At 70.0% G+C, this 55,344-nt stretch carries 53 protein-coding genes and 1 rRNA gene (1 of these 54 only partly in view); 28 read left to right on the top strand and 26 right to left on the bottom strand.

Annotated elements, in window-relative coordinates:
- On the bottom strand, positions 1-322 hold the 5' portion of the coding sequence (locus ACZ5VQ_RS18705; RefSeq protein ID WP_469105852.1) for a hypothetical protein. Its footprint begins 62 nt before the window's first position; 322 of the gene's 384 nt are visible here — the first part of the coding sequence; the start codon lies at positions 320-322; its stop codon lies beyond the left edge, outside the window.
- Complete coding sequence (locus ACZ5VQ_RS18700; RefSeq protein WP_469105851.1) at positions 319-3,417, bottom strand: NACHT domain-containing protein; 3,099 nt, start codon at positions 3,415-3,417, stop codon at positions 319-321. Before ACZ5VQ_RS18700 ends, ACZ5VQ_RS18705 begins: the two co-directional genes overlap by 4 nt.
- Positions 3,418-3,778: 361 nt before the next feature.
- Here ACZ5VQ_RS18700 and ACZ5VQ_RS18695 point away from each other — a divergent pair, with 361 nt between their 5' ends.
- Entirely contained in the window at positions 3,779-4,609 is an 831-nt protein-coding gene (locus ACZ5VQ_RS18695) for an intradiol ring-cleavage dioxygenase (RefSeq protein ID WP_469105850.1), read from the top strand.
- An 88-nt stretch (positions 4,610-4,697) separates the two neighbouring features.
- Positions 4,698-6,818 carry a pectinesterase family protein gene (locus ACZ5VQ_RS18690; protein ID WP_469105849.1) on the top strand — a complete coding sequence of 707 codons (2,121 nt, stop codon included), beginning with the start codon at positions 4,698-4,700 and terminating at the stop codon, positions 6,816-6,818.
- 112 nt (positions 6,819-6,930) lie between these two features.
- Here ACZ5VQ_RS18690 and ACZ5VQ_RS18685 read toward each other — a convergent pair whose 3' ends face one another.
- The 4 genes from ACZ5VQ_RS18685 to ACZ5VQ_RS18670 form a co-directional block, all read right to left on the bottom strand.
- Entirely contained in the window at positions 6,931-8,709 is a 1,779-nt protein-coding gene (locus tag ACZ5VQ_RS18685) for an ABC transporter ATP-binding protein (RefSeq protein ID WP_469105848.1), read from the bottom strand.
- Between the two features lie 131 nt (positions 8,710-8,840).
- Entirely contained in the window at positions 8,841-8,969 is a 129-nt protein-coding gene (locus ACZ5VQ_RS18680; protein WP_362082815.1) for a hypothetical protein, read from the bottom strand.
- A gap of 252 nt (positions 8,970-9,221) precedes the next feature.
- Entirely contained in the window at positions 9,222-10,478 is a 1,257-nt protein-coding gene (locus tag ACZ5VQ_RS18675; protein ID WP_362082818.1) for an LmeA family phospholipid-binding protein, read from the bottom strand.
- A gap of 91 nt (positions 10,479-10,569) precedes the next feature.
- Positions 10,570-12,378 (bottom strand): bifunctional metallophosphatase/5'-nucleotidase, encoded by a 1,809-nt coding sequence (locus tag ACZ5VQ_RS18670; RefSeq protein ID WP_469105847.1) that lies wholly within the window; start codon positions 12,376-12,378, stop codon positions 10,570-10,572.
- Positions 12,379-12,615: 237 nt separating this feature from the next.
- Between ACZ5VQ_RS18670 and mshD the strand changes: the two genes are divergently transcribed.
- Positions 12,616-13,542, top strand: coding sequence for a mycothiol synthase (gene mshD / locus ACZ5VQ_RS18665; protein ID WP_469105846.1), 927 nt, complete (start codon positions 12,616-12,618; stop codon positions 13,540-13,542).
- 134 nt (positions 13,543-13,676) lie between these two features.
- Here the strand turns inward: mshD and ACZ5VQ_RS18660 are convergent, their stop codons facing one another.
- The 6 genes from ACZ5VQ_RS18660 to ACZ5VQ_RS18635 all read right to left on the bottom strand — a co-directional run bounded on the left by ACZ5VQ_RS18660 (position 13,677) and on the right by ACZ5VQ_RS18635 (position 18,433).
- Complete coding sequence (locus tag ACZ5VQ_RS18660; protein ID WP_469105845.1) at positions 13,677-14,333, bottom strand: ABC transporter; 657 nt, start codon at positions 14,331-14,333, stop codon at positions 13,677-13,679.
- Positions 14,330-15,874 (bottom strand): ABC transporter permease, encoded by a 1,545-nt coding sequence (locus ACZ5VQ_RS18655; RefSeq protein WP_469105844.1) that lies wholly within the window; start codon positions 15,872-15,874, stop codon positions 14,330-14,332. The genes ACZ5VQ_RS18660 and ACZ5VQ_RS18655 overlap by 4 nt, the downstream gene beginning before the upstream one ends.
- Positions 15,871-16,749 carry an ABC transporter ATP-binding protein gene (locus ACZ5VQ_RS18650; RefSeq protein WP_450626137.1) on the bottom strand — a complete coding sequence of 293 codons (879 nt, stop codon included), beginning with the start codon at positions 16,747-16,749 and terminating at the stop codon, positions 15,871-15,873. Before ACZ5VQ_RS18650 ends, ACZ5VQ_RS18655 begins: the two co-directional genes overlap by 4 nt.
- An 84-nt stretch (positions 16,750-16,833) precedes the next feature.
- Entirely contained in the window at positions 16,834-16,998 is a 165-nt protein-coding gene (locus ACZ5VQ_RS18645; RefSeq protein ID WP_469105843.1) for a hypothetical protein, read from the bottom strand.
- Positions 16,998-17,855: a cupin domain-containing protein gene (locus tag ACZ5VQ_RS18640; protein WP_469106132.1), complete on the bottom strand. Its 858-nt coding sequence runs from the start codon at positions 17,853-17,855 to the stop codon at positions 16,998-17,000. The genes ACZ5VQ_RS18645 and ACZ5VQ_RS18640 overlap by 1 nt, the downstream gene beginning before the upstream one ends.
- A 35-nt stretch (positions 17,856-17,890) precedes the next feature.
- Entirely contained in the window at positions 17,891-18,433 is a 543-nt protein-coding gene (locus tag ACZ5VQ_RS18635; RefSeq protein ID WP_189836719.1) for an RNA polymerase sigma factor, read from the bottom strand.
- 137 nt (positions 18,434-18,570) lie between these two features.
- Between ACZ5VQ_RS18635 and ACZ5VQ_RS18630 the strand changes: the two genes are divergently transcribed.
- The 9 genes from ACZ5VQ_RS18630 to ACZ5VQ_RS18590 all read left to right on the top strand — a co-directional run bounded on the left by ACZ5VQ_RS18630 (position 18,571) and on the right by ACZ5VQ_RS18590 (position 27,471).
- Complete coding sequence (locus ACZ5VQ_RS18630) at positions 18,571-18,960, top strand: GntR family transcriptional regulator (RefSeq protein WP_200396791.1); 390 nt, start codon at positions 18,571-18,573, stop codon at positions 18,958-18,960.
- Positions 18,957-19,970: an ABC transporter ATP-binding protein gene (locus tag ACZ5VQ_RS18625; protein ID WP_469105842.1), complete on the top strand. Its 1,014-nt coding sequence runs from the start codon at positions 18,957-18,959 to the stop codon at positions 19,968-19,970. The genes ACZ5VQ_RS18630 and ACZ5VQ_RS18625 overlap by 4 nt, the downstream gene beginning before the upstream one ends.
- Positions 19,967-20,983, top strand: coding sequence for a hypothetical protein (locus tag ACZ5VQ_RS18620; RefSeq protein WP_469105841.1), 1,017 nt, complete (start codon positions 19,967-19,969; stop codon positions 20,981-20,983). Before ACZ5VQ_RS18625 ends, ACZ5VQ_RS18620 begins: the two co-directional genes overlap by 4 nt.
- Complete coding sequence (locus ACZ5VQ_RS18615; RefSeq protein WP_469105840.1) at positions 20,980-21,864, top strand: hypothetical protein; 885 nt, start codon at positions 20,980-20,982, stop codon at positions 21,862-21,864. Before ACZ5VQ_RS18620 ends, ACZ5VQ_RS18615 begins: the two co-directional genes overlap by 4 nt.
- Positions 21,865-22,190: 326 nt before the next feature.
- Positions 22,191-24,422 carry an RNA degradosome polyphosphate kinase gene (locus ACZ5VQ_RS18610; RefSeq protein ID WP_362082848.1) on the top strand — a complete coding sequence of 744 codons (2,232 nt, stop codon included), beginning with the start codon at positions 22,191-22,193 and terminating at the stop codon, positions 24,420-24,422.
- The gene (locus tag ACZ5VQ_RS18605; RefSeq protein WP_469105839.1) at positions 24,403-25,458 is read left to right on the top strand and encodes a CHAD domain-containing protein; all 1,056 of its coding nucleotides are present in this window, start codon (positions 24,403-24,405) and stop codon (positions 25,456-25,458) included. The genes ACZ5VQ_RS18610 and ACZ5VQ_RS18605 overlap by 20 nt, the downstream gene beginning before the upstream one ends.
- A 23-nt stretch (positions 25,459-25,481) precedes the next feature.
- The gene (locus ACZ5VQ_RS18600; protein ID WP_469105838.1) at positions 25,482-25,916 is read left to right on the top strand and encodes an NUDIX hydrolase; all 435 of its coding nucleotides are present in this window, start codon (positions 25,482-25,484) and stop codon (positions 25,914-25,916) included.
- Between the two features lie 414 nt (positions 25,917-26,330).
- Positions 26,331-27,170: an SCO4651 family lipoprotein gene (locus tag ACZ5VQ_RS18595; protein ID WP_469105837.1), complete on the top strand. Its 840-nt coding sequence runs from the start codon at positions 26,331-26,333 to the stop codon at positions 27,168-27,170.
- A gap of 100 nt (positions 27,171-27,270) precedes the next feature.
- Positions 27,271-27,471 (top strand): hypothetical protein, encoded by a 201-nt coding sequence (locus ACZ5VQ_RS18590; RefSeq protein WP_469105836.1) that lies wholly within the window; start codon positions 27,271-27,273, stop codon positions 27,469-27,471.
- Positions 27,472-27,597: 126 nt separating this feature from the next.
- Here ACZ5VQ_RS18590 and ACZ5VQ_RS18585 read toward each other — a convergent pair whose 3' ends face one another.
- Positions 27,598-27,969 carry a metal-sensitive transcriptional regulator gene (locus tag ACZ5VQ_RS18585; protein ID WP_200396801.1) on the bottom strand — a complete coding sequence of 124 codons (372 nt, stop codon included), beginning with the start codon at positions 27,967-27,969 and terminating at the stop codon, positions 27,598-27,600.
- Between the two features lie 203 nt (positions 27,970-28,172).
- On the opposite strand from ACZ5VQ_RS18585, the gene ACZ5VQ_RS18580 reads away from it, so the two are divergent.
- Together ACZ5VQ_RS18580 and ACZ5VQ_RS18575 are read left to right on the top strand one after the other, a co-directional pair.
- Positions 28,173-28,793, top strand: coding sequence for a DUF47 domain-containing protein (locus ACZ5VQ_RS18580; protein ID WP_307522816.1), 621 nt, complete (start codon positions 28,173-28,175; stop codon positions 28,791-28,793).
- Between the two features lie 7 nt (positions 28,794-28,800).
- Positions 28,801-29,799 carry an inorganic phosphate transporter gene (locus ACZ5VQ_RS18575; RefSeq protein ID WP_469105835.1) on the top strand — a complete coding sequence of 333 codons (999 nt, stop codon included), beginning with the start codon at positions 28,801-28,803 and terminating at the stop codon, positions 29,797-29,799.
- 278 nt (positions 29,800-30,077) lie between these two features.
- On the opposite strand, the gene pstB is transcribed toward ACZ5VQ_RS18575, so the two are convergent.
- The 4 genes from pstB to pstS form a co-directional block, all read right to left on the bottom strand.
- On the bottom strand, positions 30,078-30,854 hold the full coding sequence (pstB, locus tag ACZ5VQ_RS18570) for a phosphate ABC transporter ATP-binding protein PstB (protein ID WP_362087835.1): 777 nt from the start codon (positions 30,852-30,854) through the stop codon (positions 30,078-30,080).
- Between the two features lie 48 nt (positions 30,855-30,902).
- Positions 30,903-31,973, bottom strand: a complete 1,071-nt coding sequence (gene pstA / locus ACZ5VQ_RS18565) for a phosphate ABC transporter permease PstA (protein ID WP_189836709.1) — start codon at positions 31,971-31,973, stop codon at positions 30,903-30,905.
- A complete protein-coding gene (gene pstC / locus ACZ5VQ_RS18560; protein ID WP_469105834.1) occupies positions 31,970-32,971 on the bottom strand; it encodes a phosphate ABC transporter permease subunit PstC in 1,002 nt (333 codons plus the stop codon). The genes pstA and pstC overlap by 4 nt, the downstream gene beginning before the upstream one ends.
- Positions 32,972-33,075: 104 nt before the next feature.
- Positions 33,076-34,200, bottom strand: coding sequence for a phosphate ABC transporter substrate-binding protein PstS (pstS, locus tag ACZ5VQ_RS18555; protein WP_469105833.1), 1,125 nt, complete (start codon positions 34,198-34,200; stop codon positions 33,076-33,078).
- Positions 34,201-34,697: 497 nt separating this feature from the next.
- On the opposite strand from pstS, the gene ACZ5VQ_RS18550 reads away from it, so the two are divergent.
- A complete protein-coding gene (locus tag ACZ5VQ_RS18550) occupies positions 34,698-36,272 on the top strand; it encodes an FAD-binding oxidoreductase (RefSeq protein WP_469105832.1) in 1,575 nt (524 codons plus the stop codon).
- A 72-nt stretch (positions 36,273-36,344) separates the two neighbouring features.
- Here ACZ5VQ_RS18550 and ACZ5VQ_RS18545 read toward each other — a convergent pair whose 3' ends face one another.
- The 5 genes from ACZ5VQ_RS18545 to ACZ5VQ_RS18525 all read right to left on the bottom strand — a co-directional run bounded on the left by ACZ5VQ_RS18545 (position 36,345) and on the right by ACZ5VQ_RS18525 (position 40,114).
- Positions 36,345-37,046, bottom strand: coding sequence for a phosphatase PAP2 family protein (locus ACZ5VQ_RS18545; protein WP_469105831.1), 702 nt, complete (start codon positions 37,044-37,046; stop codon positions 36,345-36,347).
- A 183-nt stretch (positions 37,047-37,229) separates the two neighbouring features.
- Complete coding sequence (locus ACZ5VQ_RS18540; protein WP_469105830.1) at positions 37,230-38,237, bottom strand: C40 family peptidase; 1,008 nt, start codon at positions 38,235-38,237, stop codon at positions 37,230-37,232.
- Positions 38,238-38,329: 92 nt separating this feature from the next.
- Complete coding sequence (locus ACZ5VQ_RS18535) at positions 38,330-39,076, bottom strand: trypsin-like serine peptidase (protein ID WP_469105829.1); 747 nt, start codon at positions 39,074-39,076, stop codon at positions 38,330-38,332.
- 92 nt (positions 39,077-39,168) lie between these two features.
- Positions 39,169-39,654, bottom strand: coding sequence for a Uma2 family endonuclease (locus tag ACZ5VQ_RS18530; protein WP_469105828.1), 486 nt, complete (start codon positions 39,652-39,654; stop codon positions 39,169-39,171).
- A 34-nt stretch (positions 39,655-39,688) separates the two neighbouring features.
- A complete protein-coding gene (locus ACZ5VQ_RS18525; protein ID WP_469105827.1) occupies positions 39,689-40,114 on the bottom strand; it encodes an ATP-binding protein in 426 nt (141 codons plus the stop codon).
- Between the two features lie 194 nt (positions 40,115-40,308).
- On the opposite strand from ACZ5VQ_RS18525, the gene ACZ5VQ_RS18520 reads away from it, so the two are divergent.
- From ACZ5VQ_RS18520 to ACZ5VQ_RS18510, 3 genes are read left to right on the top strand one after another with little or no spacing between them, the layout of a single operon-like run.
- On the top strand, positions 40,309-41,154 hold the full coding sequence (locus ACZ5VQ_RS18520) for a helix-turn-helix domain-containing protein (RefSeq protein WP_469105826.1): 846 nt from the start codon (positions 40,309-40,311) through the stop codon (positions 41,152-41,154).
- A gap of 10 nt (positions 41,155-41,164) precedes the next feature.
- Positions 41,165-41,353, top strand: coding sequence for a DUF397 domain-containing protein (locus ACZ5VQ_RS18515; RefSeq protein ID WP_469105825.1), 189 nt, complete (start codon positions 41,165-41,167; stop codon positions 41,351-41,353).
- On the top strand, positions 41,346-41,582 hold the full coding sequence (locus ACZ5VQ_RS18510; protein WP_423554636.1) for a DUF397 domain-containing protein: 237 nt from the start codon (positions 41,346-41,348) through the stop codon (positions 41,580-41,582). Before ACZ5VQ_RS18515 ends, ACZ5VQ_RS18510 begins: the two co-directional genes overlap by 8 nt.
- 8 nt (positions 41,583-41,590) lie before the next feature.
- Here ACZ5VQ_RS18510 and ACZ5VQ_RS18505 read toward each other — a convergent pair whose 3' ends face one another.
- Positions 41,591-42,229, bottom strand: coding sequence for an SRPBCC family protein (locus ACZ5VQ_RS18505; protein ID WP_469105824.1), 639 nt, complete (start codon positions 42,227-42,229; stop codon positions 41,591-41,593).
- The gene (locus tag ACZ5VQ_RS18500) at positions 42,226-42,612 is read right to left on the bottom strand and encodes an ArsR/SmtB family transcription factor (protein ID WP_469105823.1); all 387 of its coding nucleotides are present in this window, start codon (positions 42,610-42,612) and stop codon (positions 42,226-42,228) included. The genes ACZ5VQ_RS18505 and ACZ5VQ_RS18500 overlap by 4 nt, the downstream gene beginning before the upstream one ends.
- A 542-nt stretch (positions 42,613-43,154) precedes the next feature.
- Between ACZ5VQ_RS18500 and ACZ5VQ_RS18495 the strand changes: the two genes are divergently transcribed.
- The 6 genes from ACZ5VQ_RS18495 (at position 43,155) to ACZ5VQ_RS18470 (ending at position 50,427) form a co-directional block, all read left to right on the top strand.
- Positions 43,155-43,463: a hypothetical protein gene (locus ACZ5VQ_RS18495; protein WP_055613376.1), complete on the top strand. Its 309-nt coding sequence runs from the start codon at positions 43,155-43,157 to the stop codon at positions 43,461-43,463.
- Between the two features lie 191 nt (positions 43,464-43,654).
- Positions 43,655-44,494, top strand: coding sequence for a DUF8175 domain-containg protein (locus ACZ5VQ_RS18490; RefSeq protein WP_469105822.1), 840 nt, complete (start codon positions 43,655-43,657; stop codon positions 44,492-44,494).
- Positions 44,484-45,827 carry a hypothetical protein gene (locus ACZ5VQ_RS18485; protein ID WP_469105821.1) on the top strand — a complete coding sequence of 448 codons (1,344 nt, stop codon included), beginning with the start codon at positions 44,484-44,486 and terminating at the stop codon, positions 45,825-45,827. Before ACZ5VQ_RS18490 ends, ACZ5VQ_RS18485 begins: the two co-directional genes overlap by 11 nt.
- A complete protein-coding gene (locus ACZ5VQ_RS18480) occupies positions 45,824-47,383 on the top strand; it encodes an SCO6880 family protein (RefSeq protein WP_362087879.1) in 1,560 nt (519 codons plus the stop codon). Before ACZ5VQ_RS18485 ends, ACZ5VQ_RS18480 begins: the two co-directional genes overlap by 4 nt.
- Before the next feature lie 12 nt (positions 47,384-47,395).
- Positions 47,396-48,820 carry an ATP-binding protein gene (locus tag ACZ5VQ_RS18475; protein WP_143639392.1) on the top strand — a complete coding sequence of 475 codons (1,425 nt, stop codon included), beginning with the start codon at positions 47,396-47,398 and terminating at the stop codon, positions 48,818-48,820.
- A 14-nt stretch (positions 48,821-48,834) separates the two neighbouring features.
- The gene (locus tag ACZ5VQ_RS18470) at positions 48,835-50,427 is read left to right on the top strand and encodes a type VI secretion protein (RefSeq protein ID WP_469105820.1); all 1,593 of its coding nucleotides are present in this window, start codon (positions 48,835-48,837) and stop codon (positions 50,425-50,427) included.
- Between the two features lie 36 nt (positions 50,428-50,463).
- On the opposite strand, the gene ACZ5VQ_RS18465 is transcribed toward ACZ5VQ_RS18470, so the two are convergent.
- Positions 50,464-51,054: a GNAT family N-acetyltransferase gene (locus ACZ5VQ_RS18465; protein WP_469105819.1), complete on the bottom strand. Its 591-nt coding sequence runs from the start codon at positions 51,052-51,054 to the stop codon at positions 50,464-50,466.
- Positions 51,055-51,149: 95 nt separating this feature from the next.
- Between ACZ5VQ_RS18465 and ACZ5VQ_RS18460 the strand changes: the two genes are divergently transcribed.
- From ACZ5VQ_RS18460 to ACZ5VQ_RS18445, 4 genes are all read left to right on the top strand, one after another.
- Entirely contained in the window at positions 51,150-52,064 is a 915-nt protein-coding gene (locus ACZ5VQ_RS18460) for an ABC transporter ATP-binding protein (protein WP_469105818.1), read from the top strand.
- Positions 52,061-52,834, top strand: a complete 774-nt coding sequence (locus ACZ5VQ_RS18455) for an ABC transporter permease (RefSeq protein ID WP_469105817.1) — start codon at positions 52,061-52,063, stop codon at positions 52,832-52,834. The genes ACZ5VQ_RS18460 and ACZ5VQ_RS18455 overlap by 4 nt, the downstream gene beginning before the upstream one ends.
- Before the next feature lie 217 nt (positions 52,835-53,051).
- The gene (locus tag ACZ5VQ_RS18450) at positions 53,052-54,344 is read left to right on the top strand and encodes a sensor histidine kinase (RefSeq protein ID WP_469106131.1); all 1,293 of its coding nucleotides are present in this window, start codon (positions 53,052-53,054) and stop codon (positions 54,342-54,344) included.
- Positions 54,341-55,009: a response regulator gene (locus tag ACZ5VQ_RS18445; protein ID WP_469105816.1), complete on the top strand. Its 669-nt coding sequence runs from the start codon at positions 54,341-54,343 to the stop codon at positions 55,007-55,009. The genes ACZ5VQ_RS18450 and ACZ5VQ_RS18445 overlap by 4 nt, the downstream gene beginning before the upstream one ends.
- 49 nt (positions 55,010-55,058) lie before the next feature.
- Here ACZ5VQ_RS18445 and rrf read toward each other — a convergent pair.
- A 5S ribosomal RNA gene (rrf, locus tag ACZ5VQ_RS18440) occupies positions 55,059-55,175 on the bottom strand.
- Between the last annotated feature and the right edge of the window lie 169 nt (positions 55,176-55,344).

Here is a 55,344-nt window from a genome sequence, read left to right as displayed (position 1 = left end):
CGAAGACGCCCGCCGCGAAGGCCGGGGCGTCATGGTCCACGAGGTGCTTCGTGAGCCAGAAGACGCCGGTGATGCCCGTGCCTCCCAGTACCGCGCCGAACATCCGGAAGCGGACCTCGACCCGGTCCAGCCAGCGTCGGTGTTCGTAGTCCGCCTCGACCTGGCGCAGCATCCTCTCCGCGCTTCCCGGTACGGCCGTCTCCCAGGAGTCGATCTGCTGCTCGACGGGAAGATCGCGCCAGCTGCTTCTGGTGTCCGGGGTCGCCTCCGGCCCGGGAGAGGCGGCGGGCGAGGGAACGGGAGCAGGCGTGGGCTCGCTCATCGGGTGCCTCCCGTGGGCGGTGGGCCGAGGCGGTTGTACGCGTCGTGCAGGTGTTCGTCCCTCGTCGACCGGTCGGGCGGTACGGCCGTGGAGCGGGGTCCGAGCAACGTGGCCGCGCTGATGACACCCGCGACGAAGGCCTCGCCTCTGCGCGGGCCGCTCCGGTGCGCGGGCTCGCCTCCCGGCGGGGCACCGGAGACGGGGAGAGAGGCGGCGGAGAGAAGGCTCCTACGGCGACGGGTCAACGCCCCCGTGCCCGCCGTCGCCGCCGTCGCCGATGTCGCCGCGAGGCTCTGCTGGAGGCGCAGGTGGCGGAACTCGTAGTGGGCGCCCGACTGGCGCAGCACTCCCCGGCGGTGGGCCTCATCGAGGAACCCCATCAGCCGCCAGGGCGCCCGTCCGGTCAGGGCCAGCCAGATCCTGGCCGAGCCGAGCCGGCCCCAGGCGCTCAGCGCGAGCGAGGACGTACCGACCTGGACCCACACCTCGGTGTGCATGGTGCCCAGCGTGCTGCCGGGTGGCATCGCCGAGATCAGCACCAGGCAGACCCCGCCCGCGAGGAGGGCGGCGATCGCGCTCCTCGCGAGAGTGGCGTCGCGGTCGGTGCGCAGGGTGCTGCGCGGGCCGGCCGCACGCATGGTGTCGGACGGGGTGTTCAGGGCGCGGTAGACACCGGAGGCGCAACCGCCGATGGCACCGATGAGCACGCCGAAGGCCACGAAGGGCGCCACCGCGTCGAGGACGACGGTCCCGACCGGACGGTGTACGAGCCAGAGTTCGGCCTCGTAGGGCAGGGCGACCACCACGTTGTGGGCGTCGACGGCTCTGCCCTTCCAGTCGCCGCCGCCCGGCCAGACGATCACCCAGTCGTCCTGCTTCTCCTCGATCCGTACCGTCCCCGTGAACTTCCCGACCTCGTTGTCCGAGTGGATCCGGGCACCCTTCTTCACGGCGAACGGCCTGTCGAGTCCCGTACGCCCCACCAGCAGGTACTCCTCCCGCACGGTCGAGCGGACCGAGCGATCACCCTTGTCCGTCTCCTGGAGCCGCCAGCCCTCGATCATCTCGCCGGCCACGCGCGGGTCGGCCGAGTGGATCCGGTACGCGGCGAAGGCACCGGTGACGCAGCCGACGAGCGCCCCCACGCAGACGCCGATGAGTGTGCAGGCGACGAATCCCCGGAGCAGTCCCCTCCTGAAGCCGCGCAGCACGGCGGCCGGGCCTGTGTACGGAGCCGCCGTCCGCTCCCCGCGCCGCACCCCGGCCAGGAAGAGCAGCAGCCCGGCCGCGAGACAGGTGATGGCAGGCACCGCCTCCCTCGCGTAACCGTAGATCGCGAGACCGACGAAGAAGACGAGGGCCCCCAACGCGCGCACGGCCCGTGGACCGCCCGGACTGCCCGCCCACGGCAGGCCCAGCGGGAGGGGGCGTCGGGGCAGACCGGCGACGCCGAACATCATCGACAGAATCAGCCCGAAACAACAGCCGTTGAGGAACCAGGCGGGTCTCGGTGTGAGCACGGCGCCGAGCCGGGAGCCGACCAGGGGCGGGACGAGCAGCCCCATGGCCACCGCGACGACCGTGGCGGCGCCGGCCATCCTCAGGGCCATCCGCGTCAACTGGCGTGGCCCGTGCAGGGCTTGCGCCGTGGCGGGCAGCAGCCGGGCGAGTCCGAAGCACAGGCCCAGCAGAATGCCCGCGTAGTTGAGGACGGTCGACAGCCTGCTGTCCCAGTTCGCGACCACACCGGGCCCGTACTCGGCCAGCGGCACCAGCAGCGCGGCCGAGGCGGCCAGCGCCATGACGGCGGGACCGATCACGCGCAGCGCCCGGGGCATCGCCGCCGGGAACTCCCACCAGGTCAGCCGGCCGGTGCCGGCACCGAGGTCGCGGGCGAGGCGGCGGAGCCAGCCGTGAGCCGCGTCCGGGCTCCAGGTGCCGCCCGCCTCACCGAAGGCGGCCGGGACGAAGGCGTCGAGCAGGTGTTCCTCGACGTGGGCCGCCGTGGGAAAGCGTGCCGGATCCCGGAGTTCGGCCGGGTCACGGGAGGCGTCCCCGTACACCGTGCGGGCCAGCGCCACCATCAGCGGTGAGCCCATGACCTCAGCAAGGGGCGGGGGCGGGTCTCGCAGAACCGGCGTCCAGGGGGTGGAGCCGCGGCCGTCCGGTCGCGCGGTCCTCTCCAGATAGCGGCGCGCGGTGGCGAGGTCCAGCGGTCGCAGCTGTACGACTTCGGCGGCGGTCAGCACGTCGCCGCCGTGCATGGCCCGGTCCCAGACCCCGGTGCGGCAGGTGAGCAGGACGGGCAGGCGTTCGTCGAGTTCGGCGTTGAGGCGCCGCAGCGCCAGCTCGTGCGCCGGGTCGGGAAGCTCGTCGAACCCGTCGAGTACGGGCGACAGGAGCCCGGCGTCCAGCAGTTCGCGAGCCATCGTGCGCCGCCCGGCGACAGTGGCCAGCGGCGGGTACTCCGCGGCCAGCCGCTCGGCCAGCCAGTCGCGCAGGCCGACGGACCCGGGATCCCAGCCCGCCAGGGGGAACAGCACCGGCACCGGGTCGCCCGGCTCCCGGGCGGCGAGCGCCCCGAGCACGAACCGCACGGCGAGGACGGTCTTGCCCGCGCCCGGCTCCCCCAGCACGACCAGCCGCCCGGAGGGCAGCGCGCGGAACGTCTCGACGATCCGGTCGAGCCGCTGGTCGCCGTCGCGCGGCTCCGGCAGCGTGGTCCCGGGCCGGATGTTGTCCTCGTGGTCGGCGAGCGGCGGACCGACCCTGGACCAGTGGACGTTCAGCGGCTCCGGGTCCTGCAACCGGCGTCGTCGGGCCTCCTCCTCCCACTGGGCCCGTACCACGTCGGCGAGTTCGTCGGCCGCCCGCTGACGTCGGTCGGCGCCGGTGCCGGTGTCCGCCGGCTCGCGCAGCAGGTCGGCGAGGAAGGCGCAGACCGAGACGACCGCCGAGACGGCGGAGATCCACATCGACGTCCCGTCGGGACCGTCGCCGCGGGCCAGCGCGACGGCCAGCGCGAGCAGCGCCGCGGCGGCCATGCCAAGACCGACCCGCCGCTGTACCCGTACCTCCCGCAGTGGTACCCGCATGACCCGACCCCCGTGCCCCGACCCGTCGTCCGAAAGGTGAACGACGAGGCGGGCGGCCATGTACCGGCCGTGGAGGCAGGCGCACGGGAGCATGCCGGGAGCACATCGCGGTGCCGGGCACACGGCGTGCCGCACCGAGCTGCCATCTCGTCCGGGGGATGAGCCTGCCCCGCCCTTCCGATTCGCCCCCTCAGCCGACGAACAGCCGCCCCATGGATACCCCACAGGCAATGCGCCTACTGTCACTTTCAAGCAGCGGGCGGCACGGGCGCGGAAGCGGCCGTGGAAGCCGCCGTGAACAGGCGCAGGCACAGGTACAGACACAGGCACAGACACAGGCACAGGCACAGGGAGAGCAGCCATGGGTGAAGAACTGCACGACCACGACAGAGGTCTCTCCTTCGACCTTCCGACGCTTCAGCGACGGAAGATGATCCGGCTGCTGGCCGGTGTCGGCCTGGTGCCGCTGGTGGGATGCAGCAGCGACGACTCGGACGGCTCGGCCTCCTCGTCCGACCCCTCCACGAGTTCCTCCTCCTCCGCCGCCTCCTCCGGGAGCGCCGAGTGCGAGACCATCCCCGGCGAGACGGCCGGCCCGTACCCCGGTGACGGTTCCAACGGGGTGAACGTCCTGAAGGAGAGCGGTGTCGTCCGCAAGGACATCACCTCCAGTTTCGGGTCGGCGAGCGGCAAGGCGGAGGGTGTGCCGCTGACGGTCACCCTCACCGTCGTCGATGCCGCCTCGGGCTGCGGTACGCCCAAGGAGGGTGCCGCCGTCTACCTCTGGCACTGCGACCGGGACGGCAACTACTCCCTCTACTCGGAGGGCGTCACCGAGGAGAACTACCTGCGCGGCGTCCAGGAGACCGACGCCAAGGGGCAGGTCACGTTCACCAGCATCTTCCCCGCCTGCTACACCGGCCGCTGGCCCCACATCCACTTCGAGGTGTACGACAGCCTGGAGGACGCCACCAACGCCACGTCCATCACGGCCACTTCACAGCTCGCCTTCGCCAAGGACGTATGCGACACCGTGTACGCGACGGACGGCTACGACCGCAGCGTCCAGAACATGAGCCAGCTCTCCCTGGAGACCGACAACATCTTCAGCGACGGCTACGACCAGCAGCTGGCGACAACGAAGGGCAGCGTCGAGAAGGGCTACACGGCCACGCTCACTGTGCCGGTGTAGACCCGTATCAGCGGGCGGCAACCTTTCCGTGCGGGGCGGCGACTCACCAGCGATCGATTCCCCCACCCCGCACGGAAGGTACGCCCGCATGAGCGAGCGCCGCGGCAGGTCGACTGCCCGCCCCCGCCCCCGCCACCGCAGACGGAGGACCGCGCTGACGGTCGGCATCCCACTGGCCCTGACCGCCGCCGTGACCACGGCCTACGGCACCGGCCTCGGCGTCTTCGGCGAGGACGTCCGACAGACGGCGTCCGCCGCCACCGCGGCCACAAAGGCCACCGCGACCACCACCACGCCGGCCTGGGCCGCCGACACCGCCGACGGCTTCGCCTCCGTCAACGCGCTCGGCCAGAACGGCACTTACGGCGGCCGGGACGGCCGGACGGTCACCGTGAAGACCCTCGCCGACCTGGAGAAGTACGCGACCGCCGAGGAGCCGTACGTCATCGTCGTGGCCGCGGCGATCACCATGAACCCGGTCGGCAAGGAGATCAAGGTCAGGTCCGACAAGACCATCGTGGGCCGGGGCACGTCCGGGCAGATCGTCGGCGGCGGCTTCTTCCTCGGCACCGGTGTGCACAACGTGATCATCCGGAACCTGACGATCCGTGACTCCTACCAGGGCGTCTGGAACGACAAGGACCACGACTTCGACGCGGTCCAGATGGACGGCGCCCACCATGTGTGGATCGACCACAACGACCTGCGTCACATGGCCGACGGGCTCATCGACGTCCGCAAGGACAGCACGAACGTCACGGTGTCCTGGAACAAGTTCAGCGACAACAACAAGACCTTCGGCATCGGCTGGACCGAGAACCTCGTCACCGACATCACGATCCACCACAACTGGTTCCGCGAGACCGAGCAGCGCAACCCGTCCACGGACAACGCGGCCCACGCGCACCTCTACAACAACTTCCTTCAGGACGATCCGGGCACGACCATCAAGTCGTCCTACGGCAACTACTCGCGCGGCAACACGAAGATGGTCCTGGAGAACAGCTACTTCCAGGGCATGAACAACCCGGTCACCAAGGACTCCACGGCCTCGATCGTCCAGCGCGGCAACACTTTCTCCGGCACCAGCGGCCGCAACGAGAGCGGCGGCACGGCCTTCGATCCCAGGTCGTTCTACGGCTACACGCTGGACAGGACGGCGGACGTGCCCGCGCTGCTCACGGCCGGTACGGGTCCGCGTACGACGATCGGCACGGCGATCGGCACCGCCACAGCGGCAAGCACCAGGGCAGCGGCCGCCACCCTCACCGTGGCAAAGGACGGCTCGGGCCAGTACACAACCGTCCAGGCCGCCGTCGACGCCGTCCCCGCGAACAACCCCTCCCGCGTGGTGATCTCGGTCAAGCCGGGCACGTACCGCGAGACGGTCAAAGTGCCGGCGAACAAGCCGCACGTGACCATCCAGGGCGCGGGGGCGAGCCGCAAGGACACCGTCATCGTCTTCAACAACGCGGCCGGTACGGCGAAGCCCGGCGGCGGCACCTACGGCACGAGCGGCAGCGCGACCGTCGCCGTCGAGGCCGACGACTTCCAGGCCCGCAACCTGACCATCAACAACGACTTCGACGAGGCCAGGAACCAGGGCCTCAGCGGTCACCAGGCCGTGGCGCTGCGGACGGCCGCCGACCAGGTCCTCCTCGACGGGATCATCGTCGACGGCGACCAGGACACCCTGCTCCTGGACACCGCGGCCAAGGACAGGCTCGGCCGGGTCTACGTCACCAACTCCTATGTCAGCGGCAACGTCGACTTCGTCTTCGGCCGCGCGACCGCCGTGATCGACCAGTCCGTCATCACCCTGAAGAAGCGCTGGGACGGCACGTCGGCGGGCTACATCACCGCGCCCAGCACCGCCGCCGACCGCAAGGGCATCCTCATCAACCGCTCGGTCGTGAACGGTGACGTGTCCGCCGGGAGCTTCTTCCTCGGCCGCAACTGGCACGCGGGCGGCGACGCGACCCTGCGCCCGCAGACCACGGTCCGCAACTCCACGCTCAGCGCAGCGGTCAAGTCGACCCCGTGGTCGGACATGGGCGGCTTCTCCTGGAAGAACGACCGCTTCGCGGAGTACAGGAACACCGGCCCGGGCTCGGGCGCCGCGAGCGGCGACCGCCCGCAGCTGACCGACGCCCAGGCCACCGGCCAGGAGGTCGCGGACTGGCTGGGCACCTGGGACCCGACCGCCTGACGACGGCCCGCCGTCACGCCGTCACGCCGTCACGCCGGTCGACACCCGTCCGGCTGGGGAGTGCGAGCCATGAGCCGCTCCCCAGCCGGCGCCCCACCACCCCGCCACGCCCCTACGGGCACGGCTGCGGCAGCAGCAGCCTCATGGTCGTCTCCACGCCCGCCGGCATCGGCCCCGCGAGCCCCGCGTACACCCCTCCCCGCGCCATCAGTTCGTCGTGCGTGCCCTCCTCCACCAGCCGTCCGCCGTCCACGACGAGGATCCGGTCGGCGTCGGGGGCGAGGGTCAGATCATGGGTGATCATGACGGTCGTACGACCGGAGACAAGGCGCCGCAGCGGCTGTACGACCCGGCGGGCGGCGGGCCCGTCGAGTCCGGTGGTCGGTTCGTCGAGTACGAGGACGGGGGCGGCCCGCAGGATCGCGCGGGCGAGGGCGATGCGCTGGAGCTGGCCGCCGGAGAGGATGGCCGTGCCCGGGGCGATCTCCGTGTCGTACGCGTCCGGCAGCGCGCCGATGAACGCGTGGGCGTCGGCGTCCCGCGCGGCCCGTTCGATCTCCTCGTCGCTCGCGCCCGGCCGCCCGCACCCGATGTTCTCGCGGATCGTGCCGTGCAGGATCAGCGTCTCCTGGGGCAGCAGGGCGACGTTCTCGCGCAGGAACTCCAGAGGTACGTCCGTGAGCGGGACGCCGTCCAGGCAGATCACGCCCTCGGTGGGGTCGTAGAAGCGGGTCAGGAGCTTGGAGAGCGTCGACTTTCCGGCGCCGCTCGGGCCGGTGACCAGGACGAACTCGCCGGGTCCCGCGGTGAACGTCACGTCGTGCAGGCTGTCGCGCTCGGCACCCGGGTAGCGGAAGGAGGCGCCGTGGAAGCTGACCCAGCCGCGTACCGGCCATGGCCGGACCGGTTCGGCGGGGTCGGTGACGGCGGGCTCCGCGTCCAGGATCTCCTGGAGCCGCTGGGCGCCGGCCGTCGCGGCGGTCAGTGTCAGGCCGAGCTGGCCGAGGTCGCGGATCGGCGGGTAGAGGTAGCCGAGGAAGGCGGCGAAGGCGAGCAACTGGCCCAGCGACATGCGTCCTTGGGCGATCTCCCAGGCGCCGAGCCCGATCACCGCGAGCACGCACACCGTCTCGACGACCTCGACGAACTGCTCGTACAGCTCACTCGCGCGGGCGCCCCGCACACTGGCGCGCAGCCAGGCCCTGGCCTCACGGTCGAGGCGCTTCTCCTCGGCGCGGCGGCGGTTGTAGGCCTGGGTGAGCACGACGTTGCCCAGTGACTCCTCGACCACCGAGGTGATCGCGCCGTCGGCGGTGCGCTCGTCCTGGGCGGCGGTCCTGATCCGGCCGGCGAAGCGGCGGGCCGCGATGAGGAAGAGCGGGGCGAGGAGAAAGGTGACCAGGGCGAGGTCCCAGCGGAGCCATAGGGCGGCGGCGGAGTAGAAGAGCGCCGAGAACACGGCGGAGACCGTTCCCACGACCCCTGACACGACCATCTGCTCGATGGCCTCGACGTCACCCGTGAGCCGTTCGACCAGATCGCCCTGCCGGTGCTTCTGGAAGAAGTGCGGCGGCAGGTCCTGGACGTGCCGGAAGACGCTCGCGCGCAGCCGCAGGACGAATCTCTCGGCCGTCCAGACGGCGAGGGAGTTCCCGAGGTATCCGACGATCGCGCCGAGCACGGCGACGCCGAGCCAGGCCCCGGCCGGCCCCCAGAAGGCGGCGAGCGAACCGGCCTTCAGCGCGTGATCGGTCAGCTCCGCGAAGAGCAGGATCGAGGCCGTCTCCGCCAGCGCCGACACGATCACGCACGCGACGATCAGCAGCAACCATCTGCGGTCGCCGCGCGTCAACGGCCAGAACCGCGCGAATGCCTCCCTGACTTCCCGCATGCCGTCACATTCCCTTTCCTGATTACCTGGGTCGCTGTGTCGCTGAGTCGCCGGTTCCCGTCAACAGATGCGGAAAATGGCCGAGGCGGGGTCTCCGGAACGAATCCGGAGACCCCGCCTCGTGGCAGTGGCTACTTCTTGCCGACCGGGCGACGCTGCGGCTTCTTGGCACCGGGCTTCGGAGCGGGCTTCGTGGCCTGCTTCTTCGGAGCGGCGGGCTTGCGGTTCTTCTTGACCGGGGTGATCTTGTGGAAGCTCATGAGACGTCCCTCTTTCTTCTGCTTCTTCTGCGGTGTATTCCGTTTGCCGTAAGCCCCGTTCGGCTTCGACATGGAAAACACTACGAGACCGCAGAAGCGGAAATCGCCAAATCCGCTGAGACCTCGATTAATTGCGGCTGAGATGGATTTTCAGGGACCCGCGGGAACCGAACCGCAATTCACACAGACTTTATTACGCCGCTCACCCGGAACTTATTTACCTCGCAGCCTGCTCGGCTGCCTCTTGGCTGCCTACTTGCCGATCGCCAGTCCCTGTCCGGTGACCCGCACTCTGATCCCGTCCTTCTGCACGCGCACGTCCCGCAGGGTCAGTTCGCCCTTCGGGGGCTTCGGGAGGCGGAAGCCGATGGAGAGGCGGTCGACGAGGGCGGGGCGGGTCAGGCGGGAGAGGCCGTCCAGAAGGGCCAGGTCGAAGCCGAGGCGCTTGAGGAGCTCGGGGTTCGCCACGGCGAGGTCGATGAGGTTGACCTTCATCAGCTGACCGGCGAACCGGGGAGAGCCGGTGAACTCCTCGAACTTGGAGTCGTCGCTCAGCGCCTCCTGGACCGCGGAGTCCGGCACACCGATCCGCTTCGCGATCGACGGCACCGACAGCAGCTCCTTGGCCTTCTTCTTCTCCTTCGCCAGGCGCGTGGCGGACTTGCGGGTCAGGTGCAGTCCCTGGGACTCACGGGTGCCGGGACGAAAGGTGGCCAGGTCGCCGATGTCCAGCCGCATGCCGCCGACCTCGGTCGAGATACCGCGCTCGCCGTCCCGCTCGATCCGCGCGTCGGCCCGCATCCGCAGGTCGTGCCCGGCGACGGGCAGCACCCCGCGCGCCCGTACCTCGTCGCCGCCGTGACCGGTGAACGTCATCTGGGACGCGCCGAGTTCGCGGTTCAGGTCGTCGAAGGAGAGCAGCACCTCGCCGTGCAGCTCCGGGATCCGGACGCCGCGCAGGGAGGTGGGTCCGCCGTCGACCCGTACGCCCGTCGCGGTGGCGGAGACCTTCGCCAGGGAGACCCGGTCGGCCGCCACGTCCGGGACGGTGACCGACACGGAGTCGAGGCGCTGGTCGAGGATCTGGGTGACGAAGGGGAAGCCGTCGATCTCGACCTCGGGGGACGCGCTCAGTTTCAGCTGGTCCCGTACCTTCTCGGCCGCGGTGCGCTCGGCGTACAGGAGCGCCCAGCGGTCGCCGAGGGCGAGGAAGGCGGCGAGGACGAGCACCGCGATGACGGCCTTGACGGCGAGGGACAGTCCGGCGAAGGGACTTCGCCTGCGCCGGCGGGTGCGACGGCGGGGGCGGGCCCCGGAGTCCCGGCGGTCGCGGGAACCCCGGCGGTGGTTGGGCGGTGCCCACTCCGCTTCCTGCCCGGCCCCCTCGATCACGGCCGGCTCCTCCACCTGGAGGAAGTCCTCAAGGGGTCCGTCGTCGAGGGCGGCGAGATCCTCGTACGGGTTCGGAGGGGAGTGGGAATGCGCCGAGATGGGATGGGGGGTACGCATCGACTGATTCGACCATGCGTACCAACCCCACCCGCAACTCCAATAGGCCCTTTGCGATCTACCTCACGGACAGATCGCCGTTACCGGGTGGCTACTTCACGACTGTGATCCGGTCGGCCGCGGGCGGCGCGATCGGGTTCGTGGCCGAGGAGTTCGCCAGCAGGTACTTCTCCAGGGCCGCGAGGTCGTCGTCGCCCACCAGGTCGCCCGTGCCCTGACCCAGGGTCGTGAAACCGTCGCCGCCGCCCGCGAGGAAGCTGTTCGTCGCGACGCGGTAGGTGGCGGCCGGGTCGATCGCGGCACCGTTCAGCTTGACCGAGTCGGTGACGACACGGTCGGCGCCGCTCTTCGTCAGGTCGAGCGTGTAGGTGAGCCCCTTCGAGATCTGAAGCACCTTCGGGGAGGCCGCGTTCACGCCGGTGACCTGCTCCTTGAGCACCTGGACGAGCTGGGCGCCGGTGAAGTTCTGCAGGTTCACGGTGTTGGCGAACGGCTGGACGGTGAAGCCCTCGGCGTAGGTCACCACGCCGTCGCCCTCGCCGCCCTTGGCCGCGAAGGTGAGCGGCGCCCTGATACCGCCCGGGTTCATCAGCGCCAGGTCGGTCTCGGGGTCCAGCTCCTTGCCGTACGCGAGCTGCGCGTCGGCGATCAGGTCGCCGATCGGGGACTCGGTGCCGACGTTGGAGATGTCACCGGAGATGTATCCGATCGGCTTGTTGCCGATCGGCGCGGCGAGCGTGTTCCACTTCGTGATCAGCTCGGTCATGTCCGGCGCCTTGGGCACGGTACGCGTCACCACGTGGTTCGCGGAGGCGACGGCGGTCCGGGCGATGTCGCCGGTCCAGCGGTCGTACGTGAGCGTCGTGTCGGTGTAGAGCCGCCCGAAGGACGCGGCCGAGGTGACCGTACGGGGCTTGCCCGACGGGTCGTTGATCGTGCACGCGTACGCGGCGTGGGTGTGGCCGGTGACCAGCGCGTCGACCTTCGGCGTGATGTTCTTGGCGATGTCCACGATGGGGCCGGATATGCCGTCGCCGCCACCGGGTGAGTCGCAGTCGTAGTTGTACGCCGCCGAGGCGGGCAGCCCGCCCTCGTGGATCAGCGCGACGACGGACTTGACGCCCTGCTTCTCCAGCTCCTTGGCGTACTTGTTGATCGTCTCGACCTCGTCCTTGAACTTGAGGCCCTTCACGCCCTCGGCGGAGACGACACCAGGGGTGTCCTCAAGGGTCACACCGATGAATCCGACCTTGACGCCGTTCTTCTTCCACACCCAGTAGGGCTTGAGGATCGGCTTCTTGGTCTTCTCGTCGAGGACGTTCGCCGCGAGGTACGGGAAGTCGGCGCCCTTGAACTTCTCGCCCTCCACGTAACAGCCGTCCGTGGGGTGGCAGCCGCCCTTCTGCAGGCGGCCCAGCTCCTTGGCGCCCTCGTCGAACTCGTGGTTGCCGACGCTCGTCACATCGAGGTCGAGCTTGTTCAGCGCCTCGATGGTGGGCTCGTCGTGGAAGAGCCCGGAGATCAGCGGGGAGGCACCGACCATGTCGCCGCCGGCCGCCGTGACCGAGTACTTGTTGCCCTCGCGCGCCTGGCGCAAATGCGTCGCCAGGTACTCGACACCGCCCGCGTCGATCGTCTTGCTGGTGCCGTCCGGCTGGAGCTCGGTGACCCGGCCGGAGGAGCCGGCCGGCGGCTCCAGGTTGCCGTGCAGGTCGTTGAAGGAGAGCAGCTGGACGTCCTGGTAGCGGCCCGGCTTCTGGTGGCCGGGCTTCTTGCCCGTCTCGCCCGCGGACGCCGGCATCGCGGCGACGAGGGCGCCGACGGTGGCGACGCCCGCGGCCGCCGCGAGGAAGCGGGTGGTCCGGCGTCTGCGTCGGTACGGATGAGGTGTGGCTGACATGTGCCCCCCTGTGGGTCGGCTGATATGTGGGCCCCGTCCCGGCGCAGCCTAGAGTCAACGCGCGTAGCGCGACAGGGGGTTCAGGGTTACGGACTGGTTGCCGCGCGGGGCGATTCACCGCGAACCGGACAGGTCGCGGGCCGATGGCGCACTCTCGGCGCACGCCCGGCGCACTGGCCGCGGCCACACTCGTCGGCCCACTTCGCCATGAACCGGACACGTCGTACTCTCGTACTCATGACCAGCGAAGACACCGCACCGGCTGTCCCGGCCCGCTCCCTCGACATCCTGTCCGCACTGAGCCCCGGGCAGACCGATGCCGTGCTCGACCTCCTCGCGGAGGCCGCCCGGGCCGACGGGCAGCAGGCGGTGTCCGAGCAGGGCCGGCTGCAGCTGCGCGGTGGCGCCCGGGAGGGGGTCCGGCATCTGCTGCTGACCTCCCAGGACCGGCTCGTCGGATACGCGCAGCTGGAGGACACCGACCCGGTCGAGGCCCCGGCCGCCGAACTGGTCGTCCACCCGGCGCACCGCGGGCACGGGCACGGGCGGGCGCTCGGCAACGCGCTGCTCGCCGAGTCCGGCAAGCGGGTGCGTGTCTGGGCCCACGGCGGCCACTCCGCGGCCCGCCATCTCGCCCAGGTCCTCGGCCTCACGCTCTTCCGCGAACTGCGGCAGATGCGGCGGCCGTTGACGGACCTGGACCTGCCCGGGCCGAAGCTTCCCGACGGCGTGCACGTACGGACGTTCGTGCCCGGCGAGGACGACACGGCGTGGCTCGCCGCGAATGCCGCCGCCTTCGCGCACCACCCCGAGCAGGGTTCGCTCGGCCAGCGGGACCTCGACGACCGCAAGGGTGAGCCGTGGTTCGATCCGGCCGGGTTCTTTCTCGCCTTCCGGGGCGAGGAGCTGATCGGGTTCCACTGGACGAAGGTCCATGCGGAGGAGGGGCTCGGCGAGGTGTACGTCGTGGGCGTACGGCCCGGGGCCCAGGGAGGCGGGCTCGGCAAGGCCCTCACCACGATCGGGCTCCGGTATCTGGAGGGGCGGGGCGTGCCGACGGCGATGTTGTACGTCGATGCGGACAACAAGGCGGCGGTGGCTGTCTATGAGCGGCTCGGGTTCGTCACGCACGAGACGGATCTGATGTATCGGACGGAGTCCTGAGCGGGGTCCTCGCCGGACGGGCGACGGGATTCAGCGGGCCGTTTCGAAGGTGCGGGCCGGTGGGGGCCCCTCGCGCCCACGATGGGGGTCCCCCCGCTCGAGCGAAGCCGAGAGTGGGGGAGGAGCCGCATGTGTCACAGCCCCGCGCCCCTGACGGGGCGCAGCCGCCACGCCCGTAGCGGCTCCACGCACGCCCTCGCTCCCACCACCGTCGCCACCGCCAGGAGCATCGCCCAGCGTTCGTGGGTGTCGGTCCAGCGGGGGTCGTCCGGGGGGACCAGGAGGGCCCAGCCGTCGGGCAGGAGCAGGAATGCGGCGGCCGCGGTGGACAGGAGGCCGGTCGACACCGCCACTCCCGGTTCGGTGACGGTCGAGCGCCGGATGACCAGGGCCGCCCCGGCGAGGGCGAACACGGCGGTGGCGATCGCCTCCAGGGTGAGAGCACCGACCGGCGGCCGGGCCTCCTCGGGTACGAGGAACAGCGCGGCCGTCCAGCAGAGCGCGGCCCACGGGACGGCGAGTGCCACGCGCAGGCCGACGCGCAATGGGCGCCTCACCGGCACCGCCGAGGTGATGTGCCGGGCCGGGTCGTCCAGCAGGAACGCCAGGCCGAGGGCGAGCGCGAGCGCGGCGCCCCGCAGCGCGAGGAGGCCGAGCCACGGGTCGGGGGCGCCGGACAGCATGCGCGGGATGCCGGCCAGCAGCAGCCCCGTGGCACCGCCGGCCGCGAGCGCGCGCCAGGGCAGTGTGCGCAGCACGGGGGTCAGCAGGGCGCGTGTCGTGGCGGTCATTCGTCGCACGAGCCATCGTCCGATTCCGCGCCGGCCGCCGACTTGTCCGCGGCCGGTACTCCCAGCAGTTCCGCCACCCGCGCCGTCGACGTCCTGGGCGAGGTGAGCTCCGTCCACTTGGCCTTCACCTTGCCTGCGACGCTGTAGCGGGGCTTCTTGAGCAGGTCCACCACGATCCGGGTCTGTTCGGCGCTCATGCTCAGGGGTTCCGTGGGGGACAGGACGATGGCGGAGCCCGAGACACTGTCGTCGAGGCGGACGTTGCGGAGCGCGGTCATCGGGTCGGACTCCCCGCCCAGCGCCAGCCACATGATCGTCACCACGCGGGCGTCGCACACCTCGCTGCCCGCCTTCTCGTTCCCCGCCACCAGCACGGACGCGGCGGCGACGGCGAACTCGGGGACGCGGTTGCCGCCCCAGGCCGTGCCGACGGTCACCTGGCCGGGCGTGGTGGCCGGGGAGATCGCGGAGTCGGACGTCAGCCCGTAGGTGGCGTCGATGCGCTGCCGTACGGTCAGCCGCTCACCCCCGGCCCTGCCGCCCGCGAGGTTCTGGACCCGGTCGACGACCTCGGCCCAGTCGGCGGTGCGGCCGCTCCACTCGGGGAAGGCGCAGTAGGTGGACCCGCCGTGCTTCAGACACGACTGGACCTTCTCCGGAGCGTTGGTGGCCCGCTCGCGGGCCGGTGTCGACCCGGCCGGAGTGCCCCCGGACTGGCCGACCGCACCCACCACGGTCAGCGCGACCGATCCCGCTATCGCCGCTTTGGCCACCGTCGTGCGCCCACCGCTGACCAGCACCGCGAGGACGGCAAGGGACAGGCCGAGCCCGACGAGGTACAGGGCGTGCCAGGCCGCGGGCCGCTCCAGCAGGTCGGAGGGGAGGGGGCCGGCGCCGCCCTCGCTGACGACCGGGCCCAGCCAGCTCATCCAGTCGGCGCCGGACGGGCTCGCCACGACGAACTGGCTGAAGAGCAGGAGGAGCAGCAGGACCGGCCCGGCGAAGAGGGAGCGGAACAGACGGGCCAGGAGGACACCGAGCATGCCGAACAGCAGGACCGTCAACGGGCCGACGGCGAGTTCGGCGGGCGAACCGTGTCCGGCCGCGCCGGGCTTGAGCGCGGCCCAGGTGAACTGGACGAGGACGCACACCGCCGTGAACAGGATGGCCGGGACGATCGACAGCGCGTGGGCGACCGTACGCCGCCACGGCTCGACGACCAGCACGTCGAAGTGGCGGTCCGTGTCGCACCGGCGGGAGCGCAGGACCGCGCGGTTGACGCCCAGCATGACGGCGAGCCCGACCAGCAGCGGCATGGTCTGCGTGGCCCGGTCGACGTCCTGGAGGACCGGGTAGTCGCCCTGGCTCTGCGTGGACCGCCACACGACCCAGGCGATGTAGAGGGCCGCGATGCCGACGAAGGAGACGGTCATCCGCAGCTCGCGCGCCTCGAAGCGGGCGAGGGCGAAGACGGCCGCCCAGGAGCGTGGCGGGTGCGCCGGCTCGACGGCCCGGACGGGTGTCTCAAGAACGGTGCTCATGCGGCCGCCACCTCCGAGGACTCTCCGTCGAGGGTGAGCAAGTAGCCGTCCTCCAGGGTCGGTTCGACGAGGTCGGCGCCCGCCGGGGGTTCGCCGACATTGCGAAAGGAGCCGGTGCCGGTGCGCCATCCGGCCCACGCGCCCGGGTCGCGTTCGGTACTGCTCCACACCCGGCCCGCCGCCCGTGCGGTCAGCTCGGCCGGGGTGCCCTCGAAGCGGACGCGGCCGCGGACCATGACGATCACGCGGTGGCAGAGCATCGCCACGTCCTCGGTCTGGTGGGTGGAGAGCAGCACGGTCCGCCCCTCCCCGGCCCGGGCGATCAACTCCCGGAAACGCATGCGCTGTTCGGGGTCGAGGCCGACGGTCGGCTCGTCGAGGACCAGGAAACCGGGGTCGCCGACGAGGGCGGCGGCCAGCGCGACCCGCTGGCGCATCCCGCCGGAGAGCTTCTTGATGCGCTTGCCCCGTACGTCGGACAGCGCGACGTCGTCCAGGACCCGCCGCACCTCGCGGTGGCGGGCGGTGCGGTCCGTCAGCTCCTTGAGGATCGCCACGTAGTCGACGAACTCGAAGGCCGTGAAGTCCGGGTGGAAGCCGGGCGCCTGCGGCAGATAGCCCAGTGCGCGCCGCACCTCCTGCCGTCCGGCGGTCGTGCCCGGGTCGTTGCCGAGCACCGTGAAGGCTCCCTTGTCCGGGGGCACGGCGGTGGCCAGGACCCGCAACAGGGTGGTCTTTCCGGCCCCGTTGGGACCGAGCAGCCCGGTGACGCCCTCGCCGAGCCGCACCGACACGTCGTCGAGCGCGGCCGTGCCGCCGTAGCGCAGGGTCAGCCCGGAGGCGGACACCGTCGGCGTCGTAGGGAGGTCAGACATGCGTGACTCCTGAGGAAGAGAGCGGAAGCGGAGGGAGGCGGCGGCCGGGGTACGGCACCGGCGCCGGAGGGAGAGCGGTGGCCCTCACCCGTCGCCCCCGTCGTAGGAAGAAGAGGAGGAGGAACTCCGGTTGCCGGAGCCCTTCGGGAGCAGGACGGCGATGAAATGGAGGACCCGGAGGACGACCGAAGCGGTCATCAGCAGCCCGGCCTTGAGCAGCTTGAGCCTCCTGCGCGTGGTGTCGGACATCACGCGGCACCTCCGTCCGTGTGGCCCGCGAACGGTGTGTGCGCGGACGTCGAGTCGAATCGGTCGCGGCCGAGGTAGAAGAGCCCTGCGGCGAGTGCGGCGACCGCGGCCGCGACACCCTGCCCCGCCGCGGTGTACGGCGCGAGGGTCTCCTCGGTCGTCCGCTGCGCGACCACCAGCAGGACGACCCACGTTCCACCGACCAGGCCGGGCGCGAGGACCGGGCCCAGCCGGGGTGTCAGCGCGAGCCCTGTCGCGGTGAGCGCGAGCGCGGGCAGCAGCCAGGCCAGCGCCCGCAGTCCGTACGAGGGGAGCGCGAGCGTCGCGAGGCCGTTGAGGACGAGCGCGACGGCCAGCACGGGAACCGTGCGGATCATCAGCAGCCGGAACCCGTGCATCGGCGACACCACGGCCATCTCGTACGTCGGGTCGAGCACCGGCCCGTACGACAGCGCGACCCCGGCCAGCGGCAGCAGCGGGGCGAGGGCCAGGAACATCGCCGGGGACTCCGGCGTCCGGGCGGCGTTGGCGACGATCACCGTGATGACCAGCACGGCGACGACCGCGCCCAGCCACGACCGGCGCAGCACGGGTGTCGCGGCGAGCAGCCGGGCGGTGTGGTCGGCCACGCCCATCCGGACGAGCAGCGACTCCAGGAACCCCGGTCGCGGCACGTCCAGTTCGGCGTCGAGCCGTTCCCATCCCGCGTCCAGGGCGACCGGGTCGCCCACCTCGGCGAGCTGCGCCCGGCAGCGCGCGCAGGCGAGGAGATGTGTGTCGGCCGACCAGAGCATCGGCGCCGCCAACTCGCCCCGTGCGTACGCCCGGAGGTCGTCCTCCGCGACGTGCCAGGTCATGCCGTCCGCCTCGCTCGTGCCGTTCGTGTCGCTGCTCATGCCAACTCCTCCCGCAGCTGCTTGCGGGCCCGGAGGGCCCGTGTCTTGACCGTCCCCGGCGGGATGCCGAGCAGGACGGACGCCTCCCTGGTGGTCAGCCCGTCGATGACCGTGGCCTGGAGGACCGCCCGCAGCTCCGGCGACAACCGGACGAGGGCGCCCGCGAGGTCTCCGTGCTCCACCCCCGCGAGCACGCGCTCCTCCGCGGACGCCTCGTCCCGGTGCCGCAGCCGCGAGAGCGCCTGCCGGAGCCGGCCCCGGGCGCCGTCGCCGCGCAGCGCGTCGATCAGCCGCCGCGAGCCGATGCGCCACAGCCAGCCGGCCACATCGCCCTCCTCGCGGTAGCGGGCACTGCCGCGCCAGACCGCGAGGAACGTCTCCTGTACGACGTCGTCGACGATCCCCGCGTCCGCGCACCGGCCGCGCAGCCGTGCTCCGAGCCACGGCGCGTACCGCCGGTACAGCTCTTCGAAGGCGCGCCGGTCACCGTCCGCCGCGATGGCCCGCAGCAGATCCCCGTCGCTTCTCGTTTCCCTCACACCCCCTCATCGCACGAGCCCCACCGATCGGTTCACGTCTGCGCGAGAACTTTCCGGAACCCGGCATTCACCTTGACAGGTCCCCGGCCATTCACCACCCTTTCACTACTCAATTAGTGAAAGGGTGGTGGTCGGTTGTGGTCGAGTACCGCATCGACCGGCGCAGCGGTGTCGCCACGTACGTCCAGATCGTCCAGCAGACCAAGCAGGCCCTGCGTCTTGGCGTCCTCGAACCGGGCGACAAGCTCCCCACGGCCCGCGAGGTCGTGGAGGCCACCGCGATCAATCCGAACACCGTCCTGAAGGCCTACCGCGAGCTGGAGCGAGAGGGCCTGGTCGAGGCCAGACGCGGCCTCGGCACGTTCGTACGGCGCTCGCTGGGCGCCGCACCCGCCGACCACACCGCCCTGCGCTCGAAGCTGACCGCCTGGGTGGACGAGGCACGCAAGGAAGGCCTGGAGCGCGAGGACATCGGCGCGCTCTTCGCCTCCGTACTGGACGAGAAATGCCCTGAGGGGGAGCGATGAACAGGGTTGGGGAAGGTGCCGCGCTGACAGCGGCCGGGCTGGGCAAGCGGTATCGGCGCCGACGCGGCCATGTGCTGCGGGACTGCTCCTTCCGGCTGCCGACCGGCCGGATCTGCGCCCTGGTCGGACCGAACGGCGCGGGCAAGTCGACGCTCCTGCAACTGGCGGCCGGTCTGATACGCCCCACCGAGGGCACCCTGACCGTCCTCGACACCAGCCCCGCCGCGGCCCGCGAGCGCTTCGCCTACGTCGGCCAGGGCAAGCCGCTGCCGCCGCAGCTCACGGTCGCCGCCACGCTCCGCCTCGGCGCCGAGCTGAACCGCGCCCGCTGGGACGGGCCGGCCGCGGAACGCGTCGCGTACGGACACCCCACTCCGCAGGGCGCGCGGGACGGCGCCCTCGACCCCACCGCGAGGATCCGCTCCCTCTCCGGCGGCCAGCGCACCCGCGTCGCCCTGGCCCTGGCCTTCGGCAAGCGGCCCGAGCTGATGCTCCTGGACGAGCCGATGGCCGACCTCGACCCGCTGGCCCGGCGCGAACTCCTCGGGGCGCTGCTGGGCGAGGCCGCCGAGCACGGCACGACGATCGTGATGTCCTCGCACGTCGTCGCCGAGCTGGAGGGCGTCTGCGACCACCTGCTCCTGATGGGCGGCGGCCGGATCCGGCTCGGCGGCGACCCCGAAGAGCTGCTCGCCGCGCACACCCTGGTCACCGGCCCGGCGCGCGACCTCACCGGCCACACCGTCGTCGAGTCCCGCGACACGGGCCGGCAGCTCACCGCCCTGATCCGCCCGGACGGCCCGCCGGCCGACGACTGGCAGACCGCCTCGCCCTCCCTGGAGGAGCTGCTCCTGGCCCATCTGCGCAACCCGAAGGCACCCGACCTGTTCACCGAGGACACCGAAGCGGGCGAAGAGAAGAGCGGGAGCGAGGCGGAAGAGACCGAAGCGACCGATGAGACCGGAGAGACCGGAAAAGACCAGGAGAACGAGGAGAACGCGCGCGCATGACGACCCTCCTCGCCTCCAACGGCACGTCCACCGGCACCTCCCCACGCGTCGGCCGCGGCCTCGCCCGTTCCGTGCTGCGCCTTCACCGGTCGGCCCTGTGGCTCTGGCTGCTGCTCGTCGCGGCCCTCGCGGCGGCGATGCTCTGGGCGTACGGTCCGGGCTACGACGCCGCCGTCGCCGACGTCCGGGAGCAGTGCCGCGACAGCGTAGAGGCCTGCCACTTCCCCAACGGCCCCTGGCTGAACAAGTACGACACGACCGTGGCCTTCACCACGCTCGCCGTGGCGTACTTCCCCTTCCTCGTCGCCGCCTGGGCGGGCGCGGCCCTCATCGGCCGCGAACTGGAGACCGGCACCGCGCACCTCGCCTGGACCCAGTCCGTCTCCCCCACCCGCTGGCTCGCCGCGAAGCTCGCCGTACCCGCGCTGCTCATCACCGCGGGCACGGCCGTACTGGTCCCGCTGCACCGCCTGATGTGGAACCGCGGCGCGGAACTGCTCTGGGCGGACTGGTACGACGAGAACGCCTTCCACGCGAACGGAACCGTCACGCTCGCGTACGCCCTGTGCGGCCTGGCCCTCGGCGTCCTGGCGGGCCTGGTCGTCGGCCGCACGCTGCCCGCCCTGGGCGTCGCCTTCGCCGCCCTGCTGCCCGTGTTCCACCTGGGCAACGAGTACCGCGTGAGCCTGTGGCAGACGGTCACCGACACCGATACCAAGATCCCGGGCCTGCCGTCGGAGGCCCTCGAACTCGAACACGGCGTGATCACCACCGAGGGCACCCGCATCGGCAACAACCTGGCCTGTACCGATTCCGACGGCGCGGCCGACCTCAAGCGCTGCATGACCGACGCCGGTATCAGCGACTTCTGGACCACCTACCACCCGAAGTCCCACTTCTGGCCGCTCCAGCTGGCCGAGACCGGCGTCGTGCTGGCCGTCGCCGCCCTCGCGGTCACCGCCGCGTTCGTCCTGCTCCGCCGTCGTACAGCCACCGAGGGAGTTGTCGTATGAGTGCCTTCGCCGTCAAGGGAACAGCCGGGACCCCCGGGGTGCCTCCCGGCGGACCGGTCAAGGGGCTGCCGTGGGCCGTGCTGCGGCTGCACCGCGCGGCGCTCGTGGTGTGGGGCGCCTTCATGCTGGCCGCCCTCGGCGCGCTGGTGTGGGAGGCCGGGATCAACGCGGACTCCGTACGGGAACGGATCGCCGCGTGCGGACGGACCGGCGGCCTGTGCCGGATCCAGAACCTGACCGACTACAGCGGGACCATCGGCTGGGCCTCCACCCTCGTCTACTACAGCTTCTTCGCCGTGGCCGCGTTCGCCGGCGGCGCGCTGATCGGGCGTGAGCTGGAGAACGGCACCGCGCAGCTCGCCTGGACGCAGTCCGTCTCGCCGACGCGGTGGCTGGCCGTCACGCTCGCCGTGCCGGCGGTGCTGCTGGTGGCCGGCGGCACGGTGTTCGTGTTCGCCTTCCGGTGGGCCTGGGCGGCCAACCGGGACCTGATGGGCGACGACTGGACCTTCAACGACGTGTTCGCCGCACGGGGGCCCGCCCTGGTGGCGTACGGGCTGTGCGGGCTGGGCGTGGGCGCGCTCGCCGGGGTCGTGCTGCGGCGGTCGCTGCCCGCGCTGGGGGTCGCCTGCGGGGTGATGTACCTGATCAACCACAACCTGGAGAAGTACCGCGAGGATCTGTGGCCTTCGGTTGCGCCTGCCCCCGGCAAGGGGGTCGAGATGTCCGAGGACGTGTGGCAGATCGGGGACGGGAGCGGTCGTTTCCATCCCCGGTCGCACTACTGGCCGATGCATCTCGTGGAGACCGGGATCGTGCTCGGGGTCGCCGTTGTTGCCACCGGGACGGCATTCTGGGTGCTTCGGCGGCGTACTGCCTGAGCGGTTGGTCGTACGTGCGGGCCGTTTGTGGCTGATCGCGCCCACGCGGCGGAGCCGCATATGTCGCAGCCCCGCGCCCTTTGCAGGGGTGCGGCCCGACGCCGGGGAGCCGCCCCCCGCTATCCCGCACGTCATGTCGCCGTAACCGGTCATTCAGACGGGCTTGCGACGCTCAGGCAATGAACCCCGCCGCGCCCGAGCCCTCGCCTCCGCCGGAGCACGAGCCCTCGTCCGTGAGGGAGAACGGAAGCCCGCACATCCCCGTACAGCTCCCGCCCGCCCTCTCCGACGCGCCCGTTTCGGCCCCGGCGCGGAAGAATGGGTTCATGAGTCAGCCCAACGCCAGCGCACAGGTCCAGCACCCGCAGCCGTCCGTCGGCTCCATAGCCGCGCACCGCCCGCACACGGTGGCCGCGAACGTCTCCGACCTGGAGCCCGACCTCGACGCCGACCTCGACGCGTACGAGGACACGGTGCAGGACGGCGTCCAGCTTCCGCAGGGCAGGTTCCTCGACCGGGAGCGCAGCTGGCTCGCGTTCAACGAGCGGGTCCTCGAACTCGCCGAGGATCCGAACACGCCTCTCCTCGAACGGGCGAATTTCCTGGCGATCTTCGCCAGCAACCTGGACGAGTTCTTCATGGTCCGCGTGGCCGGCCTGAAGCGCCGCATCCACACCGGCGTGGCCACCCGCTCCGCCTCGGGGCTGCAGCCCCGCGAGGTGCTGGAGATGATCTGGGCCCGTTCCCGTGAGCTCATGGCCCGGCACGCCGCCTGCTACCAGGAGGACGTGGCCCCCCAGCTCGCCGAGGAGGGCATCCACCTCGTCCGCTGGAGCGAGCTGACCGAGAAGGAGCAGGCCCGCCTCTTCACGCTCTTCCGCCACCAGATCTTCCCGGTGCTGACCCCGCTGGCGGTCGACCCCGCGCACCCCTTCCCGTACATCTCCGGCCTGTCGCTGAACCTGGCCGTGGTCGTACGGAACCCGGTCTCCGGGCACCGCCACTTCGCGCGCGTCAAGGTCCCGCCGCTGCTCTCCCGCTTCCTGGAGGCCTCCCCGGACCGCTACGTCCCCATCGAGGACGTCATCGGGGCCCACCTGGAGGAGCTCTTCCCGGGCATGGAGGTCCTGGAGCACCACGCGTTCCGCGTCACCCGGAACGAGGACCTGGAGGTCGAGGAGGACGACGCCGAGAACCTGCTCCAGGCCCTGGAGAAGGAGCTCATGCGGCGCCGCTTCGGACCGCCGGTGCGGCTGGAGGTCGAGGAGTCCATCGACCGGTACGTACTCGACCTGCTGGTACGGGAGTTGAAGATCACCGAGGCCGAGGTGTACCCGCTGCCGGGTCCCCTGGACCTCACCGGTCTCTTCGGCATCGGCAAGCTCGACCGGCCCGAGCTGAAGTACCAGAAGTTCATCGCGGGCACCCACCGCGACCTCGCGGAGGTCGAGTCGGCGTCGGCGCCGGACATCTTCGCGGCGCTCAGGGAGCGGGACGTACTCCTCCACCACCCGTACGACTCCTTCTCCACCTCCGTCCAGGCCTTCCTGGAGCAGGCGGCCGAGGACCCGGACGTCCTCGCGATCAAGCAGACCCTGTACCGGACCTCCGGCGACTCCCCGATAGTCGACGCGCTCATCGAGGCCGCCGAGTCCGGCAAGCAGGTGCTGGTCCTGGTCGAGATCAAGGCCCGCTTCGACGAGCAGGCCAACATCAAGTGGGCGAAGAAGCTGGAGGAGGCGGGCTGCCACGTGGTCTACGGCCTCGTCGGCCTGAAGACCCACTGCAAGCTCTCCCTCGTCGTGCGCCAGGAGGGCGAGACCCTCCGCCGCTACAGCCACGTCGGCACGGGCAACTACCACCCCAAGACCGCCCGGCTGTACGAGGACCTGGGACTCCTGACCGCGGACCCACAGGTCGGCGCGGACCTCTCGGACCTCTTCAACCGGCTCTCCGGCTACTCCCGCCGCGAGACCTACCGCCGGCTGCTCGTCGCGCCCAAGTCCCTGCGCGACGGCCTGATCGCCCGTATCAACAAGGAGGTCCAGCACCACCGTGCCGGACGTCCCGCCTACGTCCGCATCAAGGTCAACTCCATGGTGGACGAGGCACTCATCGACTCCCTCTACCGCGCGTCCGAGGCAGGCGTGCCGGTGGACGTGTGGGTGCGCGGAATCTGCGCCGTACGACCGGGAGTCCCGGGCCTGTCCGAGAACATACGCGTACGGTCCATCCTCGGCCGCTTCCTCGAACACTCCCGGGTCTTCGGCTTCGGCAACGGAGGCGAGCCCGAGGTGTGGATCGGCAGCGCCGACATGATGCACCGCAACCTCGACCGCCGTATCGAAGCCCTGGTCCGAGTCACCGACCCGGCGCACCGGGCGGCGCTCAACCGGCTCCTAGAGACCGGCATGTCCGACTCCACTTCCTCCTGGCACCTCGGCCCCGACGGCGAATGGACCCGGCACGCGACCGACGCCGACGGCCAGCCGCTGCGCAACGTCCAGGAGATGCTCATAGACGCCCGGAGGCGCCGGCGTGGCACAGCAACACCTTGACCCCACGGCCGGACCCGTGGCCGGGGACACCCTGGCGGCCTATCTCCAGGCCCAGGCCACGGAGTTCCTCCGCGCGCTGCGCCAGCACCGCGAGACCGGCGGTGCGACGGCGACGGCGACGAACGGCACGGAGGAGGCCGTGGACGCGGCGCGCGCCCTGCGCCGCTCGGCCCGCCGCATCAGCGGCACACTGCACACCTTCCGGCCCCTGCTCGACGAGGGCTGGTCGGAGGGCATGCGCCCCGAACTGGCCTGGCTGTCGGGCACGTTGGCCCGCGAGCACGCGTACGGGGCCAGGCTGGAACGCCTGTTGGCGGCCCTGCACCGCCTGTCGGGCTCGTCGGTGTTCCCGGCCCAGGCCTCGGATCCCGACGCTCGTCCCGGCGCTCGCTCTCAACTCCCGTCGGAGAAAGGCGCTCTGACCGTCGGAGCGGCCAAGGCGGGCGCCCTGCTGGAGCGCCAGCTGACGCTGGCCCGCACGAGGGCCCACTCCGCCGCGCTGCAAGCGCTCGGCTCCTCCCGTTTCCACGCCGTCGCCGACAACGTCGCCGTCCTCGCCAGCGAGGTCCCGCTGACCGCGTCCGCGTCCGCCACCGGGCTCAAGCCCCTGGCCGCCGCCGCGGACGAACGCCTCTGCGACGCCGTGGCCGGGCTGCCCCTGATCACCGCGGGCCACCCCTACAACGCGGAGGCCCTCGTCCACGGTCTCTCCGCCGACACGGCCCCGCAGCCCCAGGACTCCCCCTGGCACCAGGTCCGGCTCCTGCTGCGCCTGCACCGCTACGCGCGCGAGGTCCTGTTCGGCGACGAAGCCCCCGTGGACGTACGCCTGCTGACGGCGGGTCAGGCCCTGGACCGGCACCGCGACGCGGCCGAGGCCGCCGCGGCGGCGGCCTCCGCGGCCCGCACCCCGCGGATCGCCCCGGCGACGGCCTACGCGCTCGGGGTGCTGCACGCGGACCAGCGACACGAGGTGGAAGCGGCCAGGTTCGCGTTCCAGCGGGCCTGGCTGAGGGAGACGGTCGGCACTCCGTGACCCGCGGAGGCCCCGTACACGCGATGGGAGGCCCAGTGCACGCGACGAACGGAGACCCCGTGCTCGCGGCGGGCTGCGTACTGTGGCGCCGCTCGCCGTTCGACGGCGAACTGGAGATCTGCCTGGTCCACAGGCCGAAGTACGACGACTGGTCGCATCCGAAGGGCAAGCTGAAACCCGCCGAGGACGCGCTCGCGGGCGCGGTGCGCGAGGTGGAGGAGGAGACCGGCTACCGGTGCGCCACCGGTCCCCGGCTGGCCACGCTCCACTACATGGCCAACGACCGCCCCAAGCAGGTCAGTTACTGGGCGGCCGAGGCGACGGACGGGCGCTTCGCGCCGAACCGGGAAGTCGACCGCATCCTCTGGCTCTCCCCGACGGGTGCGCGGCATCGGCTGACCCAGCCCCGCGACAAGGATCTCGTCGACGAGTTGCTGGCTGTGCTGCGGCACGCGTAGCGCTGCGCGGCGTGCACGTTTGTGGCTGCGGGTCCGGTGGGGGCTTGTCACGCAGTTCCCCGCGCCCCTGAAAGCCAGAAGACTGCGCAGTTCCCCGCGCCCCTGAAGGGGCGCACTCAAGCCGGAGTCGTCGAGTGGGTCTCCGCGTCCGTGCGGGCCAGGCTGCGTGCCCGCCTCGCCGGGCCTCTCCAGCCGCAGGTGCAGCGCGCCAGGCAGAAACGGCCCTGGTCGACCGTCGTCGTGTGATGTTCCGGAGGGGTGCTCTGCTCCTGATGCGCCACGAGAACAACGGTACCCACCACAAGTAAACGCCACCCCAAGCCGGGGTCCTCGCGTGACAACACCCCCCACCCGTCGTTAAGCGGAACGACAGGAGGCCCGCGCGAGGACGGCCCGGCTGGGGGTTGGCAGGCGATGGTGGAGCGGCAACTGAGACTGCGGGGCAGCGCTGTCGCCCTGGCCGCCGCGACGGCGGGGCTGGTGGTCTGCGCCGCCGGATGCTCGGGCCCCGGGGCCGCCGCCGAGGACGCACGGGCCGCCGAGGACCCGGTCGGGATCCTCCATCGGAGCGCGGAGAACCTGGTCCGGGCGGGCAGTTCCAAGGCACGTACGTCGATGGAGATGGCCACCGGCGGCACCCGCGTGACGATCCGCGGCGAGGGCGTCTACGACTACGGGGACCAGGTGGGCCGTCTGAAGGTGCTCCTCCCCCAGGACCCGGCCGGCGCCGACGAGCACCGCCCGATCACCGAGCTCCTCGCGCCGGGCGCCCTCTACATGAAGAACCGCGGCGCCGGCGTCCCGGCCGACAAGTGGGTGCGCGTCGACACGGCCACGCTCTCCGACGGGAACCTGGTCACGGGCGGCGCGACCGACCCGTTCGCCGCCGCGGAACTGCTCCGGGGCACGCGGAACGCGACGTACGTGGGGAGGACGTCGGTCGCGGGCACCGCCGTACGGCACTACCGCGGTACCGCCGATCTCGCCGCGGCCGCGCGCGCCGCCTCTCCCGGGAGCCGGGCGTCCCTGCGGGCGGCGGCGAAGGGCTTCGCCACGGCGACGGTCCCCTTCGACGTCTACCTCGACGACGAGGGCCGCATCCGCAAGGTCCGCCACCGCTTCAGTTTCGTGAACGGGCAGCAGAAGGGTACGGTCGCGGTCTCCTCGACGACCCTGCTGTACGACTTCGGAGCCCCCGTCGACGTACGGCTGCCGGACGCGAAAGACATCTACGCCGGACGGATCGCCGAATAGGGAGGCCGGAATGTGCGGGGCCGGAAATGGTCCGTTGGTGCCATGCGCCGTCCGTGGGCCCCTCCCTACTCTAGGAAGTCGGTGACGGCAGGAAGAGGTGATGCACGTGGCTCCGGCGCGCGGTACGGCAGTTCAGGACCACGTGGCCCTCGCCGAGATCGAGCTGTGCGGCGACCTGATCATCGCCGCCTCGGCCGCCCGCGAGGACCGGCTCAGCCCCGACCGCATCGACGAGGTCCTGAAGCGGGCCGAAGAGCGCTTCCTGGAAGAACACGGCGAGAAGACCGACGGCCCAGCCTGACGGCTCACAAGGGGCGCGGGGAACTGCGCAGTCTTTGGCTTTTAGGGGCGCGGGGAACTGCGCGACCAGCCCCCACCGGGCCGCACCCGACAACGCACCGGCCTTTACCCGCCCGCCCCGGAGGGGTCACGTGCGCAGGAGCCGTCCGATCGCCTTCGTAGCCTCTTCCACCTTCGCATCGATCTCCGTGCCGCCCTTGAGCGCCGCGTCCGCGACGCAGTGACGCAGGTGCTCTTCGAGGAGCTGCAGGGCGAACGACTGGAGTGCCTTGGTGGAGGCCGAGACCTGGGTGAGTATGTCGATGCAGTAGACGTCCTCGTCGACCATGCGCTGCAGGCCCCGGATCTGGCCCTCGATGCGCCGCAGCCGCTTGAGGTGCTCGTCCTTCTGCTTGTGGTAGCCGTGGATCCCGCGGTCGTGGTCGGTCACGATCTCCTGGGCCCCGGCCTCCTGCGCCTCCCCGGAGGGCACTGTGGCGCCGGCCTCGGTGGTCGTCATCGCGTCCTCCTGCTGACTGATACCCCTACCGGGTATATGGTAACGAACTTTGCTGGGTATAGGGCCCTTGGGCAACGTCCTCGAAGGACCCCGTGCTGATCACTGTGCCCGATGGGCGACACTGGTGGGCGGCCGGTTAGCCGTGGCCGGATGATGCGCCTAGCATCAGCCTGACCGAAACCGAAGCAATCCGAGGACCCCAAGTGCGATTTCGTCTGACCCCCAGGGAGACGAGCTTCTACGACATGTTCGCCGCATCCGCGGACAACATCGTCACGGGCTCGAAGCTCCTGATGGAACTGCTCGGGGCGGACGCCTCCGGCCGGGCCGAGATCGCCGAGCGTATGCGGGCCGCGGAACACGCCGGTGACGATGCCACGCACGCGATCTTCCACCAGCTGAACTCCTCGTTCATCACGCCGTTCGACCGCGAGGACATCTACAAACTCGCCTCGTCCCTCGACGACATCATGGACTTCATGGAGGAGGCCGTCGACCTGGTCGTCCTCTACAACGTCGAGGATCTCCCGAAGGGCGTCGAGCAGCAGATCGAGGTACTGGCACGGGCGGCCGAGCTGACCGCCGAGGCCATGCCGAACCTGCGCACGATGGACAACCTCACCGAGTACTGGATCGAGGTCAACCGCCTGGAGAACCAGGCCGACCAGATCCACCGCAAGCTGCTGGCCATGCTGTTCAACGGCAAGTACGAAGCCATCGAGGTACTCAAGCTCAAGCAGATCGTGGACGTGCTGGAAGAGGCCGCCGACGCCTTCGAGCACGTGGCCAACACGGTGGAGACCATCGCGGTCAAGGAGTCCTGACCCTTTCATGGACACCTTCGCCTTGATCGTGACCATTGGTGTCGCGCTCGGATTCACCTATACCAACGGCTTCCACGACTCGGCCAACGCCATCGCCACATCCGTGTCCACGCGCGCGCTGACGCCGCGGGCCGCACTCGCGATGGCCGCTGTGATGAACCTCGCAGGCGCGTTCCTCGGCAGCGGGGTCGCCAAGACCGTCAGTGAAGGCCTGATCGAGACGCCGCACGGCAACAAGGGCATGTGGATCCTGTTCGCCGCGCTGGTGGGCGCGATCGTGTGGAACCTCGTGACCTGGTACTTCGGCCTTCCGTCCTCCTCCTCGCACGCGCTGTTCGGCGGCATGGTGGGGGCGGCGCTCGCGGGCGGGATCGGGGTCATCTGGTCCGGCGTCCTGGAGAAGGTCGTCATCCCCATGTTCATCTCGCCGGTCGTCGGTCTGGTCTCCGGCTACCTGGTGATGTGCACGATCCTGTGGATGTTCCGCAAGTCCAACCCGCACAAGGCCAAGCGCGGTTTCCGTATCGCGCAGACCGTGTCGGCGGCGGGCATGGCCCTCGGCCACGGCCTTCAGGACGCCCAGAAGACGATGGGCATCGTGGTGATGGCCCTGGTCATCGCGGATGTCGAGGACGCGGGCGACCCGATCCCGGTGTGGGTCAAGATCGCGTGTGCGGTCATGCTCTCGCTGGGTACGTACGCGGGTGGCTGGCGGATCATGCGGACGCTGGGGCGGAAGATCATCGAGCTGGATCCGCCGCAGGGTTTCGCCGCGGAGACGACCGGCGCCTCGATCATGTTCACCTCGGCGTTCCTCTTCCACGCCCCCATCTCGACGACCCACGTCATCACGTCCGCCATCATGGGTGTCGGCGCCACCAAGCGCGTGAACGCCGTCCGCTGGGGCGTCGCCAAGAACATCATCCTCGGCTGGTTCATCACGATGCCGGCGGCCGCGCTCGTAGCGGCGGCAAGCTTCTGGATCGTGAACCTGGCGTTCGTGTAGGTCCGTCACCTACTCAGGGGCTCCGCCCCCGAACCCCCGCTCTTCAAACGCCGGAGGGGCTGACTATTAGCCCGTCCGGCGTTTGAGGACGAGCGCGGCAGCGCGATAGGGGGTCTGGGGGCGCAGCCCCCAGGGACGGGACGGGTAGGGGCGGCGGGGGCGAGGGAAAACCGACGGGCCCGCCCCCCGGGAGCCAGGGGGCGGGCCCTATTGGGCCCCGCGGTGGCACCGCCATGCAGCACCGCGGGGGGTCGGGAAAGCGAGCGGAGCGCGACCGCTCAGCCGAAGCGCCCGGAGATGTAATCCTCCGTGGCCTGAACGGACGGGTTGGAGAAGATCCGCTCCGTGTCGTCGATCTCGATGAGCCGTCCGGGCTGACCGACCGCCGAGAGGTTGAAGAACGCCGTCCGGTCGGACACACGGGCGGCCTGCTGCATGTTGTGCGTCACGATGACAATCGTGAAGCGCTCCTTCAGCTCACCGATCAGGTCCTCGATGGCCAGCGTCGAGATGGGGTCGAGCGCCGAGCAGGGCTCGTCCATCAGCAGAACCTGCGGCTCGACCGCGATCGCCCGCGCGATGCACAGACGCTGCTGCTGACCACCGGAAAGGCCGGACCCCGGCTTGTTCAGCCGGTCCTTGACCTCGTTCCAGAGGTTCGCGCCCTTGAGCGACTTCTCGACGACATCGCTCAGCTCGGACTTCTTGTAGGAGCCGTTGAGCCTCAGCCCGGCCGCCACGTTGTCGAAGATCGACATGGTCGGGAACGGGTTCGGACGCTGGAAGACCATGCCGATGGTGCGGCGCACGGCCACCGGGTCGACCCCGTGCCCGTACAGGTCCTCGTCGTCCAGGAGCACCTTGCCCTCGACCCGCCCACCGGGCGTGACCTCGTGCATACGGTTCAGCGTGCGCAGGAACGTGGACTTGCCGCAGCCGGACGGACCGATGAAGGCCGTCACCGAACGCGGCTCGACGGTCATCGAGATGTCTTCGATTGCCTTGTGGGCACTGTAGTAAGCGGTCAGTCCGCTTACGTCGATTCGCTTGGCCATGGGATCTACTTCTTTCGCGGGGGTAAGTCTGGTCGCTGTATGGCCGCGTCAGCGACCGGTCTTCGGGGCCTTCCAGCGGGCGATGCCGCGGGCCGCGAGGTTGAGGATCATGACGATGATGATCAGCACGAGTGCCGCGGCCCAGGCACGGTCGTAGGCCGCCGCGTTGCCGGCGCTCTGAGCGTACTGCTGGTAGATGTAGAGCGGCAGCGACGCCTGAGCGCCCTCGAAGGGGTTGTTGTTGATGAAGGCGCTGCCCCACACCAGAAGCAGTACGGGCGCGGTCTCACCGGCGATGCGCGCGACGGCGAGCATCACACCGGTGGTGATACCACCGATGGACGTCGGCAGAACCACCTTGATGATGGTGCGCCACTTCGGGATACCCAGGGCCAGCGAGGCCTCGCGCAGCTCGTTCGGTACGAGCTTGAGCATCTCCTCCGTGGAGCGGACCACCACCGGCATCATCAGAATGGCGAGAGCGAGCGAACCGGCGAAGCCGAAGGGCTCCAGTTTCAGCTGAAGCATGATCGCCAGGATGAACAGACCCGCGACGATCGACGGGATACCCGTCATGACGTCGACGAAGAAGGTGACCGTCTGGGCGAGCTTTCCGCGCCCGTACTCGACGAGGTAGACCGCCGTGAGCACACCGACCGGCACGGCCATCACCGTGGCGAGGCCGACCTGCTCCAGGGTTCCGATGATGGCGTGGTTGATACCACCGCCGACCTCCGAGTCCGCGACCACACCCATCGAGTGGCTCAGGAAGTAGAAGTCGAGCACCTTCACACCGCGGCTGATGGTCTCCCAGATGAGGGAGGCCAGCGGGATGACGGCGAGGAGGAACGCGACCCAGACGAGGCTGGTGGCGAACCGGTCCTTGGCCTGCCGGCTGCCCTCGACCTTGACGCCGAGACCGTAGCTGACCAGAACGAACAGCAGCGCGGCGATCAGCGCCCACTGGATGCTGCTCTCCAGCCCGGCGGCCGCGCTGATGCCGAGGCCGGCACCCACCGAGCCCACGGCGACCGCCCACGGGGTCCACTTGGGAAGCCGCGCGCCCTGCAGATTGCTGCTGGGGCGCTCGGGTCGCTTGTCCATGACGACGTTGCTCATGCGTTGGCCCCCGAGTACTCCTTGCGGCGGGCGATGATCGCACGGGCCGCACCGTTGACCAGCAGGGTGATGACGAAGAGGACCAGACCGGAGGCGATCAGGGCGTTGCGGCCCGTCTCGGTGGCCTCACCGAACTTGCTGGCGATGTTCTGGGCGAAGGTGCCGCCGCCCGGGTCGAGCAGGCTGGTCTCGATCAGGAAGCTCGGCGAGAGCACCGTGGCGACGGCCATCGTCTCGCCGAGGGCGCGGCCGAGGCCCAGCATCGAGGCGGAGATGACGCCGGAGCGGCCGAAGGGCAGCACCGACATGCGGATGACCTCCCAACGCGTGGCGCCGAGGGCGAGCGCGGCTTCCTGGTGCATCTGCGGCGCCTGGCGGAAGACCTCGCGGCTCACGTTGGTCACGATCGGCAGGATCATGATCGCGAGCAGGATGCCGACGGTGAACAGGGAGCGCGCGGGGCCGCCCTGCCAGTCGAAGATGCCCGTCCAGCCGAAGTACGAGTCGAGCCAGCCGAACAGACCGTCCATGTGCGGTACGAGGACGAGGGCGCCCCAGAGGCCGTACACGATGGACGGGACGGCGGCCAGCAGGTCGATCACGTAGCTGATCGGGCCGCCGAGCCTGCGCGGGGCGTAGTGCGTGATGAACAGCGCGATGCCCACGGAGATCGGGACCGCGATCACCATGGCGATGATCGAGGAGATGACCGTGCCGTAGGCGAGGACCGCGATGCCGAACTTCGGCGGGTCGGCGTTGGCCTCCCACTCGAAGGCGGTGAGGAAGTTGGCCTCGTCGTCCGAGATGGCGAGAGCGGCACGGTAGGTGAGGAAGACCGCGATCGCGGCCATGATCACCAGGAGCAGGATGCCCGAGCCTCGCGAGAGACCGAGGAAGATCCGGTCTCCGGGGCGGGTGGCACCGCGCGCGGCACGCTTCTGCTCGGTGGTCTGTGTGGTGGGGGGAGGGACTGGTGCGTCTTGAGTAGATATGTCCATGGAGTTCTCCGGTCTGCGGAACCTCGGGGTGCGGGTTCCAGGCGGCGGTGCACCGGACGGTGCGGCCCGCTCCGGTTGCTACCGGTGCGGGCCGCACACTTGGGTCAGCTCAGGCCGGCGACGGTCGTGCGGACCTTCGTGATGATCTCTTCGGGCATCGGGGCGTAGCTGGCGTCCTTGAGGATGGCCTGCCCCTCCTCGCTGGCGAGGTAGGTGAGGAAGGACTTGGTGGCGGCGAGGGTCTCCGCCTTGTTGCCCTTCTCGCACGCGATCTCGTACGTCACGAGGGTGATCGGGTACGCGCCCTCGGCGGTGGGCTCGTAGTTCAGCTCCAGGGCGAGGTCCTTGCCCTCGCCGACGACCTTGGCCTCGGCGATCGCCTTGGTGGCGTTGTCGACGGTGGCCTCGACGGGCGTGGCCGCACCGGTCTTGACGTGGACCGTCTGGGCGTCCTTGGCGTACGAGAGCTCCATGTAGGAGATCGCGCCGGCGGTCTGGGTCACCTGCTGGGCGAGACCGGAGGAACCCGTGGCGGACTGGCCGCCCTTGGCCTGCCAGGCCTTGCCGCCCTCGTACTTCCAGTTGTCGGCGGCCGCGGCCTTGAGGTACTTGGTGAAGTTGTCCGTGGTGCCGGAGTCGTCCGAGCGGTGGAACGTCAGGATCTTGGTGCTGGGCAGGTCCGCGTCGGGGTTCAGCTTCGCGATCGCGGCGTCGTTCCAGGTCTTGATCTTGTCGTCGAAGATCTTGGCCAGGGTCGGAGCGTCCAGGACGAGGCCGTCCACACCCGGGAGGTTGTACGACACGGCGATCGGGCCGCCGACCATCGGCAGGTCGATGGCCTGGCTGTCCTTGCAGACCTCGGCGGACTTGGTGATCTCCTCGGCGTCCAGCGGGGAGTCCGAACCGGCGAAGGCGGTCTGGCCCTGGAGGAAGTTGGTGATACCGGCGCCGGAGCCGTTCGGGTTGTAGTTGATCCGAACGTCCTTGCAGGAGGCCGTGTACTGCTTGACCCAGGCGTCGACCGCGTTCTTCTGCGCGGAGGAGCCGGCCGCGAGCAGCTCGCCCTTGGCGTCGTCACACTTGATGGCGCTGTTGGCCGCGGGCGCGCTCTCGTCGCCGCTGCCGCCGCCGGTGTCGTCGGAGCCGCACGCCGTCAGCGCCAGGGCGCCGGAGACGGCGACAGCACCGAGCGAAAGGGCGCGAAGCCGGTTCTTGCGCTGAAGCTTCACTTTCGGGAGTTCCTTCCAGGAGCCGCCGTCTACTGGCGGCGTGCGAGGTCGTGGTGCAGCCTCTCGTCCGCACGAGACTGCCGTCGTAACGCTGCTAACAACTGATATCGATTGGTACGTGAGCGGGCTTCTGCTCGCACGACGCACCGGGTAAGGCCGAAATTAGGCAGATCAGGTGAAGCGGCCAATGGCCGTGGGTGAACGGAGGGTGAACCCCTGCCGTCAGTGCGGTGAGGTCACGGAACGCTTACGGGGAGAACACGTGAGGGTCCCGACTACCGGAACCACCTCCTTCGGAAGCATCACTCCCCTCTTCCGGCCCCTTCTCACCCCTCCCTCCCCTCCACTCACCCCTCCATTCACCCCGCGCACCCCGGTCCTCCCCTGGCCGAAAATCGGCGGTGCCGTGCAGCCGCATACGCGATTCCCGGGACCCGCCCGTGGAACCCGCCGGACCGTGGACCCGTCTCGTTCCACGGGAACAACGGGAGGCGCACATGCGACGGCGTACGTTCATGGGTGGCGGCGCCGCGCTCGCGGCGACGGCGGTTTCGGCCGCGTGCACCAGCGGCACCGGCGGCACCGGCGGCACCGGCGGGGGTTCCGGACCGCGGTCGGGTGAGGGGGCCCGTACGTCAGGCACACCACTGGAGTCGACGAGCACCGCGGCCGACCTCAAGGCCCTGGCGCGGGATCTGGACGGCCCCCTGGTCCGCCCGGGCGAGGCGGACTGGGCGGCGGCCCGCCAGCTCTACAACACCCGCTTCGACTCGCTCAGGCCGACGGCCGTCGCGTACGTCTCCCACGCCGAGGACATCCGTACGACACTCGCGTACGCGCGGGCCCGCTCGGTCCCCGTCTCGATCCGCAACGGCGGCCACTCGTACGCGGGCTGGTCCTCGGGCGACGGCCGTCTGATCCTCGACATCTCGAAGCTCTCCAAGGTCCGGGCCTCCGGCGACGAGGCCGTGATCGGCGCGGGCGCCAAGCTGATCGACGTCTACCGCGCGCTGGCGGCAAAGGGCGTCACGATCCCGGCCGGTTCCTGCCCGACGGTCGGCGTCTCGGGCCTGACGCTGGGCGGCGGCCACGGCGTCGTGTCCCGTGCCTACGGGCTGACGTGCGACAGCCTCACCCGGGCGACGCTGATCACGGCGGCCGGAAAGCAGCTCACCGCGAGCGCGACCGAGAACAAGGACCTCTTCTGGGCCCTTCGCGGCGCGGGCAACGGCAACTTCGGCGTTGTCACCGAGCTCCGCTTCAGGACCCACCCGGCCCCGCAGGGCGTCTCGGCGTACATGTCCTGGCCGTGGTCCAGGGCCGCCGCCGTCCTCGGTGCCTGGCAGGAGTGGGGCCCCGACCAGCCCGACGAGATCTGGTCCTCGTGCCACTTCGAGAACGCGGCCGGCGGCACTCCCACGGTCTCGGTCTCCGCCTTCTCCCTGGGCACGTACGGCGAACTCCAGAACGCGGTGGACCGCCTCGCCACCCGAATCGGCGCCTCCGCCCGCAGCGTCTCCCTCAAGCGCCGCTCCTACGAGGAGTCGATGGAGGTGTACGCGGGCTGCTCGGCCTTCCCGGAGGACGCCCAGTGCCACCTCCCGGGCGCGACACCGGGCCGCTCCCCCGAGGGCGCGCTGGGCCGCGAAACGTACGCGGGCCGCTCGGACTTCTTCGACCGCTCGATCTCGGCGGCGGGCATCCAGACCCTGCTCGCCCAGATATCGGGGGTCCGAGGAGGCACGGGCAGCATCGCCCTGACAGCCCTGGGCGGCGCGATCAACAGAATCGACCCCACGGCAACGGCCTTCGTCCACCGCCGCTCCCGCATGCTGGCCCAGTACATCGCGGCCTGGCGCCCGGGAACCTCCGGCACGACATCCAACGCCTGGCTGACCGAGGCCCACAAAGCGATGAGACCGTACGCCTCAGGCGCGGCCTACCAGAACTACACAGACCCAACCCTGACCAACTGGCGCCAGGCGTACTACGGCGAGGCGGCCCCCCGCCTCAAGACCCTGAAGAGGAAGTACGACCCGGAGGCCTTCTTCAAGTTCCCGCAGTCGCTGTAAGGCACGGGCCGGCTGGGGGGCGCCCCTTCAGGGGCGCGGGGAACTGCGCAGTCTTTTGGCTTTTACCCGCACCTACGCCGCGAGGTCCCGCTCCTCCGCCTCAACCTCACTCCGAGCCCCAGGAATCACTTTCCCCCGCTCACCGGCGGAGCCACCCGCCCGAACCAACCACCCCACCCGAGGCGACCTCTCCACCGCGGCCACAACCGGCGTCAACAAAGCCATCGCAAGCGGCGAAAGAAGCAGCACCACCGCGGTCCCGAGCGCAAAGCCACCGATCACATCCGTCGGATAGTGCACGCCCATATAAACCCGGCAGAACCCGCCGAACAGACCCAGCACTATCCCCACGAGCCCGAACTTCCGATTCGCGACGAACAGCCCGACCCCCATCGCCATCATGAGAGTCGCGTGATCGCTCACGAACGAAAAGTCGCTCTTGCCGCCGATAAGAACATCCAGCCCGTCATGGTCGACAAAAGGCCGGGGCCGCTCCACAAATCCCCGTATCGGCACATTCACGAGTACGGCGACACCGGCGGCGAGCGGCGCCCAGATCAGCGCGGCGACGGACGAGGCGGCATCCCCCCCACCCCGCTTCCGCACGGTGAGCCAGCACCAGAGCACCAGCATCACCATGGCGAGCAGGAGCCCCCACTCGCCCACGAACTCCATGACGCGGTCGAACCAGTGCGGCGCGTCTTTGGCGAGACCATTGATGTCGTAGAGCAAGTCAACGTCAGGGTTCGAACCGGATTCGGCGAGTCCAGCCATGGTGCAACGGCCCCTTCGTCATCTTCTTCCCGACGCACCCATCGGATGCGCCGCGCCATCAACCCCCGTCGTCGGCTACGAGAACAGGAACGCACACTCCCCTTCCATACGTTCCACCCTCCACCGAATGATCACTCAGACGTTATCGAAGAGAGATACATCGCCGCAGCTCAGGGGAGGGTTTCACACAGAGGTGGGCAACGCTTTCGCGCCATCTTCGGTGACCCGGGTCGCCCCGAAGTAGTCGGGGGTGTCGATCGGGTCGAACCGGATCACGGCACCCGCCCGGGGCGCGTTGATCATGTACCCGCCGCCCACGTAGATCCCCACGTGCCGGATGGCCCGGGAGTTGGTGAGGTCGTCCGAGAAGAACACCAGATCCCCGGGCAGCAGCTCGTCCCGGCTCGGGTGCGGCCCGGCGTTGTACTGGTCGTTGGCGACCCGCGGCAGCGTGATCCCCACACTCTCGTACGCGGCCTTGGTCAGCCCGGAACAGTCAAAACGTCCGCCCTGGTCAGCGGTACCGTTCCCACCCCAGAGATACAGCGTCCCCAGTTTCTTCTGCGCGTAGTAAATGGCCCCGGCGGCTTGCTTGGAGGGGTCTACACGGGTGACCGGAGCGGCGAAGCTCTCCTCCAGCGTCGTGATCGTCTTCACATAGTTCTGCGTTTCCTTGTACGGCGGTACGCCCCCGTACTTGATGACGGCGTACGCCCCCGCGTTGTACGCGGCGAGCATGTTCTTCGTCGGGTCGCCGGGCGCGTCCTTCACGTACTTCGCAAGTGTGCAGTCGTACTTCGCGGCCGATGGAATCGCGTCATTCGGATCCCATACGTCGCGGTCGCCGTCACCGTCGCCGTCGATTCCGTGCGTCGCCCACGTCCCCGGGATGAATTGCGCTATCCCCTGCGCGGCGGCCGGGCTCTTGGCGTTGGGATTGAACCCGCTCTCCTGATACAGCTGTGCGGCGAGAAGTGCGGGATTGATGGCGGTGCACAGATTGCCCCACTTCTGCACGAGCGCCTGATACGCGGCCGGTACGGCCCCTTTGGCCAGGCCACGGGCCCCCTGCCCCACGCCGTTCGCCAGGTTGCCGGCGACCATGTAGACCCCGACGACCAGCACCATGACGAAGCTGAGCCCCGCCCCCGCGGCGACGGTCACCACGATCCACGCCTTACGCACCGTCAACCGCCCTCCGCAGCTCCGTAATTGGCCCACGTCAGTCTAGGAGCTTCCCACCCTGAACCCGGCGCAACCGACGCTTTGGTAGCCGCCGGAGCTCACCCTGACGTCGCCTCCCCGTACAACGCGGCGGCCTCGCTCCCAAACACAACGCTGTACGACACGTCATCGGTGGTACCGCCCTGCTGGAACCCGCCCAGCACCCCCACGACCCGCCCCTCCGCATCGATCCACGGACTCCCGCTCGTGCCCCCGCTGTACCCCGGACACTCGATCCGCTGCTGACTGCCGCCGTACGCGGTGGAGATGTTCGTGCACCACACGGGCGTCTCCCGCGCCTTGGGATACCCGACAACCGTGACGGCCTCCCCCACCGGACTCAGCCCCCGCCCGGCAACCAGCCGATTACCCCCGACAACGTCCTCGACCTCCTCCCCACCCCGGGAGACAACCCGAGCGAACGCCACATCACTGTCCTCGTCCTGCCGCCCCTTCCACCCGTCACCGACATACGTCCGCGCCACGGCCCACTCCCCGTACGGTGCCTTCCCGCCCCTATACCCGGGCACGAAGTAGATGGCCTCGCCCGCACTCCCACTCAGACAGTGAGCGGCAGTGACGATGAGATCCCGCCCCTCGCTGTGCACGACGGAGGCGGTGCAGTAGTGCGCCCCACCCCTGACAAGCACTCCGACCCGCGCGTTCTCGGCGCTCACGGGAGCCGTCACGGTGACGCCGAGCGGTTCAGGCGTACGCACCCGACCGTGCGCCACCGCCACGGGAACCGACCCGGTGGCCAGCAGCGCGACGGCGACGAGGAGGGGGAGACGGACGGGGCGCTTCATCGGAGGAAGCCTTGCCGGGCGGGGTGAGAGAAACGCCTGGCCTCACCTGAGAATCCTGTATGAACCGGCTCAGTGAAGCCGTTGCCCGACTGCTACGAGCCGGCGCCTCGCCCGGCACGCGGCGAATCCCCGTACAGCGGGAACCGGTCCGTGGCGACCTCCAAGCCGAGCGGCGCAGGCAGCGGCACGGATTCGCCGGAGATGACTTCCACCGCGAGTACCGCATCCTCAGGAGTAGCCAGCCAATCGTCGTCTTCCCCCCACTCGATGGGCAGAACAATCAGGTCCGGCGTGACGTAGTCGTCGGGATCTTCCCTCAGGGCGATCGAGGACACCTGGTACGAGCCCAGCCCTTCAGGCAGAACCATGTTGAGCTGCCGACACAGGCGCTGCACCACACCCACGTGCCTCCCATGCCGTGGCGGGGACATCACGAGCTTTCCTCCCACGATCTGCACGCGCAGCCCCGTCGCGTCCTCGATCCCCTTGGCGATCTCACGCAGATTCCCCGGCCGAGGCCGAAGACGCACCCGGGCTTCGGGCGCTACCGCCATGACTCGCTGCTCGACCTCTGACACGCCACTTCCTCGTTCGCCTTCTGAAAGACCGGCATCACCCTAGGTCCCCCGACTGACACTCGGCCCACAGCAGCTTCCCGCCCCGGTCTCCGCCCAGCGCGTACGCGCCCCACGTGTCCGCACACGCCCGTACGAGGTGCAGTCCTCGCCCGTTCTCCGACATGTCCGGCGGTACGGCACCGGGGGCGTCGAAGCCCCGCGGGACGGTCGGGTCGGAGTCCCACACGCCGATCCGTAGCCGCCCGGACTCGGCGGCGCGCAGCCGCAGGGCGTACGGGCCGTTGGTATGGAGATGGGCGTTGGCGAGCAACTCGGAGGCGAGCAGCTCCGCCGTGGGGGCGAGCCGGGCGAGGTCGTGCGCGACGAGGACCGTGCGCAGGGTCGCGCGGGCGATGCCCGGTGCGCGGGGATCGTGCGGGAGTTGAAGGGTGTAGGCCCAGGACGGGGATACGGTTGCCATCGGAAGTCTCCGATCACGGAGGGGAGTTGGACGGTTGCTCAGTGACCCGGCCGCTCCGTCGAGCGGGGTACTTCTGAGCGGGGCGCCTGACTACCAAGGTAGCGGCGCATCGATAAGGAGTTATCGGAATCGACGAAAAGGGCTAGGCTTCCACTCGTGTGGGTGACCAGCCGTGGCGAGAGGCAAAGCGAACCGTGAGAACCAACCCGACGGGACGTCAACTCCGCTTGGGCGCCGAGCTGCGCAAACTCCGTGAACGTGCGGGGCTGACGTCCACCGAGGCGGGTCAACTCCTGGGTGTGAAGCAGAACCAGATCAGCAACATGGAGTCCGGGCGCATGGGTGTGAGCCCGGACCGCGTTCGCCTGCTGGCCTGCCACTACGACTGCCCGGACAAGGTCCTGGTCGAAGCCCTCACCGGCATGACGAACGACCGCAGGCGCGGCTGGTGGGAGGAGTACCGCGAGTTCCTGCCCAGCCCGCTTCTGGACCTGGCCGAACTGGAGCAACACGCCAAGTCACTGCACGACACCGTCACGGCTCGTATCCCGGGCCTGCTCCAGACCCACGACCACGCCCGAGAGATCTTCCGCCAAGCCGTCACGGAACTCACGCCACCGGAGATCGAGTACCGCCTGTCGTTCCGCATCAAGCGACAGAACGTGCTCTACCGCGACGACCCGACACCGTACGAGGCCGTCATCCACGAGGCGGCCCTGCGCATGAAGGTCGGCGGGCCGTCCGTGGCCCGGCAGCAGCTCCAGCACCTGCTCGACATGAGCGACCGGGAGCGCATCACCCTGCGGGCCATCAGCTTCGACGCCGGGGCCTACCCGGGATCCGGTCAGTCGATCCACTACGCGCACGGCCCGGTGTCGCAGCTCGACACCGTGTACCTCGACCAGTCCCACGGCCTCGCGTTCCTGGACGCCGACGCGCAACTGCACAAGTACCGCACCCTCTTCGACCGGGTCGAGGCAATCGCGCTCTCACCGGAGAAGACCCGAGACCTCATCCACCACGTGATGCGAGAACTGTGAGGAAAAGCCCGTGAACCCAAGCTGGCAGAAGTCGTCGTACTGCTCGGAGGGCGCCTCCTGCGTACACATAGCCACCACGCCCACCGGCACCATCCATCTCACCGAAAGCGGCGACCCCGCCCGCTCCATACTCGGGGCCACCCCCCAAGCCTTCGCCGCCCTCATCCACGTACTCAAAGAGAACCCGGCCCATGTCTGACATCCCCGCGAACCTCACCTGGGAACGAGCCGCCCCGCCTGAGGCGACCGGCCCGGGCCCCTGGATCGAGCTCGCCTTCGGCGACAACGACCTCGTCTACATCCGCGAGACCAGCGACCCGGACACCGTCGTCACGACCACCCAGAAGAAGTGGGACGCCTTCGTACTCGGCGTACAGGCAGGCGAGTTCGACCACTTCGTGGAGGGTGTGGGGGACGGGTCGCCCTAGACCCAGCCTCAGCCCGACTCGGCCCCGGTGTACGCCGCGGTCGTCCGGTCGGCCCGCGCCCGCGCGACCCCCTCCGCCTCACCGTCGGAGACACTCGCCGCGTACCAGCTCTCGCTGCTCAGGGTCACGAACCGGAGGCCCTCCTCGGTGCCGAACCAGGCCATGGCCTCCTCAGGGTTCACGGCCTCGCCGGTGGACAGGTGCAGGGTGAGGCCGATGAGGGCCATGTCCCAGCCGACGCCGACGGCTCCGGGGCCGAACTGGGCCCACTTCTCGTCGTCGTCGGGGGCGATGTGGTCGAGCTCGAAGCGCGTGCCGCCGTCCGCCTCGGGGATCAGCCGGAGCTCGATCCAGGTGACGTCCCCGCCGAACTCCCAGGTCGCGGTGAAGCCCCGGGGCGGGTCGCAGCTCTCGACGGTGCCGTTGGCGTTGCCCTGCAGCTGGTACTTGCCGCCGACGCGGAGGTCGCCGGTGACGGGCAGGAACCAGCGCGGGATGCGCTCGGGGTTGGTGCAGGCGTCCCAGAGGTCCTCGACGGTCGAGTCGTACGTCTGACTCAAGGTCACCACATGTCCTTCGCCGGCCTCGATGACACGGCTGCCGACGCGGCGCCGCACGGCGTTGATCTGGTGGGTGACGTCGATCATGGGGTGCTCCTCTGCTGTACGGGGTCGTCGCCGCCGGGGCCGTCAGCGGACTCACGGAGCCGGCGCTCACGCTTGCCCCGGGCCAGTTCGGTGGCCAGGGCGTCCAGGTGGGGGGTCCAGAAATGCCGGAAGCGGGCCAGCCACGCGTCGATGTCGCGCAACGGGTCGGAGTTGACGGCGTAGAGCCGCCGGGTCCCCTCCGGCCGGACCGTGGCGAAGCCGTTCTCCCGCAGCACCTTCAGATGCTGCGAGACGCCCGGCTGCGATATGCCGAACTCCTCCCTGATGACCTCCGAGACGGCCCCGGAACTCATCTCACCGTCGGCGAGCAGCTCAAGGATCCGGCGGCGTACGGGATCCCCGAGTACGTCGAATGCGTGCACGGCATCAATGTATCACTGCTTACTTATATAAGCGCGGGCAGATAGAGCACCGGGAAGAGCACCACAGGTGACACCCCGCCACATCCCCACGCCCGCAACCGGGATAGCCTTCCCCCCAGCGCAAAACGGGCGGCGTCTACTCACCAGGAGACGTACGACCCGGAGAACATCGGCACGACGGACCGGCGCACATGGGACGGGGTCGGGCTCGATGGGCGGGCGGAGTGGGTCAACGCCCGGAGTGAGCCGGATAAGAGGGGCTAACGACGGAACCACACCACAGGTTCCGGTTCGACTTCCGGTTCCACTTCATTGCCCGGCGTGACCTGCCGTGATACACAGAGTGACGATATGGCTCCCTGTATACCGACCCCCGCTCCCGTCAGGGCCCCGCGAGGGCCGGTGACAAGGGATCCGTACGAAACCCGCCAATCAATGACGCCAAGTCGACATGCGACAGCGTCATTGTCGGCGACAATGGCCCTGACCTCTGCGCAGAGTGGCAGGGGGTGCAGAACAACCCACAAGGGGCGGTGACTTACATGCTTTTCGCAGCCGAAAAGGGCGACATCAACACCATCATCGGCGGGATTGCCCCGGACTGGGGCCCCTTCGGCAGCCTGGGCAACGAGGCGCGGGTAATGATCGAGGTCGTGATGGCGGTCGCCATCCTGCTGTGCCTCGGCATCGCGATCTGGGGCGCGGCGAAGCAACGCATCGGCGCGACGGCCCTCCGCGACACCTTCAGTGCCGAACAAGGCAAGGGCCTCATCGTCGCGGGTCTCACCGGAGTCTTCATCATCGGTTCCCTCGGCACCGTCTTCACCATCGTGTACGGCATGGCCGTCTAGGCGGCCGCCGGCTCGGCGTCCTCAGACCCGGCCGGGCACGCCCGGTCTCCCTCTACCCATCCGTCCGTCGTGCCCACCGGCTGAGGTTGCGTTTCCCTGATGTCGAGTCACCACACCGCGCCCGCGCTGAAGCCAGCGCGGCTACCGTCGTATTACGCGGTTCAGCAAGAGGTTGAGGGGGCGTACGCGGCATGAGTCTCGGCGACGAGCACGGAGCGCGCGGCGACGACGGCGGATACGGGGGTAGCGGCCAGACCCGCACACGCCTCCCCGACAGTCCCGGTGACGTCTACGGCGGCGCACGACGCGGCGGCCGTTCCTCCTCCCGCAGCCTCGTCACGGTGGTGGGAGTCGTGGTGCTCCTGATTGCCGCCATCGCCTTCGCGAACCGTGGTGGCGGTGATTCCGCCTCGGACGAGTCGAGCGGCGACAAGACGAAGTCGGCGCCGACGGCTCCCTCCGGGGACCAACCGGTGCAGACGAAGGCGGGCGGCATCCCGTCGGGGTTCGCACACAACCAGCAGGGGGCGGAGTCCGCGGCCGCGAACTACTCGGTGGTGCTCGTTTCGGCCGACATCCTCAAGCCCGCCCGGCGCGGCGAGATCGTCCAGCAGGTCTTCGTCGCCGACAAGGTGGCCGCACTGCAGGCCAAGCTGGACAAGGCGTACTCCAAGGAGTTCCTGAGCAACGTCGGCCTGGACGAGAACGGCAACGCGGCGGCAGGACAGACCTACGTCTCACGCACCATGCCGGTCGGCACCAAGGTCACCGACCACTCGGCCGACGCCGCGACCGTCGAGGTCTGGTGCACGGGCGTGTTCGGCACGGCTGGGGACGACTCGAAGAATCCGGTCAGCAACGACTGGTTCACCATGACGCTCCAACTGCGGTGGGCCGACGGCGACTGGAAGGTCGACAGCTTCTCCCAGAAGTCCGGACCGGCGCCGGTGAACGGCGACAACACGGTCTCGCCGTCCGACGAGATCTCGAAGGCCGTCGAAGAGTTCGGAGGCTTCACGTATGCCCGGTAGCCCGCGCCGCGTACTAAAGGTCACCGCCGCCGTCACAGCCGTACAGACGACGCTCGTCCTGCTCGCCACGCGGGCTGCCGCCGCACCGACGCCGACGCCTTCACCGTCCGACGACAACTGCGATCTGATCGTCGGCCCCGCCAAGGACTACTGCGAGCGGGACGGCGGCTCCAGCCAGCAGGGCCCCTCCCTCGACGACCCCGCCACGGCTCTCGACCCCCTCGCCTCCCTCGCCAAGGGCTGCGCCAAAGCCGCCTCCTGGACCATCGACAAGCTCAGTGACGCCGTCCAGAACACGGCGACCGTCGACTTCACGAACACCACGTTCCTGCAGCAGTACGCGGTCGTCTTCGCCGCGTCGACGATCCTGACCCTCCTCCTGTGGCTGCTCGCGGTCGCCAAGCGGGCCGTGCGAGGTGTCCCCCTCAGCACGGCCATCGGCGAGGCGATCGGCTTCCTCTGGCTGACGGTGCTGGCGTCGGCCTTCACCCCGCTGATCCTCTACACCGTCGTGTCGGCGACCGACGGCATCGCCGAGGTCCTCGCCAAGACCACCGGCAACCAGACGGACACGTTCTTCGGCAACTTCTCCGGCGCCCTGAACAAGGGCACCGACATCGGCGGCGGCCCGATCATGCTGATCGTGGTGTCCCTCGTGTCGATCCTGGCCGCGGGCGTCCTGTGGCTGGAGCTCGTGATCCGCGCCGCCCTCCTCTACGTGGGCGCGCTCCTCGGCACCGTCGTCTACGCCGGCCTGGTCGACAAGAACCTCTGGGGCCACGTCCGCCGCTGGGCGGGCATCATGATCGCCGTCATCCTCGTGAAACCGGTGATCGTGATCGTGCTGGGCCTGGCCGGAGCCCTGTCCGCCGAGGACGGACCCGACGCGTTCTCGGCCGTCGTCTCCGGCCTCGCCATCATCCTGCTCGCCATCTTCGCGAGCGCGATGATCTACCGCTTCGTACCGGGCTTCGGTGACGAGATCGCCGGCTCCCGCAACAACCGCATCATGCAGGGTGCCGAAGGCAAGGCCGCGGCCGTCATCAGCTCGCCCGCCACCCTCGTCGCCCAGGGCATCAAGACCCACAGCGCCCGGGCCGACAACAACGGCGGCGGAGGCGGAGGCGGCGGAGGCCGCCCCTCCAACCCCGTCTCCGGCGGCGTCGCCGCCCACAGCTCACGCGGCGGCTCGGGCGGGGGCGGCGGCGGATCTGTCCCCTCCGCCGCACCCCCACCACGCAGCAGCCCGGTCAACACCCCCCACGCAAGCAACACACGCAACAGCAACAGCAACAGCAACAGCAACAACCGCACGGGAGGTGAAGGGCGTTGACGACCGAGTCCCACGTGTCCCACGTGGTCACGCCCCGCCGGACATATCTGATCGGCCGCGCCCGGCCGAACGCGATCGTCGGCCGGAACCGCGAGTCCGGCGAGATCGCGCTGATCATCGTGGGCGCGTTCCTCGGCATGATGTCCGGTCTGATCGTCCCCGTGCTCTCCCTGCGCATCGTGTCCCTCGTGGGCTTCCCGATGCTGGCACTGGCCGCGGTGTACGTGCCGTACAAGCGGCGGACCTTCTACAAGTGGTTCGAGATCAACCGCAGTTACAAGCGCAGCCTGCGCCAGGGCACCGCCTACCGCAGCAAGGTCATGGAGTCCGGCACGCGCATCGACGGCCGCGAGGTCGAGGTCGGCCCCCCGCCCGGCATCGGACGGATCACCTGGCTCGCCGCGCCCTTCGGCCCTGACGAGATCGCCGTCCTCCTGCACGCGGACCGGAAAACCGTCACTGCGGCCATCGAGATCGAGGGCCCCGGCGTCGGCCTCCGCGACAGCGAGGACCAGGAAACCCTCGTCGACCGCTTCGGCACCCTGCTCAAGCACGTCGCGAACGGCGACGGCTTCGTCACCCGCCTCCAGATGCTCGCCCGTACGCTCCCCGCCGACCCGGACGCCCACGCCAAGGACGTCGTCGTACGCGGCGACGAGAAGGCCCCCGGCTGGCTGCAGCAGTCGTACGACCAGCTCCAGTCCATGGTGTCGACGAGCAGCGAACAGCACCGCGCCTACCTCGTCGCCTGCATGCACTACTCCCGCGAACTCGCCGCCGAGGGCCACGCGATGGCCCGCGCCGCGCGCCCGCAGGGCGGCAAGAAGCTCGACCGCGACTCCGGACTCGCCGTCGTCATGGCCCGCGAGCTCACCGACATCTGCTCACGCCTCCAGGAGGCCGACATCCGGGTGCGCCAGCCGCTCGGACAGGGCCGGCTCTCCTCCCTCGTACATTCGATGTACGACCCGGACCACCCCATCGACCACATCCAGGCGATGACGAAGCGCAACGCCTGGCCGGCCGAGCTGGACGCCATGGAGCCCACCTACCTCCAGGCCAAGACCCGCGAGTCCTCCACCCGCGCCCCCTGGTGCCACTCCACGGCCTGGGTGAAGGAATGGCCGATGACCCCGGTCGGCGTCAACTTCCTCGCCCCGCTGCTCGTCCACACCCCCGACGTGATCCGCACGGTCGCCGTCACGATGGACCTCGAACCCACCGAGGTCGCCATCGAGCGCATGCTCACCGAGAAGACGAACGACGACGCCGAGGCCAGCCGCCAGGCCAAGATGAACCGGACCGTCGACCCCCGCGACGTCGCCTCGCACAACCGTATGGACCAGCGCGGCGAGGACCTCGCGAGCGGCGCCGCCGGCGTCAACCTCGTCGGCTACATCACCGTCTCGTCCCGCAACCCCGAAGCCCTCGCCCGCGACAAGCGGACCATAAGGGCCTCGGCCGGCAAGTCGTACCTGAAGCTGGAGTGGTGCGACCGGGAGCACCACCGCGCCTTCGTGAACACACTCCCGTTCGCCACCGGCATCCGAAGGTAGGGCTGAGTACTGATGCGGGATCCGCTGTCCGTCCTCACCGAGGCCTTCACGTCCTTCCTCTTCGGCAAGGTCGAGACGACCCGCCCGCCGGTGCGCACCTCCACCGGCCAGGCCCAGGCCGTCTACCTGCCGACCGCGGCCCCCGGCCTCGGCGACTCCGGCGTCATCATCGGCCGCGAGGTCTACTCCGGGAAGGGCTACATCTACGACCCCTTCCAGCTGTACGGACAACAGCTCCCGGCACCCCACTGGCTGGTCCTCGGCGAGTCCGGCAACGGCAAGTCGGCCCTGGAGAAGACGTACGTCCTGCGGCAGTTGAGGTTCAAGGACCGGCAGGTCGTCGTCCTCGACGCACAGGGCGAGGACGGGGACGGCGAGTGGAACCTCATCGCCCGGCAGCTGGGTATAACCCCCATCCGGCTCGACCCGACCGCCGCCCTGGACATGGGAATCCGGCTCAACCCGCTCGACCCCGCGATCACCACCACCGGACAACTCGCCCTGCTCCGGACGATCATCGAGGTCGCGATGGGCCACGGCCTGGACGAGCGCTCGGGCTTCGCACTCAAGGTCGCGCACGCCTACGTCAACGAGACGATCGTCGAACGCCAGCCCGTACTGACGGACATCGTCGAGCAACTCCGCCACCCCGAACCGGAGTCGGCGGAGGCGATGAACGTCGCCATAGACGACGTACGGGCCTGGGGCCTGGACGTCGCCCTCGTCATCGACCGCCTCGTCGACGGTGACCTGCGCGGCATGTTCGACGGCCCGACGACGGTCGGCATCGACCTGGACGCCCCGCTCATCGTCTTCGACCTGTCCCACATCGACCGCAACTCCATCGCCATGCCGATCCTCATGGCGATCGTCGGCGTATGGCTGGAACACACCTGGATCCGCCCCGACCGGAAGAAGCGCATCTTCCTCGTCGAGGAGGCCTGGCACATCATCAACAGCCCGTTCGTGGCCCAGCTCTTCCAGCGCCTGCTGAAGTTCGGCCGACGCCTGGGCCTGTCGTTCGTGGCGGTCGTCCACCACCTCTCCGACGTGGTCGACGGAGCTGCTGCGAAGGAAGCCGCCGCGATCCTCAAGATGGCGTCCACCAGGACGATCTACGCCCAGAAGGCGGACGAGGCAAGGTCGACGGGACGGGTCCTCGGCCTGCCCAGGTGGGCCGTGGAAATCATCCCCACCCTCACCCCCGGCATCGCTGTCTGGGACGTCAACGGCAACGTCCAGGTCGTCAAACACCTGATCACCGAGACCGAACGCCCCCTCGTCTTCACCGACCGCGCCATGACGGAGTCGTCGGCCGACCACCTGGCCGACGACGCCCTGCGGGCCGCCGAACTTGAGGCCGAGGAACGCGCGGCGGCGTTCATGGAGCAACACCTGAGCGATCTCGACGGCTCGTCCGAGTCCACGGTGGCGTAGAGGAGCGGCCCGAGATGAGACCGGACGAGCGCGACCGCCACCGCGGCGGCGAAGGCGGCATCCCCGACGGACTGCTGGTCGGTGTCCTGGCCTTCGTCCTCGGCATGACCGTCATGGTGTGGACGGCGACCGGCCTGGCCGGCCTCTTCACCCACGGCTCCTGGCCCGCCGAGGTCACCTTCCGCCGTACGCCCCTGGCCATGCGCCAACTCGTCGAGACCCCCCACGACATCGCCGCCGCCTGGCCGGAAACCCCGGAGACCCAACTCTCCGGGTACGGGCTCTTCTGGGGCCTGTTCATCGGCCAGCTGATGGTCCTGCTGGTCCTGACGGTGTTCGTCATGGGCACGGCGGCGAGGTGGCGGGCGGGGAGGGCGAGGCGGAGGGCGCTGGCCGCGTCCGCATCCGCGTCCGCATCCGCCATGCCGGAGCCCACTCACGAGCCGGAGACAAAGGCAGAGGCAGAGCCGCAGCCGCGGGTTGAGAGCGTGCCCCGTGAGGTCGCTCCGCGCCCCGCGGTGGAGCGGGTGTCGGCTGCCGAGCCTGTCCATGCGGCGGAGCCGCCACTGGAGTCGGTTCCCTCGGTGGCCGACGGCAATCGGGTGGGTGGGTGGGAAAGCATCCGCGCCGAAGGCGCGGGGACGGTTGGCGTACCCACCCCGCGCGGCCCCGTCATCCTCGGCCCACCAGAAACCCGCCACCCCCTCGCCGTCCAGGCGATCCGGGACGCCGACGGCCCCGCCCTCGTCATCACCTCCAACCCCACCCTCTGGTCGGACACGAAGGACGCCCGCGCGAAACTGGGCCCGGTCCTCCTCTACGACCCCTCCCACCTCTGCGACACCCCGGCCCGCCTCCACTGGTCCCCCTCCGCCGGCTGCGAGAACAAGGACACCGCGAAGGCCCGCGCGGAAGCGCTCCTCGCCCCGGTCCGCCCCACCGCGAAGATCGACCAGACGGTCGCCGACACCGCGGAAACCCTCCTGCGCAGCTACCTCCACGCCGCCGCCGTGGACGGCCGCACCATCCGCCACGTCCACCGCTGGGCCCAGGGCACCCAGGTCCAGGAAGCCGTACGCATCCTCCGTACGAACCCCAAGGCCGCCGCCGGATCCGCGGGCGAACTCGAAGCCACCCTCACCTCGCACCCCGAACGCCGGGACATCGCCCAGGAGTTGACGGCCCGGGCCCTGTCCGCCCTGTTCACGGTGAATGTCCGCGAAGCCTGCACACCCAACCGAACCGACACCCTCACCCTGGATTCCTTCGCCGACGAAGGGGGCACGCTTTATGTGGTCGGTGAACCCATCGAGGACCCCAGGGCGAATCCCGGTGCGATGCCCCTGCTGACGGCCCTCGCCTCAAGCGTGGTCGAGCGCGGCCGGCGCATGGCCGAACGGTCATCCTCCGGTCGCCTCGACCCACCACTCACCCTCGTCCTGGACGACGTGGCCGCGGTGGCCCCCCTCCCCCAGCTCCCGGACCTCCTGTCCGCGAGCACGGGAACCGGCACGGGCGGACCGAACCGAGGCCTCCCCGTCCTGGCCCTCCTCCGCTCCCGCGAACAGGCCCGCTCCCGCTGGCCCCACCACGAGCTGCCGGTGTAAGTCACCGCCGCTCAGGGCCTGCCTGACAGACAGGCCCTACGGCCGCTTGAACACGAACTCCAGCTCCCGCGCGCCCGGATCCCCGGGCACCGGAACGCTCTCCCCCGTGGGCACGAACCCGAACCTCCGGTAGAAGGCCTCAGCCCGCCCGTTCCGCTCGTCCACGAACAGCCGCACCCGCTCCACCCCGGCGACCTCCCACGCCCACTCCAGGGCGTACGAGAAGAGCCGCTCGGTGAGCCCCCGCCCCCGCACCTCGGGCCGCACATACACGGCCACAAGGTGCCCCTGGCGTACGTCGCTCACGTCCCCGAGCGCGCCCGGCGCCCCCGCCTCCTCGACGAGCACGGTCACCGACCCGGCCCACCGCCCGTCGGGCCCCACAGCCACCACCTGCTGCCGCTCACGCACACCCTCGGCGGCCCCCGCCGCCCGCTCCCGCCAGAAGCTGTCAGGCCGGCCCACGGCAGCCTCGTACGTCTCCAGAAAGGCGAGATGCGCCACCGGATCCCGCAGCGCGGCCAGCCGCAGCTCCTTCGCCGCGGGCCACTCGTCGGCACGTATCGAACGCACCACATGGTCCGCCGAGGCATCGAGACGGTCATCAGAACGAGCATCGGGGTTCATGAGGGTCACCGTAATACCGGGGTACTACACCCTTCACCTCATATCCCGCCGTCGTCCGACGCCCCCGGCCACCCGCCCGGCCGACCATCGAAGACATGATTACGGCCTCCGAACTGACCAAACGCTACGGCGACAAGACAGTCGTGTCCGACCTCACCTTCACCGTCCACCCGGGCACGGTCACCGGCTTCCTCGGCCCCAACGGCGCCGGAAAGTCCACGACCATGCGGATGATCCTCGGCCTGGACGCCCCGACACACGGCACCGCGACGGTCGGCGACCAGGCGTACGCCGACCACCGCGCGCCCCTCCACGAGGTCGGCGCGCTCCTGGAAGCACGCTCGGTCCACCCGGGCCGCACGGCCCACCACCACCTGGTCGCGCTCGCCCTCACCCACGGCATCCCCAGGAGCCGCGTCGACCACGTCCTGGACCTCACCGGCCTGACCGACGTGGCCGGACAACGGGTCAAGGGCTTCTCCCTCGGCATGGGCCAACGCCTCGGCATCGCCGCCGCGTTGCTCGGCGACCCGGCCACCGTGATCCTCGACGAACCGGTCAACGGCCTCGACCCCGAGGGCGTCCTGTGGATCCGCAACCTCCTCAAGTCCCTTGCCGCGGAGGGCCGTACGGTCTTCGTCTCCTCCCACCTGATGAGCGAGATGGCCCTGACCGCCGAGCACCTGATCATCATCGGCAGGGGCCGCCTGCTGGCCGACACGACGGTCGACACGTTCGTACGCGAATCGGGCGCGGGCACGGTCAAGGTGGTCACCCCGGAAGCGGGCCTGCTCGCCCAACTCCTCGCGTCCCCGGACGTGGACGTCACGAGCACCACCCCCGCCACCCTCGAAGTCCACGGCACGGACGCCGAACACATCGGCCGCACAGCCGCAGCCCACGGCATCCCCCTCTACGAACTCACCCCGCACGCCGCCTCGTTGGAGGCGGCCTTCATGGACCTGACCCGCGACTCCCTCGAATACGCAGCCCACCTGGAGCCGGCATGACCACCCTCGCCCTCACCCCGGCCCGCATCCTGCGCTCCGAATGGCACAAGCTGTGGACGGTCCGCTCCACCTGGATCATGCTGACCGCCGCGACCGCCGTGACCCTCGCCATCGGCATCGGGATGAGCGCGTCGTACGAGGGAGACGGCGGCGACACAGCGCGGTTCGACCCCGTCCAGTTCCTCCTCTTCGGCACGCAGTTCTCGCAGATCATCCTGGCCGTCGTCGCCGTCCTGTTCATCGCGGGCGAGTACGGCACGGGGATGGTCCGCTCCACGATGGTGGCCGTACCGCGCCGCCTCCCGGTGCTGTGGTCCAAGGCCGGCGTCATCGCCGCGGTCACCTTCACGGCCACGCTCGCCACCTTCCTCGTCACGTTCACGACCGGGCAACTCTTCCTCGACGGCACGGACAAGGAGCTGTCCCTCACCGACCCGGGCGTCCTCGGCACCCTCCTCGGCAGCGCGGCGGGCCTGACCTCCCTGGCCGTCATCGGCCTCGGCCTGGGCGCCCTGCTCCGCTCGGTCCCCGGCGGCATCACCGCCTTCATCGGAGGCGTCACCGTTCTCCCCGAGGTCCTCAGGATGTTCCCGTACGACGTCATGGACAGCGCCTCCAAGTACTTCCCCGGCAGGGCCGCCGAGGGCCTGATGACCCTCCACGACTCCGCCGACTACGCCTCAACGGGCCCCGCCCTCCTCGCCCTCACCCTGTGGACGGCGGCGATCCTGGGCACCGCGGCCCTCCTCCTCAAACGACGGGACGTATGACCAACTCCCGTACCACCACGTCCCTTACCACCGGCTCGCGTACGAGGATGGAACCGTGACCGAGACACGGGACTGGCACCGGAACTGGCACCGGGACTGGCTGCGCGGGGCCCGCGACCGGAGCCACCGTGACCGCGCCCGCCGGGACCAGGCCTGGCGCGACCAGTCCTGGCGGGGCTGGTCACCGGAGGGCGCGAGGCAGCAGCCGGTCACCCGCCTGACCCACCGCCTCACCGGGCGGGTACGCGCCTTCGACCGGCTCCACCCGCTGCTGTGGGACCTCCTGCTCACGGCCTTCTTCGTGGCCGTCGCCCTCAACGACTACCTGGGCGGCGGCTGGCGGAACATCAACGCGAACCCGGACGTGCCGCCGGCCTGGCTGCTCACCACACTGACACTGGGCTTCTCCGTCCCACTGCTGTGGCGCCGGACCCGTCCCGTCACGGTCCTCCTGGTGATGCTGCCGCTCGCCCTGGCCAACGCCTGGACCGGCGCCGACCTCCAGGCGAGCCTGACCCTGCTCGTCGTCACCTACAACATCGCGGTGCACACCCGCCTGCGCACCCTGCTCTGGTCGTACGTCCTGATCCTGGCGCCCATCATCGTGGACAGTTTCCGCTACCCGGACGAGCAGGGCGCCGACCAGACCTTCTTCCCGCAGGCGACCCGCCTCGCCATGGTGGCCATCGTGGGCGTCTCCTACCGCACCCGCCAGGAGTACCTCGCCTCCCTCGTCGAACGCGCCGCCCAACTGGAGGTGGAACGCGACCAGCAGGCCCGACTCGCCACCGCCGCCGAACGCACCCGCATAGCCCGCGAGATGCACGACATCATCGGCCACAACCTCTCGGTCATCACCAGCCTCGCCGACGGCGGTTCCTACGCAGCCGCCAAGAACCCCGAACGAGCCGCCCAGGCCCTCACCGCCATCGGCACGACCAGCCGCCAGGCCCTGGGCGAACTCCGCCGCCTCCTGGACGTACTGCGCACGGACCCCTCAGGAACAGAGCGGCCGGGAGCCGAGCCCCTTGGACCTGCCCCGGGACTTCCCCCGGGACTTTCGGTGGGACTTTCCGCGGGACTTGAACCCCCGGGCGTGGAGATGGCCCCCCAGCCGTCCCTCACCGACCTCGACCACCTCATCGACGGCGTACGCTCCGCCGGCCTCCCCGTCCGCACCACCATCCAGGGCCGAACCACCGCCCTCCCCCCAGGCCGCCAACTCACCGTCTACCGGGTCATCCAGGAAGCCCTGACGAACACCCTCAAGCACGGCGGCCCCGACGCGACATCGACGGTTTCGGTGTCGTACGGGGACGGCGACGCCGTGACCGCGACGGTGACCGACACCGGCCGCGGCGGCACAGGCCAGGGCCCCGGCGCCGGGGGCCGCGGCCTCACCGGAATGCGCGAACGAACCGCCCTGTACGGCGGCACACTTGAGTCCGGCCCGCTCCCGGACCACGGCTGGCGCGTCCACCTTCACCTACCGGAGGAAACCCCGAAGTGACCACCGTGCTCATCGTCGACGACCAGCCGCTGCAGCGCTTCGGCTTCCGCATGCTCCTGGAGAGCCAGGACGACATGGCGGTCGTGGGCGAAGCATCCAACGGCAGCGAGGCGATCCGCATGACGGCCGAACTCCACCCGGACGTCGCCCTGATGGACATCCGCATGCCCGGCCTCGACGGCATCGAGGCGACCCGCCGCATCGTCTCCTCCGGCGACCGCACCCGCGTCCTCATCCTCACGACGTTCGACCTGGACGAGTACGCGTACGCCGGCCTGCGAGCAGGCGCCTCCGGCTTCCTCATCAAGGACGCCCAGCCCGAGGAACTCCTCGCCGGCATCCGCGCGGTGGCCACGGGCGACGCGGTCGTCGCCCCGAGCCTCACCCGCCGCCTTCTCGACGCCTACGCCGAGCACCTCCCCACTCCGGGCCCGGAAACAACCCCCGGCCAGGACCCGCGCCTCGTCTCCCTCACGGACCGCGAGCGCGAAATCCTGACGGTCGTCGGCCAGGGCTGGACGAACACAGAGATATCCACCCGCCTCCATCTCGCCGAATCGACGGTGAAAACCCACGTGAGCCGAATCCTCGCGAAAACGGGCTCCCGAGACCGCATCCAAGCGGTGATCCTGGCCTACGACACAAGACTGGTGGAGCCGTCCTGAAACGCAAGAAAGCCCCCGCACCGAAGTGCGGGGGCTTTCTCCAATATTTGTTCGGCGGTGTCCTACTCTCCCACAGGGTCCCCCCTGCAGTACCATCGGCGCTGTAAGGCTTAGCTTCCGGGTTCGGAATGTAACCGGGCGTTTCCCTCACGCTATGACCACCGAAACACTATGAAACTGTGAATACCGCACCACACCCCGTGGCCACACGGGTGTGGGGTTGTTCGTGGTTTCAGAACCAACACAGTGGACGCGAGCAACTGAGGACAAGCCCTCGGCCTATTAGTACCAGTCAGCTTCACCCCTTACGAGGCTTCCACATCCGGCCTATCAAC

Source organism: Streptomyces sp. NPDC033178, assembly GCF_055577685.1.
This window is presented reverse-complemented; position numbering and strand designations above follow the sequence as displayed.

Bases quoted from the DNA above. Each gene is read 5' to 3' on its own strand.
- pstA (WP_189836709.1), bottom strand. From the start codon at position 31,973: ATGAGCAACGTCGTCATGGACAAGCGACCCGAGCGCCCCAGCAGCAAT.
- ACZ5VQ_RS18525 (WP_469105827.1), bottom strand. From the start codon at position 40,114: ATGGCAACCGTATCCCCGTCCTGGGCCTACACCCTTCAACTCCCGCAC.
- ACZ5VQ_RS18470 (WP_469105820.1), top strand. From the start codon at position 48,835: ATGAGACCGGACGAGCGCGACCGCCACCGCGGCGGCGAAGGCGGCATC.
- ACZ5VQ_RS18645 (WP_469105843.1), bottom strand. From the start codon at position 16,998: ATGTCCGACACCACGCGCAGGAGGCTCAAGCTGCTCAAGGCCGGGCTG.
- pstB (WP_362087835.1), bottom strand. From the start codon at position 30,854: ATGGCCAAGCGAATCGACGTAAGCGGACTGACCGCTTACTACAGTGCC.
- ACZ5VQ_RS18675 (WP_362082818.1), bottom strand. From the start codon at position 10,478: ATGCGTACCCCCCATCCCATCTCGGCGCATTCCCACTCCCCTCCGAAC.
- ACZ5VQ_RS18620 (WP_469105841.1), top strand. From the start codon at position 19,967: ATGACGACCCTCCTCGCCTCCAACGGCACGTCCACCGGCACCTCCCCA.
- ACZ5VQ_RS18490 (WP_469105822.1), top strand. From the start codon at position 43,655: ATGAGTCTCGGCGACGAGCACGGAGCGCGCGGCGACGACGGCGGATAC.
- ACZ5VQ_RS18640 (WP_469106132.1), bottom strand. From the start codon at position 17,855: ATGACCTGGCACGTCGCGGAGGACGACCTCCGGGCGTACGCACGGGGC.
- ACZ5VQ_RS18595 (WP_469105837.1), top strand. From the start codon at position 26,331: ATGGTGGAGCGGCAACTGAGACTGCGGGGCAGCGCTGTCGCCCTGGCC.
- ACZ5VQ_RS18590 (WP_469105836.1), top strand. From the start codon at position 27,271: ATGCACGTGGCTCCGGCGCGCGGTACGGCAGTTCAGGACCACGTGGCC.
- ACZ5VQ_RS18660 (WP_469105845.1), bottom strand. From the start codon at position 14,333: ATGACCGCCACGACACGCGCCCTGCTGACCCCCGTGCTGCGCACACTG.
- ACZ5VQ_RS18535 (WP_469105829.1), bottom strand. From the start codon at position 39,076: ATGAAGCGCCCCGTCCGTCTCCCCCTCCTCGTCGCCGTCGCGCTGCTG.
- ACZ5VQ_RS18655 (WP_469105844.1), bottom strand. From the start codon at position 15,874: ATGAGCACCGTTCTTGAGACACCCGTCCGGGCCGTCGAGCCGGCGCAC.
- ACZ5VQ_RS18510 (WP_423554636.1), top strand. From the start codon at position 41,346: ATGTCTGACATCCCCGCGAACCTCACCTGGGAACGAGCCGCCCCGCCT.
- ACZ5VQ_RS18475 (WP_143639392.1), top strand. From the start codon at position 47,396: ATGCGGGATCCGCTGTCCGTCCTCACCGAGGCCTTCACGTCCTTCCTC.
- ACZ5VQ_RS18485 (WP_469105821.1), top strand. From the start codon at position 44,484: ATGCCCGGTAGCCCGCGCCGCGTACTAAAGGTCACCGCCGCCGTCACA.
- ACZ5VQ_RS18695 (WP_469105850.1), top strand. From the start codon at position 3,779: ATGGGTGAAGAACTGCACGACCACGACAGAGGTCTCTCCTTCGACCTT.
- ACZ5VQ_RS18550 (WP_469105832.1), top strand. From the start codon at position 34,698: ATGCGACGGCGTACGTTCATGGGTGGCGGCGCCGCGCTCGCGGCGACG.
- pstC (WP_469105834.1), bottom strand. From the start codon at position 32,971: ATGGACATATCTACTCAAGACGCACCAGTCCCTCCCCCCACCACACAG.
- mshD (WP_469105846.1), top strand. From the start codon at position 12,616: ATGACCAGCGAAGACACCGCACCGGCTGTCCCGGCCCGCTCCCTCGAC.
- ACZ5VQ_RS18680 (WP_362082815.1), bottom strand. From the start codon at position 8,969: ATGAGCTTCCACAAGATCACCCCGGTCAAGAAGAACCGCAAGCCCGCC.
- ACZ5VQ_RS18610 (WP_362082848.1), top strand. From the start codon at position 22,191: ATGAGTCAGCCCAACGCCAGCGCACAGGTCCAGCACCCGCAGCCGTCC.
- ACZ5VQ_RS18465 (WP_469105819.1), bottom strand. From the start codon at position 51,054: ATGAACCCCGATGCTCGTTCTGATGACCGTCTCGATGCCTCGGCGGAC.
- ACZ5VQ_RS18650 (WP_450626137.1), bottom strand. From the start codon at position 16,749: ATGTCTGACCTCCCTACGACGCCGACGGTGTCCGCCTCCGGGCTGACC.
- ACZ5VQ_RS18460 (WP_469105818.1), top strand. From the start codon at position 51,150: ATGATTACGGCCTCCGAACTGACCAAACGCTACGGCGACAAGACAGTC.
- ACZ5VQ_RS18585 (WP_200396801.1), bottom strand. From the start codon at position 27,969: ATGACGACCACCGAGGCCGGCGCCACAGTGCCCTCCGGGGAGGCGCAG.
- ACZ5VQ_RS18700 (WP_469105851.1), bottom strand. From the start codon at position 3,417: ATGCGGGTACCACTGCGGGAGGTACGGGTACAGCGGCGGGTCGGTCTT.
- ACZ5VQ_RS18505 (WP_469105824.1), bottom strand. From the start codon at position 42,229: ATGATCGACGTCACCCACCAGATCAACGCCGTGCGGCGCCGCGTCGGC.
- ACZ5VQ_RS18545 (WP_469105831.1), bottom strand. From the start codon at position 37,046: ATGGCTGGACTCGCCGAATCCGGTTCGAACCCTGACGTTGACTTGCTC.
- ACZ5VQ_RS18670 (WP_469105847.1), bottom strand. From the start codon at position 12,378: ATGTCAGCCACACCTCATCCGTACCGACGCAGACGCCGGACCACCCGC.
- ACZ5VQ_RS18575 (WP_469105835.1), top strand. From the start codon at position 28,801: ATGGACACCTTCGCCTTGATCGTGACCATTGGTGTCGCGCTCGGATTC.
- ACZ5VQ_RS18455 (WP_469105817.1), top strand. From the start codon at position 52,061: ATGACCACCCTCGCCCTCACCCCGGCCCGCATCCTGCGCTCCGAATGG.
- ACZ5VQ_RS18600 (WP_469105838.1), top strand. From the start codon at position 25,482: ATGGGAGGCCCAGTGCACGCGACGAACGGAGACCCCGTGCTCGCGGCG.
- ACZ5VQ_RS18685 (WP_469105848.1), bottom strand. From the start codon at position 8,709: ATGCGGGAAGTCAGGGAGGCATTCGCGCGGTTCTGGCCGTTGACGCGC.
- ACZ5VQ_RS18495 (WP_055613376.1), top strand. From the start codon at position 43,155: ATGCTTTTCGCAGCCGAAAAGGGCGACATCAACACCATCATCGGCGGG.
- ACZ5VQ_RS18615 (WP_469105840.1), top strand. From the start codon at position 20,980: ATGAGTGCCTTCGCCGTCAAGGGAACAGCCGGGACCCCCGGGGTGCCT.
- ACZ5VQ_RS18625 (WP_469105842.1), top strand. From the start codon at position 18,957: ATGAACAGGGTTGGGGAAGGTGCCGCGCTGACAGCGGCCGGGCTGGGC.
- ACZ5VQ_RS18690 (WP_469105849.1), top strand. From the start codon at position 4,698: ATGAGCGAGCGCCGCGGCAGGTCGACTGCCCGCCCCCGCCCCCGCCAC.